40 protein-coding genes and 1 pseudogene (1 of these 41 running past the window's edge) are annotated in these 44,341 nt (G+C 72.0%); 18 read left to right on the top strand and 23 right to left on the bottom strand.

Annotated elements, in window-relative coordinates; genetic code table 11:
- Positions 1 to 454 precede the first annotated feature (454 nt).
- Positions 455 to 655, bottom strand: a complete 201-nt coding sequence (locus ABZ937_RS10440) for a hypothetical protein (protein WP_361688570.1) — start codon at positions 653 to 655, stop codon at positions 455 to 457.
- A gap of 242 nt (positions 656 to 897) precedes the next feature.
- Here ABZ937_RS10440 and ABZ937_RS10435 point away from each other — a divergent pair, with 242 nt between their 5' ends.
- From ABZ937_RS10435 to rbsD, 5 genes are all read left to right on the top strand, one after another.
- On the top strand, positions 898 to 1,938 hold the full coding sequence (locus ABZ937_RS10435) for a LacI family DNA-binding transcriptional regulator (protein WP_361688567.1): 1,041 nt from the start codon (positions 898 to 900) through the stop codon (positions 1,936 to 1,938).
- A complete protein-coding gene (locus tag ABZ937_RS10430; protein WP_361688564.1) occupies positions 1,935 to 3,455 on the top strand; it encodes a sugar ABC transporter ATP-binding protein in 1,521 nt (506 codons plus the stop codon). The genes ABZ937_RS10435 and ABZ937_RS10430 overlap by 4 nt, the downstream gene beginning before the upstream one ends.
- A complete protein-coding gene (locus ABZ937_RS10425) occupies positions 3,445 to 5,394 on the top strand; it encodes a substrate-binding domain-containing protein (protein ID WP_361688562.1) in 1,950 nt (649 codons plus the stop codon). Before ABZ937_RS10430 ends, ABZ937_RS10425 begins: the two co-directional genes overlap by 11 nt.
- A 79-nt stretch (positions 5,395 to 5,473) precedes the next feature.
- Entirely contained in the window at positions 5,474 to 6,376 is a 903-nt protein-coding gene (locus ABZ937_RS10420; protein ID WP_361688559.1) for a ribokinase, read from the top strand.
- Positions 6,373 to 6,762 carry a D-ribose pyranase gene (gene rbsD, locus ABZ937_RS10415; protein WP_361688556.1) on the top strand — a complete coding sequence of 130 codons (390 nt, stop codon included), beginning with the start codon at positions 6,373 to 6,375 and terminating at the stop codon, positions 6,760 to 6,762. Before ABZ937_RS10420 ends, rbsD begins: the two co-directional genes overlap by 4 nt.
- A gap of 97 nt (positions 6,763 to 6,859) precedes the next feature.
- On the opposite strand, the gene ABZ937_RS10410 is transcribed toward rbsD, so the two are convergent.
- Genes ABZ937_RS10410 through ABZ937_RS10400 form a run of 3 tightly spaced genes read right to left on the bottom strand, consistent with a single transcriptional unit; the run spans position 6,860 to position 9,989 of the window.
- Positions 6,860 to 7,693: a sugar phosphate isomerase/epimerase family protein gene (locus ABZ937_RS10410; protein WP_361688552.1), complete on the bottom strand. Its 834-nt coding sequence runs from the start codon at positions 7,691 to 7,693 to the stop codon at positions 6,860 to 6,862.
- A complete protein-coding gene (locus tag ABZ937_RS10405) occupies positions 7,690 to 8,841 on the bottom strand; it encodes a dihydrodipicolinate synthase family protein (protein ID WP_361688549.1) in 1,152 nt (383 codons plus the stop codon). The genes ABZ937_RS10410 and ABZ937_RS10405 overlap by 4 nt, the downstream gene beginning before the upstream one ends.
- Positions 8,838 to 9,989: a Gfo/Idh/MocA family oxidoreductase gene (locus ABZ937_RS10400; RefSeq protein WP_361688546.1), complete on the bottom strand. Its 1,152-nt coding sequence runs from the start codon at positions 9,987 to 9,989 to the stop codon at positions 8,838 to 8,840. The genes ABZ937_RS10405 and ABZ937_RS10400 overlap by 4 nt, the downstream gene beginning before the upstream one ends.
- Before the next feature lie 223 nt (positions 9,990 to 10,212).
- On the opposite strand from ABZ937_RS10400, the gene ABZ937_RS10395 reads away from it, so the two are divergent.
- The 6 genes and pseudogenes from ABZ937_RS10395 to ABZ937_RS10370 all read left to right on the top strand — a co-directional run bounded on the left by ABZ937_RS10395 (position 10,213) and on the right by ABZ937_RS10370 (position 15,807).
- Positions 10,213 to 11,259 carry a LacI family DNA-binding transcriptional regulator gene (locus tag ABZ937_RS10395; RefSeq protein WP_361688543.1) on the top strand — a complete coding sequence of 349 codons (1,047 nt, stop codon included), beginning with the start codon at positions 10,213 to 10,215 and terminating at the stop codon, positions 11,257 to 11,259.
- A gap of 173 nt (positions 11,260 to 11,432) precedes the next feature.
- Positions 11,433 to 12,029, top strand: a complete 597-nt coding sequence (locus ABZ937_RS10390; RefSeq protein WP_361688540.1) for a dihydrofolate reductase family protein — start codon at positions 11,433 to 11,435, stop codon at positions 12,027 to 12,029.
- A gap of 75 nt (positions 12,030 to 12,104) precedes the next feature.
- Positions 12,105 to 12,859, top strand: a pseudogene (locus ABZ937_RS10385) (bifunctional helix-turn-helix transcriptional regulator/GNAT family N-acetyltransferase); the annotation flags it as partial.
- A gap of 25 nt (positions 12,860 to 12,884) precedes the next feature.
- A complete protein-coding gene (locus ABZ937_RS10380; protein WP_361688537.1) occupies positions 12,885 to 13,685 on the top strand; it encodes a sugar phosphate isomerase/epimerase family protein in 801 nt (266 codons plus the stop codon).
- A gap of 98 nt (positions 13,686 to 13,783) precedes the next feature.
- Positions 13,784 to 15,031 (top strand): MFS transporter, encoded by a 1,248-nt coding sequence (locus ABZ937_RS10375; protein WP_361688534.1) that lies wholly within the window; start codon positions 13,784 to 13,786, stop codon positions 15,029 to 15,031.
- A 143-nt stretch (positions 15,032 to 15,174) separates the two neighbouring features.
- Positions 15,175 to 15,807, top strand: coding sequence for a chaplin (locus ABZ937_RS10370; RefSeq protein ID WP_361688531.1), 633 nt, complete (start codon positions 15,175 to 15,177; stop codon positions 15,805 to 15,807).
- 195 nt (positions 15,808 to 16,002) lie between these two features.
- Here the strand turns inward: ABZ937_RS10370 and ABZ937_RS10365 are convergent, their stop codons facing one another.
- Positions 16,003 to 16,278, bottom strand: a complete 276-nt coding sequence (locus tag ABZ937_RS10365) for a hypothetical protein (RefSeq protein WP_361688528.1) — start codon at positions 16,276 to 16,278, stop codon at positions 16,003 to 16,005.
- A 75-nt stretch (positions 16,279 to 16,353) separates the two neighbouring features.
- On the bottom strand, positions 16,354 to 16,980 hold the full coding sequence (locus tag ABZ937_RS10360) for a hypothetical protein (protein WP_361688526.1): 627 nt from the start codon (positions 16,978 to 16,980) through the stop codon (positions 16,354 to 16,356).
- Positions 16,981 to 17,448: 468 nt separating this feature from the next.
- On the opposite strand from ABZ937_RS10360, the gene ABZ937_RS10355 reads away from it, so the two are divergent.
- The 3 genes from ABZ937_RS10355 to ABZ937_RS10345 all read left to right on the top strand — a co-directional run bounded on the left by ABZ937_RS10355 (position 17,449) and on the right by ABZ937_RS10345 (position 18,929).
- A complete protein-coding gene (locus ABZ937_RS10355; RefSeq protein ID WP_361688524.1) occupies positions 17,449 to 17,922 on the top strand; it encodes a hypothetical protein in 474 nt (157 codons plus the stop codon).
- 202 nt (positions 17,923 to 18,124) lie between these two features.
- Positions 18,125 to 18,403 carry a hypothetical protein gene (locus ABZ937_RS10350; RefSeq protein ID WP_361688521.1) on the top strand — a complete coding sequence of 93 codons (279 nt, stop codon included), beginning with the start codon at positions 18,125 to 18,127 and terminating at the stop codon, positions 18,401 to 18,403.
- Between the two features lie 241 nt (positions 18,404 to 18,644).
- Positions 18,645 to 18,929, top strand: a complete 285-nt coding sequence (locus ABZ937_RS10345) for a hypothetical protein (RefSeq protein ID WP_361688519.1) — start codon at positions 18,645 to 18,647, stop codon at positions 18,927 to 18,929.
- A gap of 67 nt (positions 18,930 to 18,996) precedes the next feature.
- Here the strand turns inward: ABZ937_RS10345 and ABZ937_RS10340 are convergent, their stop codons facing one another.
- From ABZ937_RS10340 to aroA, 7 genes are all read right to left on the bottom strand, one after another.
- A complete protein-coding gene (locus ABZ937_RS10340) occupies positions 18,997 to 19,341 on the bottom strand; it encodes a hypothetical protein (RefSeq protein WP_361688516.1) in 345 nt (114 codons plus the stop codon).
- Positions 19,342 to 19,583: 242 nt separating this feature from the next.
- Positions 19,584 to 19,847 (bottom strand): hypothetical protein, encoded by a 264-nt coding sequence (locus ABZ937_RS10335; protein ID WP_361688513.1) that lies wholly within the window; start codon positions 19,845 to 19,847, stop codon positions 19,584 to 19,586.
- Between the two features lie 163 nt (positions 19,848 to 20,010).
- The gene (locus tag ABZ937_RS10330; protein WP_361688510.1) at positions 20,011 to 20,385 is read right to left on the bottom strand and encodes a hypothetical protein; all 375 of its coding nucleotides are present in this window, start codon (positions 20,383 to 20,385) and stop codon (positions 20,011 to 20,013) included.
- A 126-nt stretch (positions 20,386 to 20,511) separates the two neighbouring features.
- Positions 20,512 to 20,754 carry a hypothetical protein gene (locus ABZ937_RS10325; protein ID WP_361688507.1) on the bottom strand — a complete coding sequence of 81 codons (243 nt, stop codon included), beginning with the start codon at positions 20,752 to 20,754 and terminating at the stop codon, positions 20,512 to 20,514.
- 213 nt (positions 20,755 to 20,967) lie between these two features.
- On the bottom strand, positions 20,968 to 22,380 hold the full coding sequence (locus tag ABZ937_RS10320; RefSeq protein ID WP_361688504.1) for a condensation domain-containing protein: 1,413 nt from the start codon (positions 22,378 to 22,380) through the stop codon (positions 20,968 to 20,970).
- A gap of 106 nt (positions 22,381 to 22,486) precedes the next feature.
- The gene (locus ABZ937_RS10315; protein ID WP_361688501.1) at positions 22,487 to 23,110 is read right to left on the bottom strand and encodes an alpha/beta hydrolase; all 624 of its coding nucleotides are present in this window, start codon (positions 23,108 to 23,110) and stop codon (positions 22,487 to 22,489) included.
- Positions 23,111 to 23,155: 45 nt separating this feature from the next.
- Positions 23,156 to 24,388, bottom strand: coding sequence for a 3-phosphoshikimate 1-carboxyvinyltransferase (aroA, locus tag ABZ937_RS10310; RefSeq protein WP_361688498.1), 1,233 nt, complete (start codon positions 24,386 to 24,388; stop codon positions 23,156 to 23,158).
- Positions 24,389 to 24,574: 186 nt separating this feature from the next.
- Here aroA and ABZ937_RS10305 point away from each other — a divergent pair, with 186 nt between their 5' ends.
- Positions 24,575 to 26,443: a glycoside hydrolase family 3 protein gene (locus tag ABZ937_RS10305; protein ID WP_361688495.1), complete on the top strand. Its 1,869-nt coding sequence runs from the start codon at positions 24,575 to 24,577 to the stop codon at positions 26,441 to 26,443.
- A gap of 64 nt (positions 26,444 to 26,507) precedes the next feature.
- Here ABZ937_RS10305 and ABZ937_RS10300 read toward each other — a convergent pair whose 3' ends face one another.
- The 8 genes from ABZ937_RS10300 to ABZ937_RS10265 all read right to left on the bottom strand — a co-directional run bounded on the left by ABZ937_RS10300 (position 26,508) and on the right by ABZ937_RS10265 (position 39,580).
- Entirely contained in the window at positions 26,508 to 27,923 is a 1,416-nt protein-coding gene (locus tag ABZ937_RS10300) for a S28 family serine protease (RefSeq protein ID WP_361688492.1), read from the bottom strand.
- A gap of 87 nt (positions 27,924 to 28,010) precedes the next feature.
- Positions 28,011 to 28,403 carry a hypothetical protein gene (locus tag ABZ937_RS10295; RefSeq protein ID WP_361688489.1) on the bottom strand — a complete coding sequence of 131 codons (393 nt, stop codon included), beginning with the start codon at positions 28,401 to 28,403 and terminating at the stop codon, positions 28,011 to 28,013.
- 134 nt (positions 28,404 to 28,537) lie between these two features.
- A complete protein-coding gene (locus ABZ937_RS10290; RefSeq protein WP_361688486.1) occupies positions 28,538 to 32,266 on the bottom strand; it encodes an ABC transporter ATP-binding protein in 3,729 nt (1,242 codons plus the stop codon).
- A gap of 231 nt (positions 32,267 to 32,497) precedes the next feature.
- Entirely contained in the window at positions 32,498 to 33,421 is a 924-nt protein-coding gene (locus ABZ937_RS10285; RefSeq protein WP_361688483.1) for a serine hydrolase, read from the bottom strand.
- 366 nt (positions 33,422 to 33,787) lie between these two features.
- Positions 33,788 to 35,119: a VanZ family protein gene (locus tag ABZ937_RS10280; protein WP_361688480.1), complete on the bottom strand. Its 1,332-nt coding sequence runs from the start codon at positions 35,117 to 35,119 to the stop codon at positions 33,788 to 33,790.
- Between the two features lie 287 nt (positions 35,120 to 35,406).
- Positions 35,407 to 37,092 carry a thiamine pyrophosphate-binding protein gene (locus ABZ937_RS10275; RefSeq protein WP_361688477.1) on the bottom strand — a complete coding sequence of 562 codons (1,686 nt, stop codon included), beginning with the start codon at positions 37,090 to 37,092 and terminating at the stop codon, positions 35,407 to 35,409.
- Positions 37,089 to 38,069 (bottom strand): agmatinase, encoded by a 981-nt coding sequence (gene speB / locus ABZ937_RS10270; RefSeq protein WP_361688474.1) that lies wholly within the window; start codon positions 38,067 to 38,069, stop codon positions 37,089 to 37,091. The genes ABZ937_RS10275 and speB overlap by 4 nt, the downstream gene beginning before the upstream one ends.
- 56 nt (positions 38,070 to 38,125) lie before the next feature.
- On the bottom strand, positions 38,126 to 39,580 hold the full coding sequence (locus ABZ937_RS10265) for a sodium:solute symporter (protein ID WP_361688471.1): 1,455 nt from the start codon (positions 39,578 to 39,580) through the stop codon (positions 38,126 to 38,128).
- A gap of 191 nt (positions 39,581 to 39,771) precedes the next feature.
- Between ABZ937_RS10265 and ABZ937_RS10260 the strand changes: the two genes are divergently transcribed.
- The 3 genes from ABZ937_RS10260 to ABZ937_RS10250 all read left to right on the top strand — a co-directional run bounded on the left by ABZ937_RS10260 (position 39,772) and on the right by ABZ937_RS10250 (position 42,846).
- Positions 39,772 to 41,388 carry a helix-turn-helix domain-containing protein gene (locus ABZ937_RS10260; protein ID WP_361688468.1) on the top strand — a complete coding sequence of 539 codons (1,617 nt, stop codon included), beginning with the start codon at positions 39,772 to 39,774 and terminating at the stop codon, positions 41,386 to 41,388.
- A 191-nt stretch (positions 41,389 to 41,579) separates the two neighbouring features.
- Positions 41,580 to 42,368, top strand: coding sequence for a phosphatase (locus tag ABZ937_RS10255; RefSeq protein WP_361688465.1), 789 nt, complete (start codon positions 41,580 to 41,582; stop codon positions 42,366 to 42,368).
- Positions 42,369 to 42,462: 94 nt separating this feature from the next.
- Positions 42,463 to 42,846, top strand: coding sequence for a hypothetical protein (locus ABZ937_RS10250; RefSeq protein WP_361688462.1), 384 nt, complete (start codon positions 42,463 to 42,465; stop codon positions 42,844 to 42,846).
- A 309-nt stretch (positions 42,847 to 43,155) separates the two neighbouring features.
- Here the strand turns inward: ABZ937_RS10250 and ABZ937_RS10245 are convergent, their stop codons facing one another.
- Positions 43,156 to 44,037: an acyl-CoA thioesterase II gene (locus ABZ937_RS10245; protein WP_361688459.1), complete on the bottom strand. Its 882-nt coding sequence runs from the start codon at positions 44,035 to 44,037 to the stop codon at positions 43,156 to 43,158.
- Positions 44,038 to 44,072: 35 nt separating this feature from the next.
- Positions 44,073 to 44,341, bottom strand: the 3' portion of a protein-coding gene (locus ABZ937_RS10240; RefSeq protein ID WP_361688457.1) for an acyl-CoA dehydrogenase family protein. 889 nt of this gene lie beyond the right edge of the window; only the last 269 of its 1,158 coding nucleotides appear in the window; the start codon falls outside the window, past its right edge; the stop codon is at positions 44,073 to 44,075.

Genomic DNA, 44,341 nt, shown 5'->3' with positions numbered 1-44,341 from the left:
GATGGCCCTGCGGGCCACCCTTGACCCGGCCCGCTCCAGCACGGGCAAGAAGCGAGCGAGCGGCCCGCAAGAGCAGTGGCCCAGCCCGGCACCGGACCCCTGGGTGGGCTGAGTGCGGGGTGTCGGCTGAGGGGGGCGCGGTCGCGCCTCGCCTGCACGCCGGGCGGCCTGGCGGCTCGCCGGCCGGTGGACGGTGCGCCCTCGCGCCTCGCCCGCACGCCGGGTGAGCTCGGCGGCTCGCCGGCCGGTGGGCGGTGCGCCCTCGCGCCTCGCCCGCACGCCGGGTGAGCTCGGCGGCTCGCCGGCCGGTGGGTGGGCGGGTGAGGTGCGGCGGGGGTGGTGATTGGCGGGAATGGGCCGCGGGGCTGGGGGGTGGGGTGGTTGGGGTGGCTCGTTGCGTGGCCCAGATTCGCCAATGCTTGCCGTCGGGTGGGTGTGGGGGTGGTGGGGGAGGTCAGGCGGGCTGTAGGACGCAGGTGCCGGCCACGTCGCCCGTGACGCCGTTCTTCGTGATCTTGACCCAGCGCGTGCTGGTGATGCCGCACGCGGTGTAGGGGCCGCCGTAGAACACCTGGCAGGGCGAGGACGCGGTCTGGTCCTTGTTGAGCTGGGCCAGGGCCGTGCCGCTGGTGCTCGGGCGGTCGCGGATGATCACGGTCTCCAGGGCCTTGGCCGTGCAGCTCGACGCCGTCGATGAGCGTCGTGCCGACCAGGGCGGCGGCCGCCATGGACGCCCCGCCTGCGGTGCCGGCCCAGAGCCGGTCCGCGACGGTCACGATCCGGTTTCGGGATGCGGGGAGGGGCTTGCTGAAACTCGTGTAATCGATTCCAATCCTCCCTACGGCATGGATGTAATCGATTCCATTCCATGAGGTCCACGAGGAGGTGGGGCCGGAGATGGCCAGCATCAAGGACGTTGCCGCCGCGGCGGGGGTGTCCGTGGCCACCGTGTCGCGGGCGCTGAACGGGCATTCGTCCGTCAGCGCCGACGCGCGTGCGCGGGTGATGGGCGCCGTGGAGGCCCTGGGGTACCGGCCCAACGCCGTCGCCCGGTCTCTGCGGACCGATCAGACCCACACCCTCGGGCTCGTGATCAGCGACGTACTCAATCCGTACTTCACCGAGCTGGCCCGGTCCGTGGAGGAGGAGGCACGGGCGCTCGGCTACAGCGTGATCATCGGCAACGCCGACGAGCGGCCCGAGCTGCAGGACCACCATGTGCGGAATCTGCTCGACCGGCGGATCGACGGGCTGCTCGTGTCGCCGACGGACGGTGGCTCACCCCTCATGCTCGATGCCGCTCGGGGCGGGACGCCCATGGTGTTCGTCGACCGGTGGATCCCGGGTGTCGACGTGCCGGTGGTGCGGGCCGACGGGCGGGCCGCCGTACGGGATCTCGTCGCGCATCTGTACGGGCTCGGGCACCGGCGGCTCGCGATCATCGCGGGCCCGGCGGCGACCACCACCGGCAGCGAGCGTGTCGAGGCCTTCCGGGCCGCCCTGGGCGAGTACGGGCTTCCGCTGCCGGATGTCTACATCGGCCAGGGCGACTTCCAGGCCGAGAGCGGGCGGCGGGTCACCGAGGGGTTCCTGGATCTGCCGGAGCCGCCCGAGGTCGTCTTCGCGGCCGACAACCTGATGGCGCTCGGCGCGCTGGACGCCGTACGCGCGCGTGGGCTGCGGGTGCCCGACGACCTCGCGCTCGCCGCGTTCGACGACATCCGCTGGTTCGTGCACACCGATCCGCCGATCACCGCCATCGCCCAGCCGACCGGTGAGCTGGGGCGAGCCGCCGTGCGGGCCCTGGTCGACCGGATCGAGGGGCGGGCCGGTGAGTCCGTCACCCTCCCCGCCCAGCTCGTCGTGCGCCGCTCGTGCGGTGAGCCGGCCACCCCCACACCTCCGTCCCCCTCCCCAGTGCAAAGGAGCACGTCGTGAGCAACCCGCACGAGTTGCTGCGCATCGAGGGCATACGCAAGACCTTCCCCGGCGTGGTCGCGCTCGACGGCGTCGACTTCGATCTGCGCCGGGGCGAGGTCCATGTGCTGCTCGGTGAGAACGGCGCCGGCAAGAGCACGCTCATCAAGATGCTCTCCGGCGCCTACACCCCCGACGCCGGCCGGATTCTCGTAGCCGGTGAGGAGGTGCGCATCCATGGGGCGCAGGACTCCGAGCGCCTCGGGATCGCCACCATCTACCAAGAGTTCAATCTGGTGCCCGATCTGACCGTCGCCGAGAACATCTTCCTGGGGCGGCAGCCGCGCCGGTTCGGGATGATCGACCGGAAGCGGATGGAGGCCGAGGCCGAGACCCTGCTGAAGCGCGTGGGTGTCGACGTCTCGCCACGCGCGCGCGTGCGGGAACTCGGCATCGCGCGGCTCCAGATGGTCGAGATCGCCAAGGCGCTCAGCCTGGACGCGCGCGTGCTCATCATGGACGAGCCGACCGCCGTGCTCACCTCGGAGGAGGTGGAGAAGCTCTTCGGCATCGTGCGGTCGCTGCGCGCGGACGGTGTGGGGATCGTCTTTATCACCCATCATCTGGAGGAGATCGCCGCCCTGGGGGACCGGGTCACCGTCATCCGGGACGGGCGGAGTGTGGGGCAGGTGCCTGCCTCCACCGATGAGGACGAACTCGTCCGGCTGATGGTGGGGCGGTCCATCGAGCAGCAGTATCCGCGGGAGCGGCCCGAGACCGGCGCCGCGTTGCTGTCCGTCGAGGGGCTGACGCGTGACGGGGTCTTCCACGACGTGAGCTTCGACGTGCACGCCGGTGAGGTCGTCGGCATCGCGGGCCTCGTGGGGGCCGGGCGGACCGAGGTCGTGCGGGCCGTGTTCGGCGCGGATCCCTACGACGACGGGGTCGTGAGGGTCTCCGGTGACCGGCTCAGGCGGCATGACGTGAACGCGGCCATGGCGGCCGGGATCGGGCTCGTACCCGAGGACCGCAAGGGCCAGGGGCTGGTGCTCGACGCGTCGGTCGGGGAGAACCTCGGCCTGGTGACCCTGCGGAAGGCGACCCGGGCCGGGCTGGTCGATCTCAAGGGGCAGCACGCGGCGGCGGAGCGGATGGCCGGGCAGCTGGGGGTGCGGATGGCGGGCCTCCGGCAGCACGTGCGGACCCTGTCCGGCGGCAACCAGCAGAAAGTCGTCATCGGCAAGTGGCTGCTGGCCGAGACCAAGGTGCTGATCCTGGACGAGCCGACGCGCGGGATCGACGTCGGCGCCAAGGTCGAGATCTATCAGTTGATCAACGAGCTGACGGCCGCGGGAGCCGCCGTACTGATGATCTCCAGCGATCTCCCGGAGGTGCTCGGCATGAGCGACCGGGTGCTGGTCATGGCCCAGGGCCGGATCGCCGGTGAACTCACGGCCGACGAGGCCACCCAGGACGCCGTCATGGCGCTCGCCGTCTCCACCCCGACCACCGAGAAGGAGGCCACCCGTGGCCACTGACACGCTCAAGAGAACGACGGGCGCGAGTGGCGCCCCGGGCGGCCTGCGCCGGCTGCTCCTCGACAACGGCGCGCTCACCGCGCTGATCGTCCTCGTCATCGCCCTGTCGGCGCTGTCCGGCGACTTCCTGACGACCGACAATCTGCTCAACATCGGTGTGCAGGCCGCCGTCACGGCCATCCTCGCCTTCGGTGTGACCTTCGTGATCGTCTCCGCGGGCATCGATCTGTCGGTCGGTTCCGTGGCCGCGCTGTCGGCGACCGTGCTGGCGTGGAGTGCCACGCAGCACGGCGTACCGGTCGCGCTGGCGGTCGTGCTCGCCGTGGCAACGGGCGTCGTCGCCGGCCTGGTGAACGGTTTCCTCATCGCCTACGGCAAGCTGCCGCCGTTCATCGCGACGCTGGCCCTGCTGTCGGTGGGCCGCGGTCTCGCCCTGGTGATCTCGCAGGGCTCCCCCATCGCCTTCCCCGACTCGGTCTCGCACCTCGGGGACACCCTCGGCGGCTGGCTGCCGGTGCCGGTGCTGGTCATGGTGGTGATGGGACTGATCGCCGCGTTCGTGCTCGGGCGGACGTACATCGGCCGGTCCATGTACGCGATCGGCGGCAACGAGGAAGCTGCCCGGCTGTCGGGCCTGCGCGTGCACAGGCAGAAGCTCGCCATCTACGCGCTGTCCGGCGTGTTCGCCGCCGTGGCCGGCATCGTGCTGGCCGCCCGGCTGTCCTCGGCGCAGCCGCAGGCCGCCGACGGCTACGAGCTGGACGCGATCGCCGCGGTCGTCATCGGCGGCGCCTCGCTGGCGGGCGGCACCGGCAAGGCGTCCGGCACGCTGATCGGCGCGCTGATCCTGGCGGTGCTGCGCAACGGCCTCAACCTGCTGAACGTCTCCGCCTTCTGGCAGCAGGTCGTGATCGGTGTCGTGATCGCGCTGGCGGTGCTGCTGGACACCGTGCGGCGCAAGGCCGGGGCGACCCCGGTGGCCGCCGGTACGGACGGGCCGAAGGGCAAGCAGGCGGTGACGTACGCGCTCGCGGCCGTGGTCACCGTGGCGGTAGTCGGCGCCACCTCCTTCCTGCACGGCGGCTCCTCGTCGTCGGCGAACCCGAGGATGGGGCTGTCCCTGTCCACGCTCAACAACCCCTTCTTCGTGCAGATCCGGGCGGGTGCCCAGGCCGAGGCGAAGAAGCTGGGCGTGGACCTGACGGTCACCGACGCCCAGAACGACGCCTCCCAGCAGGCCAACCAGCTGCAGAACTTCACCAGTTCGGGGCTGGGGGCGATCATCGTCAACCCGGTGGACTCGGACGCGGCGGGCAACTCGGTGAAGGCCGCCGACAAGGCGCGGATCCCGGTCGTCGCCGTCGACCGGGGCGTGAACAAGGCGTCCGTGGAGGCCCTGGTGGCCTCGGACAACGTCGCCGGCGGTGAGCTGGCCGCGAAGACCGTCGCCGAGAAGCTCGGCGGCAAGGGCAAGATCGTCATCCTGCAGGGGCAGGCGGGCACGTCGGCGGCCCGGGAGCGCGCGCAGGGCTTCGCCAACGGGCTCAGGGCCTACCCGGGCATCCAGGTGCTGGCCCAGCAGCCCGCCGACTTCGACCGCACCAAGGGCCTCGACGTGATGTCGAACCTGCTCCAGGCCCACCCCGACGTGCAGGGCGTCATCGCCGCCAACGACGAGATGGCCCTCGGCGCGATCAAGGCGCTCGGCTCCAAGGCCGGAAAGTCGGTGCAGGTCGTCGGCTTCGACGGCACCCCGGACGGCCTGACGGCGGTCAAGGACGGCACGCTGTACGCGTCGGTCGCCCAGCAGCCCACGCAGTTGGGGAGGATCGCCGTGGACAACGCCCTGAAGGCGGTCAGGGGCGAGAAGCTGGAGCCGACGGTGAAGGTGCCGGTAAAGGTGGTCACGAAGGACAACGTGGCCGGCTTCAGCGGCTGACAACGGGCGGTTCGGCGGGCGGTCCCGGAGTGCTTCCGGGGCCGGCCCGCCTGACGTCATCTCTCAGGGGAGTCAACTGATGTACGACTACGACCTCCTGGTCGTGGGATCGGCCAACGCCGACCTGGTGATAGGGGTCGAGCGGCGGCCGGCCGCCGGCGAGACGGTGCTCGGCGGCGACCTGGCCGTGCACCCGGGCGGCAAGGGCGCCAACCAGGCGGTCGCCGCGGCCCGGCTCGGTGCCGGTACGGCCCTGCTGGCGCGGGTCGGCGACGACGGCCACGGCCGGCTGCTGCTCGACTCCCTGCGCGCGGCCGGGGTCGACACGGTGGGCGTGCTGGTGGGCGGCGCCCCGACGGGCGTCGCGCTGATCACGGTCGACCCTTCCGGCGACAACAGCATCGTGGTGTCGCCGGGCGCCAACTCCCGTCTGCTGCCCGCGGACATCCGGGCGGCCACCAGCCTCTTCCACGCCTCCCGGGTGGTGTCGGCGCAGCTGGAGATCCCGCTGGAGACGGTCGTGGAGGTGGTCCGGAACCTGGCGCCGGGCAGCCGCTTCGTGCTGAACCCGTCTCCGCCGCGGGCGGTGCCCGCCCAGGTGCTGGCGGCCTGCGATCCGCTGATCGTGAACGAGCACGAGGCACGGGTCATCCTCGGCGACGCCTGGGTGAGCGAGGAGCCCGCGGACTGGGCCCGGCTGCTGCTGGCCAAGGGTCCGCGGTCGGTGGTGGTGACGCTGGGCGCGGAGGGGGCGCTGGTGTGCGAGGGCACCGAGGTGACCCGGGTGCCGTCGGTGAAGGTGGACGCGGTGGACACGACCGGTGCGGGTGACGCGTTCACCGCCGCGCTGGCCTGGCGGCTGGGCTCCGGTGCCGGCCTGGCCGAGGCGGCGGCCTACGCGGCCCGGGTCGGTGCGGCGGCCGTCACGAAGCGGGGCGCGCAGGAGTCGTACCCGACGGCCGGGGAGGTCGAGGCGCTGTGAAGAAGGCGGGCATCCTCAACCGTCATCTGGCCGGCGCGCTCGCCGAGTTGGGGCACGGCGACGGGGTGCTGGTCTGCGACGCGGGCATGCCGGTCCCGGCCGGGCCGCGCCTGGTGGATCTCGCCTTCCGGGCCGGTGTCCCGTCGTTCGCCGAGGTGCTGGACGGCCTGCTGGCCGAGCTGGTGGTGGAGGGCGCCACGGCGGCGGAGGAGATACGCGCGGCCAACCCGGCGGCCACGGCGCTGCTGGAGGGCCGCTTCCCCGGGCTGGCCCTGGTCCCGCACGAGCGGCTGAAGGACCTGTCGGCGGGCGCCCGGCTGATCGTCCGCACCGGCGAGGCCCGCCCGTACGCGAACGTGCTGCTGCGCTGCGGGGTGTTCTTCTAGGCGCGTCGGCGTCCGAGACGTCGTGAGGGGGCGTACCCGGCCGGTCGGCCCGGCCGCCCCCTCCGCTTTTCTCCGCGGGTGCCCGGCCCGCGGACCGCTAGCGGATCACGTGCTCCACGAACCGCTCCGCCGTCTCCACCAGCACCTCCCGGCCGTCCCGGGCCCACAGGCGCTCGTTGAAGAGTTCGACCTCGATGGGACCGGTGTAGCCGGCCGTCTCCACGTGGGCCTTCCACGCGCGCATGTCGATCGCGCCGTCGCCGAGCTGGCCGCGGCCGTTGAGGACACCCTCGGGGAGGGGGGTGGTCCAGTCGGCGAGCTGGAAGCTGTGGATGCGGCCCGCCGCTCCCGCGCGGGCGATCTGGGCGGGGGCCTGGTCGTCCCACCAGATGTGGTACGTGTCGACGGTCACCCCGACCTGGTGCGCGGGGAAGCGTTCGGCCAGGTCCAGGGCCTGGGCGAGGGTGGAGACCACGCAGCGGTCGGCGGCGTACATGGGGTGCAGGGGCTCGATGGCGAGGCGTACGCCGTGGGATTCGGCGTACGGGGCGAGGACGGCGAGGGCGTCCGCGATGCGCTCGCGGGCACCGTGCAGGTCCTTGCTGCCGTACGGGAGTCCGCCGGAGACCAGGACCAGGGTGTCCGTGCCGAGCGTCGCCGCCTCCTCGATGGCCGCGTGGTTGTCGCCGAGCGCCTCGACCCGTTCGACGGGGTCGGTCGCCGTGAGGAAGCCGCCCCGGCAGAGCGTGGTGACGGTGAGGCCCGCGTCGCGGACCAGTTTCGCCGTCGCCTCCAGGCCGTACGCCTGGACGGGCTCCCGCCACAGGCCGACGTGGGTGATGCCCGACTGCCCGCAGGCGTCGGCCAGTTCGGGCAGCGACAGCTGCTTGACCGTCATCTGGTTGATGGAGAAGCGAGCGAGGTCGGTCACTGGTTCACCCCGTACAGGGACAGCAGGGTCTTCATGCGTTCCTCCGCGAGCTTCGGGTCCGGGAACAGGCCGAGGGCGTCGGCGAGTTCGTAGGCGCGGGCGAAGTGCGGGAGGGAGCGGGCCGACTGGAGGCCGCCGACCATGGTGAAGTGCGCCTGGTGGCCCGCGAGCCAGGCGAGGAACACCACCCCTGTCTTGTAGAAGCGGGTGGGGGGCTGGAAGAGGTGCCGGGACAGCTCCACGGTCGGGTCGAGGAGTTCCCGGAAGCCCTCGGTGTTCCCCGTGTCCAGGACCCGTACGGCCTGCGCCGCGAGCGGACCCAGCGGGTCGAAGATGCCGAGCAGGGCGTGGCTGAAGCCCTGCTCGTCGCCCGCGATCAGCTCGGGGTAGTGGAAGTCGTCGCCGGTGTAGCAGCGCACGCCCTGCGGGAGCCGGCGCCGCAGCTCGATCTCGCGGCGCGCGTCCAGCAGGGAGATCTTGACGCCGTCGACCTTGTCGGGGTGCGCGGCGATGACCTCCAGGAAGGTGTCGGTGGCGGCGTCCAGGTCGGCCGAGCCCCAGTAGCCCGCGAGGGCCGGGTCGAACATCGGGCCCAGCCAGTGCAGGATCACCGGCTCGGCGGCCTGGCGCAGCAGATGGCCGTAGGTCTCCAGGTAGTCCTCGGGGCTCTTCGCCTCTGCGGCCAGGGCCCGGGAGGCCATGAGGACGGCCTGGGCGCCGGCCTCCTCGACCACGGCGAGCTGCTCCTCGTAGGCCGCGCGGATGGCGGCGAGCGTGCCGCCGGTGAGCTGGTCGGTGCCGACTCCGCAGGCGATCCGGCCGCCCGTGCCGCGCGCCTCGGCCGCGCTGCGCCGGATCAGCTCGGCGGCGCCCGCCCAGTCCAGGCCCATGCCCCGCTGGGCGGTGTCCATCGCCTCGGCCACGCCCAGGCCGTGGGACCACAGGTGGCGGCGGAAGGCGAGGGTGGCGTCCCAGTCGACGGCGGCGGGAGAGTCGGGCGAGACGTCGGCGTACGGGTCTGCCACGACGTGCGCCGCCGAGAAGACCGTACGGGAGGTGAAGGGGGTCCCCGGCGGGAGTGCCAACGGCTCGGTGCGGGGCTCGTACGTCCGCAGGGAGCCGTCCGCGGAAGGGAGGCGGATGGTCACAGGGAGATCTCCGGTACGTCGATGCGGCGGCCCTCGGCGGAGGACCTCAGGCCCAGTTCGGCGAGTTGCACGCCGCGGGCGCCGGCCAACAGGTCCCAGTGGTAGGGGGCGTCGGCGTAGACATGCTTGAGGAACAGTTCCCACTGGGCCTTGAAGCCGTTGTCGAACTCGGCGTTGTCGGGCACCTCCTGCCACTGGTCGCGGAAGACCTCGGTGGCGGGGATGTCGGGGTTCCAGACCGGCTTGGGGGTCGCGCTCCTGTGCTGCGCCCGGCACTTGCGCAGGCCCGCGACCGCGGAGCCCTCCGTGCCGTCGACCTGGAACTCGACCAGCTCGTCGCGGTTCACGCGCACCGCCCAGGAGGAGTTGATCTGGGCGATGGTGCCGCCTTCGAGTTCGAAGATGCCGTACGCCGCGTCGTCCGCCGTCGCGTCGTAGGGCTTGCCGCTCTCGTCCCAGCGCTGCGGGATGTGGGTGGCGGCGAGGGCCTGGACGGACTTCACGCGGCCGAACAGTTCGTGGAGGACGTACTCCCAGTGCGGGAACATGTCGACGACGATGCCGCCGCCGTCCTCGGCGCGGTAGTTCCAGGAGGGGCGCTGGGCGGGCTGCCAGTCGCCCTCGAAGACCCAGTAGCCGAACTCGCCGCGCACGGAGAGGATGCGGCCGAAGAAGCCGCCGTCGATGAGCCGCTTCAGCTTCAGCAGGCCCGGCAGGAAGATCTTGTCCTGGACGACGCCGTGCTTGACGCCCTTGTCGTGGGCGAGGCGGGCGAGGGCGAGGGCGCCGTCGAGGCCGGTGGCGGTGGGCTTCTCGGTGTAGATGTGCTTGCCGGCCGCGATCGCCTTCCTGACGGCCTCCTCGCGGGCGGAGGTGACCTGGGAGTCGAAGTAGATGTCGACGGAAGGGTCGGCGAGGACGGCGTCCACGTCGGTGGAGACCTGGTCGAGGCCGTGCCGCTCGGCGATCTCCCGCAGGGCGTGCTCGCGGCGGCCGAGCAGGATCGGTTCGGGCCAGAGCACGGTGCCGTCGCCGAGGCCGAGGCCGCCCTGCTCGCGCAGGGCCAGGATCGACCGGACGAGGTGCTGGCGGTAGCCCATGCGCCCGGTCACGCCGTTCATGGCGATACGCACCGTCTTGCGTGTCACGTGAGTCCCCTTCGCGGGCCGGTGTAGCAAGCGCTTTCTATGCAAGAGAAGCTAGCCTCTGGACGTGGTCTGTACAAGACCGTGTCCGGTTCGAGTTGTTCGAGGGGGCGAACAACGAGGGTCCATGGCCTTAAGGTCTGCTCGAAGGTCCGCTCGGAACCACGAGCGTGACCTGGCTGTCTACGAGGGCGTACGACGAGATGCGCGACCGGAGGACGACGAGATGACGGTGACCCTGGCGGACGTGGCGGCCCGCGCCCAGGTCTCCCCCGCGACGGTGTCGCGCGTGCTGAACGGCAACTACCCGGTCGCCGCGTCCACGCGCGAGCGGGTGCTGCGGGCCGTGGACGAGCTGGACTACGTCCTCAACGGCCCCGCCAGCGCGCTCGCCGCGGCCACCTCCGACCTGGTCGGCATCCTCGTCAACGACATCGCCGACCCGTTCTTCGGCATCATGGCGAGCGCGATCCAGGCCGAGATCGGGGGGCCGGGCGGCCGGGCGGGCGGCGAGCGCCTCGCGGTCGTCTGCAACACGGGGGGCTCGCCGGAGCGCGAGCTGACGTACCTCACCCTGCTCCAGCGGCAGCGGGCGGCGGCCGTGGTGCTGACCGGCGGGGCCGTGGAGGACGCGCCGCACGCGGCGGCGGTCGCGGCGAAGCTGCGGAAGCTGGCGGAGGCCGGGACCCGGGTGGTGCTGTGCGGGCGCCCGCCGGCGCCGGACACCCGGGCGATCGCGCTGACCTTCGACAACCGGGGCGGCGCCCGCGCGTTGACGGACCACCTGATCGGCCTCGGCCACCGCCGCCTCGGCTACATCGCCGGCCCCGAGGAACGTACGACCACCCGTCACCGCCTGGAGGGCCACCGCGCCGCGCTGGCGGCGGCGGGCATCGAGGAGCGGCCCGGCTGGACCGTGCACGGGCGCTACGACCGCCGGTCCGGGTACGAGGCCACGCTGGAGCTGCTGCGCCGCGATCCCTCCCTGACGGCGGTCGTGGCCGCGAACGACTCCGTCGCGCTGGGCGCGTGCGCGGCGCTGCGGGAGTCCGGCCTGCGCATCCCGGAGGACGTCTCGGTGGCCGGGTTCGACGACCTCCCGTTCAGCATCGACGCGGTGCCGTCCCTGACGACGGTCCGCCTGCCCCTGTCCGAGGCCGGAGCCCGCGCGGGCCGCATCGCGATGGGCCGCGAGGAGCCCCCGCCCGGGGGGATCGCCTCGGTCCGGGGCGAGTTGATGGTCCGCGGGTCCTCCGGGGTGCCGCGCGGCTGAGCCCGGAGGCGGGTGCGGTCGTGCGCCGGGTGCCGGTGCGTCGCGGCCGGTCGCGCCCGCGCGGCGGAGCACGGTGACAGTCGTGAGAAAACGTTCCGCCGGTCGCGATGAGTTCTCGCGCCGGCGGCGGTCTTCCCCTGCGTAGGCAACAGCAAGGCATCGAGGAGCAACCCATGCGTGTCGTCGTCACCGAGTTCATCAGTCTCGACGGAGTCGTGCAGGCCCCGGGCGGGCCCGAGGAGGACACCGACGGGGGGTTCGCGCACGGCGGGTGGTCGCATCCGTTCTTCGATCCGGAGGTGATCGGCGGGGCCTTCGCGGAGGGGCTGGAGAAGGCGGAGGCACTGCTGTACGGGCGGCGGACGTACCAGACGATGGCCGCCGCCTGGCCCGAGCGGGCGGGGGACCCCTTCGCCGACCGGCTCAACTCGATGCGCAAGTACGTCGTGTCCGACACCCTGGGCGACGAGCAGCTGACCTGGGAGAACAGCGTGCGGATCCCCGGGGACCGGGCGCTGGACAAGGTGCGGGAGCTGCGGGAGGCCGAGGGCGGGGACCTGGCGATGATGGGCAGCCCGACCCTGGTGCGGGCCCTGATCGAGGCGGGTCTGGTGGACGAGCTGCGGCTCGTGGTCATGCCCGTGCTGCTCGGCGGCGGCAAGTCGATCTTCCCGGCGGACGGCGGCCTGCGCAGCTGGGAGCTGGTGTCGTCGGTCACCGCGAAGACCGGCGCGCAGGTGAACGTGCTCCGGCCCGCCGGACGGTCGTAGGCGGGGGCGCGGGCGGCCTGGGTGTGCTGTCCCGGGACGTTGGTGACACGCGTGCTGGGTGCTTGAACAGGTGGCCTCGACGCCGGGTACCTGAGCCGGATCCTGAACAGGTTCGAGGAGGCCGGGCTGATCGGGCGCGGACCGTCCCGGAACGATCGGCGGCGGCGTCGTATCACCCTCACCGCCCAGGGGCGGGAGACCGCCGCGCTGCTGGACGAGCGGGCCCGGGACACGGTCGCGGCGCTCCTCGAAGGCGTCGCTCCGCACGACCGGTCCCGGTGGGCGAGGCCATGCGGACCATCCAGGGCATCCTCGGGGGCGAGGAGAAGGCCCCGGTCGCCTCGCTGCGGGAACCCCGGGCCGGCGAGCTGGGCTGGATCGTGCAGCGCAACGGGGCGCTGTACGCGGCCGAGTACGGGTGGAACGCCGAGTACGAGGGGCTCGTCGCCCGGATCGTCGCCGACTTCGCCGAGGACCACGACCCGCATCTGGAGCGGGTGTGGATCGCCGAGCCGGCGGGGCGGCCGGTGGGGTGCGTGATGTGCGTACGGGACGACGCGCCCGGCACCGCGCGGCTGCGGCTGCTGCTCGTCGAGCCCGAGGCGCGCGGGCACGGCGTCGGCGACCGGCTGGTGCGGGCGGTGATCGACTTCGCCCGCGGGGCCGGCTACCGCGACCTGGTGCTGTGGACCAACGACGTCCTCGGCAGCGCCCGCCGCCTCTACCGGCGGCACGGCTTCGTGCTCACCGCCGAGCAGCCCCATCGCTCCTTCGGCCGGGATCTGGTCGGCCAGGACTGGCGGCTCGCGTTGCGCGGACCGGCCGAGTGACGAGCCGGGGGTAGGGTCCGTGCCCATGAAGCTGGCGTTCTCCACTCTCGGTGTCCCCGGCCTGCCCGTCCCGGACGTCCTGGCCCTCGCCACCGCGCACGGCTACCACGGCGTCGAACTGCGCGCCCACCCCGAGGAGCCGGTGCACCCGGGCCTGACCCCCGCCGAACGCGCCGAGACCGCGGCCCTGTTCCGGGGCGCCGGGATCGAGGTGCTGGGCGTCGCCGGGTACGCGCGCGTCGCCGCCCCCGGCGAGGACGCGCCCGTACTGGCGGAGATCCGGGAACTCCTCCGGCTCGCCCACGACCTGGGCGCCCCCTTCGTCCGGGTCTTCCCCGGCGCCGACCCGGACCGGCCCCGCGAGGAGTCGGACGCGGTCGCCGCCCGGCGGCTCGGCGCCGCCGCCGAGGACGCCTCCGCGCTCGGTGTCCGGATCCTGCTGGAGACCCATGACTCGCACCGCACCGGCGCCGACGCGATCCGGGTCCTCGGCCCGGTCGGGCACCGGCAGGTGGGCGCGCTGTGGGACGTGATGCACACCTGGCTGGGCGGTGAGCAGCCGTCGGACAGCTACGCGGCCCTCGCCCCGCACCTGGGCTACGTCCAGGTCAAGGACATCGCCTCCGCCGAGGACACCACCCCGCTGCCGCTCGGCGCCGGGGTGCTCCCGCTCACCGAGTGCGTGGACGTCCTGTGCCGCAACAGCTGGGACGGCTGGCTGTGCTGGGAGTACGAGAAGCGCTGGTACGAGAAGGCGGCCCCGCTGCCCGGACTGCTGGGCGCGGGCCGCGCGCACCTGGTGCGGCTGCTGGGGGAAGCGGCGTAGCCGGGCCGGGGGCGGGGAAATTCGCTGGCGGGTGACCGGAACCGCGGTTAGCCTCCCCCGGTGATCCAGCAGCCCGGGCCGTGCGCCCGCTTCCCCTCATGAGCCTCGCCCGCTCCCTCATCGACATACGACCGCTGCGCACCTCGCCCGCCTTCCGGCGGCTGCTGATCGGGCGGACCGTGTCCGTGCTCGGCGGGTTCATGACCATGGTGACGGTCATGTACCAGGTCTGGGACATGACCCACAGCACCGCCTGGACCGGCGCGGTCGGGCTCGCGCAGGCGCTGCCGCTGGTGGTGTTCGGGCTGTTCGCCGGGGCGTGGGCGGACCGGGCCGACCGGCGGCGGGTCTTCCTGGTGGCCACCGTCGGCCAGGCGGCCTGCTCCCTGCTGCTCGCGGTGCAGGGCTTCACCGGGCATGTGCCGGCGGCCGTGGTGCTGCTGCTCGTCGCCGTGCAGTCGGCCTTCGGCGCGCTCGGTGCCCCGGCCGCCGGGGTGTTCCTGCCGCGTCTGCTGCCCAAGGAGCAGGTGGCCGCCGGGCTGGCGCTGCAGCAGGTCACCGGCCAGTCGATGATGCTGCTCGGCCCCGCGCTGGCCGGTGTGCTGCTGGGCTGGTTCGGCATCGGCGTCTGCTATCTGCTGGACGCCCTCAGCTTCGGTTTCGCCTTCTACGGCGCCTTCGGGCTGCCCGCGCTGCCGCCGGAGGGCGAGCCGTCGCGGTCCGGGCTGCACGGGGTGCTGGACGGACTGCGGTTCCTGGCCGGGCACCGGGTGGTGCGGGGTGCGCTGATCACCGACCTCGCCGCCACCGTGCTGTCGTTCCCGGCGAGCCTGTTCCCGCTGGTCAACACCGAGCGGTTCGGCGGCGACCCGGGCACCCTCGGGCTGTTCCTGTCGGCGCTGGCGGTGGGCGGTGTCGCGGCCACCGGGCTGTCCGGCTCGCTGACCCGGCTCGCCCGGCCGGGCCCGGTGATGCTGTGCGCGTCCGCGACCTGGGGCGCGGCCCTGCTCCTGTTCGGCCTCTCCACCAGTGCCTGGGCCGGTCTCGCCCTGCTGGTGGTCGCGGGGGCGGCGGACGCCACGGCGGTGGTGTCCCGCTCCACGATCGTGCAGATGCGCACCCCGGACGCGCTGCTCGGGCGGGTCACCGCGGCCGAGCAGATCGTCGGCCAGGCGGGCCCGAGCCTCGGCAACGTACGCGGCGGTCTGGTCGCCGGCTGGACGTCCGGCGCGACCGCCCTGGTCTCCGGCGGAGTGCTGTGCGTGCTGGCGGTGGTGGGGGTGGCCACGACGACACCTGAGCTGCGCGAGGGCGGTGCCGCCGCCCCGGAGCCGGCCGGACCGTGAGCGGTGCACAGGGGGCATCTGGCGCACTGGGGGACGGAACGCCATAACTCTGACGGGTCGCCTGCGTTTTATGGGGTGCGGGTGAGTGCCCGCGACGATGTCAGGAAGGCAGGGAACCTATGAGACGGGCTACCCGAAACCGTGTGATCGCCGTCACCGCCGCGTCCGGCGCGATGGCCGTGGCACTGCCGGTGTCCGCCGCCTTCGCGGCCGACGGGGCAGGCGCCCACGGCACGACGGCCGGCTCGCCCGGGCTGGTCTCCGGCAACAGCGTCCAGGTCCCGGTGCACGCGCCGGTGAACATCTGCGGCAACACGGCGAACGTCGTGGGGCTGCTCAACCCGGCCCACGGCAACACCTGCGCGAACTTGGGCACGTCGAAGGCGGGCGGCTCGGGGAAGAGCGGATCGGCCACGTCCGGTGACGCGTCCGCGCACGGCGGTACGGCGGACTCGTCCGGAGTGCTGTCGGGCAACGACGTCCGGCTTCCGGTCGACCTCCCCCTGAACGTCACCGGGAACAGCGCCAACGGCGTCGGCATCGGCAACGCGGTCCACGGCAACAAGTCGGTCAACGGCTCCGACGACCAGACCCGCCGCTCCCCGCGCGCCCCGCAGCACCGGGCCCCGAAGCCCCGGTCCCACCCGCGTCCGGCCGGGACCGAGCTGGCCAGCACCGGAACGGACCTCACGACCCCCGCCGTCGCCGGGGGCACCGCGCTCGTCATCATGGGCGCGGTCCTGTACCGCCGCTGCCGCCCGGGCCGCACCCGCTGACCCGACCTCCGCGGCCTCACCGGGAGCACCCCGGTGGGGCCGCACAGACATGCCGGCACCGGGGACCGACGGATCCGCATGACGGCGTTCTGATGATCCGTCAGTCATGGGCTCGGTGTCGTGGAACGACCGCCGCCCTCGCCCCTCCGGAAGGAGAGGGCGAGGGCGGTGCGGAGCGTGTGACGGGGAGGCCGGTCAGAGCGCCTGGTTGTTGCAGCCCATGTCCGAACCGAGGTGGCTCTGCTGCGCACCCGGGTTGCCCTCGCCGTTCAGAATGTTGCCCGCCAGGCCAGTGAGGACGCCGACACTGCCGAGCACCTCGATGTTCATGTCGTGCGAACGACACTCGATGCCCTGCGTGATGTCGAGGTCGCGGCCCGGCTCATCGTGGGCGAAGGCGGGGTTGGCGCCGAGGGTGCCGACACTGCCGAGCATGGCGCCCACGAGGACTGCCTTCTGGAACTTGCGCATGGGTACTCCGTTGGTCGAGCGGATGGGGATCTGCGACAGATCGAGTGGGGATCACGGACGACGGCGGGGAGGCCGTCAGCCGAGTCGGGGAAGCCCCAGCTGGCCGAGGGGGGGTGCGGCGACCTGCCCGAGGCCGACCGGAGACAGCGTCGGTACGCCTGGCGACCCGAGCATCGGGTTGACGAGCGGGTTCACCTGGGGGTTCACCTGCGGGTTCACCTGCGGGGCGACATGCATCGGGGGTTCCGGGCCGAAGGCCTGGGGGACGGCCACCTGCGGGGCGACCTGGGGCATGACCTGCGGCATGACCTGCGGGACGACCTGCGGCTGCTGCGGCGGTGCGGCCTGCGCGTACGGCTGCGGAGGAGCGGCCTGCATCGGCTGGGCGTAGACCGGCTGCTGCGGGTAAGCGGCCTGCGGCTGCTGCTGCGGGTAGGCGGACGCCTGTGCCGTCCCCTGCGACGAGGCCACGGCGGAGGCGTAACCGGACTGCTGCGGCGGGGCGGCCTGCGCGTACGGCTGCGGAGCGGGCGCCGGGGCCATCGGCTGGGCGACCGGTTGATCGGGGGCCGACGCCGGAGGGCCGTACCCATAGCCGTACCCGTATCCGGGGGGAGTGTCGGCATGGCTGGCGCCGGCGCTGATGGCGGTCAGACCACTGGCCGCCGCTACGACGAGCGCGGCCTTTTGAAGCTTACGCATGAAACCCTTCGGCCCTTCGATACCTGAGAATGGAGATCCACTGCATTCAGTGCGGTCGCGTGCAGTCGGTGTGATATTCGCACCGCACCGTCAGCAGCGGTCATCTTGAGTAGCACGCGGACTTCGCATCGAAGCCGGCAGCGAATTCCCTCACCCCTCTTCAGGCACACGGTCGCTGCCCTCTCCCCGTGGAACGAGGATTCCTGGCCGCGGTCACGGCGGCCAAAGTTTCGTCACCCATTTGCCGCTGACGGGAACGGAGTTGCGGCCGATTCCCCGCGCCCTTGCGTCAAATGGGTGACCAAAGTCCGGCGACCGTATCCGAGTCCGCGCCCACTTCGTTCCCCACGGGGCAAGAACGATGGTCAGCGCAGCCGCACGAGGCAGCGAGAGAACAGCGGCAACTGCGCTGTCACATCGGCATTTCACCAGGTTCCGTGCACAGGTCAATGAAGGGCCGAGGATTCCATGCGCAAGCTTCAAAAGGTCGCGCTCGTCGTCGCAGCAGCCGGCGGGCTGTCCGCTGCCGGTGCCGGCCCAAGCTCCGCGATGCCCGCCGGCTACGGGTCCGCGCCGCCTCCCGTTTCGCAGCCGGACAGCCAGGCCGCCTCGGCCGCCAACGCCCGGGCGAGCGCGCAGAGCTACGGCTCACCGGCCCCGCAGGCGGCCCCGTCCCGGGGCACCGAGGTCGCCCCGCAGGTCAACCCCCAGCTGAACCCGCAGATCAGCCCCCAGATCTCCCCGCAGACCCCGCAACCGGCACAGGGCGGCGCCCCGGTGGACCAGGCCAACCTGTTCCGCCCGGCCCAGGAGTGCAGCCCGCAGAACCTGCTCTCCGCGAACGTCCCGGTCGCCCTGCTCGCCGCGTCCCAGACCCGGGGCGTCGACTGCACCCAGGCCAACAGCCAGGCGAACTCCCTGGCCAGCGCGCAGGCGCACTGACAACAGCCGAACACCCCAGCCGACACGGGCCCTTGGCGCATCGCGCCGATGGGCCCGTTCGTCTGCGCCTTTCGGGTGCTTCTGTCACGTGATCGCGAAACCGGCGTGCCTATGTCCGTTTTGGGATACTTCGTATTAGCCTCCGGTAACTGTAAAAAGTCGATCTGCCACAGATCGCACCCATCCACTCCACGGAGATGACATGCGCAAGCTTCGCAACGTTGCCGTCCTGGTGGCCGCAATCGGCTCCATCGGACTCGTCGGCGGCACGGCCCACGCGGACGGCGGCAAGGGCGGCGGCGACAAGTTCGGGATCTCGCAGAGCTCCCACTGCAAGTCGCACGACCTGAACGTCGACGTCCTCGGCGAGGTCGGCATCCTCAACGGCCTGCTGGGCAACGCCCTCAACGGCGAGGGCAACCCGGGCGCCCAGGCCACCGACATCGGCTCCACCATGGGCTGCAACAACAGCGCCCTCTAAGGCCCTGGCGGGCGCGAGAGCGCCGGCCGCCCCCATGGTCCCGGCACCGAGTCTCAAGCAGGTGCCGGGACCATTTGCATGCAACGGACCCATTGCATGCGCGAGCAGACTCCAAAGCGGCGAGAATTCCCTGAATTCGGCGCGTCGCTGACACTTTCGGACAATTTCGTATCAGTCTTGATGACTGTACGAATGTCGATCTCCCGCAGGTCGCATCCACCCTCACTCCACCGGAGATGAAATGCACAAGCTTCGCACCGCTGCCGTCCTGGTCGCCGCACTCGGGAGTGTCGGACTCCTGGGCGCCGGCAATGCCTACGCCGACCACGGCGGAGGCAAGCGCGGCGACGAGTTCAACGTCAAGCAGAGCGCCACCTGCAGGTCGCACGACCTGAACGTGGACGTCCTCGGCGAGGTCGGCATCGCCAACGGCCTGGGCGGCAACCTGCTGAACGGCGAGGGCAACCCGGGTGCGCAGGCCACCGACATGGGCTCCACGATGGGCTGCAACAGCAAGGTCGGTTGATCGAAACAGAATTCCGGTGCCCCGGCAGTCGGCCGGGGCACCGGTTTTTTGTTTTCTCCGACAACCCTCAGAACTCGATGTGCGGCTTCTTGAAGCCCTTGGGCAGTCGCGCCGTGTTGGAGCAGTCCACGACCGGTCCGAGGCGGGCGGTCCCGCCGTCCGTCAGCCGGTCGTCCGAGAACACCACGCGCGGCCGGTCGACCGTCGAGCAGTTCTGCTCCTGCTTGAGGATGTGCGTGCCGTCCTTGTCGACGTGCGTCTCGCTCTTGCGGACGCAGACGGTGTCGCCCTGCAGCGTGCTCTTGCAGTCGGCCGCCCTGCCCTCCGCGTACGCGTGTCCGGCGCCGAGGCAGATCGCGGCGAGACTCCCGACGAGCCCCGAGAGGGCGGCGATTCTCTGTGGAGTGGTCATGTACTGCGTTCCTTTACAACGGAGGCCCGGGTGCGCGCCGTTGACCGGCGTGCGCCCGGGCCCGGGAGGGGGTGGGAACAGAACATCCCGCCCTTGACGCGCTGTCAGGCGCGCGCGAGGGCGGGATGGTCGCAGCCCGGACGCGCTCCCTGATGGACCGCGCGTCCGGGCTGCCTCCGCCACGGGTGTCACAGAGGGACGGGCCCGTGGTGGCACCGAGAGGATGGTCCCTCGGTAGGTCTTTACTCGCCTTCACCCTGGTGCTCGCCGTAGCCCTGCTCGGGCTCGTAGTTCCTCTGCTCCTCCGGCTGCCCGGTCGGCTGACCCTCCTGCTTCTCCTCCGGCGGAGCGTAGTAACCGCCGCCGACGGCAACGGCGTTGGCGTTGGCCGTGGCCGTGACCGGCGGAGCACCCTCGTAACCGTCGGCGAAGCCGACACCGGCACCGAAGGCGGACAGACCGGCAACCGCGGCCGCTACGACCACAGCACGCTGGAACTTACGCATGGTTGACCCTTTCGTATCCGGGCATGACGCCCGGCTCGACTACTCAACGTGAGCATATACATACGTTTCGTAGCGATACAGGATCTACACCCCATATGTCGCGTCAGCCCCTCTTATGCCGTAGCAGCAGGAGGCGCCAGCCGAGAGGTTCCATTCGGGGGGCTCAGTGGTCGGCATCCGCCTCCACGGGCACTCCCTGGGTCATGTTCTCCACGGGCACACCCTGGGTCACAACGTCCGCGGGCACCCCCTGTGTCGAGGGGTTGCAGGTCACCTCGGGCCCCATCCGGACCCGCCCGTTGCCCAGGGCGGCGGGCAACGTCGCGGGCTCCACCGGCATGCAGGTCTCCTGGTGGGGGACGGCACCGTCCTCGGGGATCCGCCCCTTGAAGTGCTGGGTGCAGGTGATGCTGCCCAGGAGGTCGCGAGTGCAGGTTCCCGGAGCCCGTCCGACCTGCGCCTGGGCGATGCCGGCACCGGTCACGACCAGGCCGCCGACGAGCCCCGAAACAGCCGCGATCTTCTTCATGTTGAACATGTGACGCGCTTTTCCTTTGTACGGGTGGCTTCGGCGCTCGGGCGACCGGCCCGGGGGAACGGGACCCTTCAGGGCTGACCCCGCAGGGTCCCGCGCCAGGCGTCGCGCACGGTGGCGCCGCCGGACTCAGACAGTGAAAGCGTTGTTGAACTGGCCGCAGGCGGTGTCGCTGGTGCCGGCCAGGCCGAGCACACCGATCGGGACGTCGTTCTCCGCCACCGTCTGCGGGCTGCACTCCTGGTAGGGGCGGAAGAGATCGGTCACCGACACCGGACCCTCGGCGGTGTCGGCGGTAGCGGTGCCGGCGCCGATGGCCGACAGGCCGCCAGCCGCCACCGCCGCGATCACGACCTGCTGAAGCTTGCGCATGAACCCTCGGTCCTTTGCTTGTTCATCGAGAATGATTGCCTAGCGTGACGGAACAGACACTAGCAGTAGCGAGAGTGGGCGTTCCACACCGGACATCCGTGTCCCGAGGGGGATGTGGGATCACCGGGACACCAGTCGGCCGCCAACTCACCGCACGGGGCGGACGAGTTGCCGGCACCGGCGCCAACACGGGCGAACCTGAGGAAAGTTGCGTCAGGAGAACGCCAGCTCCGCGACCCGGAGGCGGTCGCGTGCCGACACGGAGGCGATCCGGTCCCGCAGCCCCTCGACGTACCGCCGCACGTTCTTGTAGGCGACGTCGGTGTCCGGGTAGCGGCAGGCCAACCACAGCCCGTCGTGCAGCCGGTTGACCCAGATGCACACCTGGTCGCCGTACGACACCCGGATCAGCCCGTACGCCTTCTGCTCGGTCCAGCGGTCCGAGCCGGGCGTGAGGCGTGCATCAACATACGAGACGATCGAGTACATGTCGGGTGAGGTCGGGCGGAAGTCCGCGCCGAGCAACCGCAGTACGCGGGCCAGGGGAATGCGCGCCAGCGACCGGTTGGCCCGCAGTTCGGCGCGGACGGTGGTGAGCGCGTCCTCGAAGGTGCGTGCCGCGGGCACCTCGATCGGTGCGCCGCCGACGTACCAGCCCACGGAGTCCGACCAGGCGGACTTCAGCCGGGTGTGGAACGGCACGACCGTGCGGTAGCACGGCTGCCCGCCGATCTCGTGGACGATCAGACTGGTCGCGGCCAGGACACCCACCAGGCTGCCGCCGTAGGGCCGGCAGTACGCCTCGAACGCGGCGGCCGCGTCCGCGCCGAGGAGCGGTTCGCACATCAGCTTCTGGGCGGGCAGCGGGCCACCGGGTTGCAGACCGAGGTCGACCGGGAACCCCGGAAGCCTCCCGTCGCACCGGCCGATGAACTCCCGCCAGCGGGCGACGATCGCGTGGGTGTCGTCGATCCCGTCCGCGTTCGCCCGCTCCTGCTCGCAGAAGTCGACGTAGCTTCCCACGGACGTGTCGACGGCGGGCCGTCCCGTGACGCCCGCCAGGTACAGCTCGTGGATCTCGTGCGGGATGCGGTGGACCGAGTAGGCGTCGACATTGGTGTGGTCGAAGGCCATGTACACGCTGGTGGAGTCGTCGCGGACGACCGCCGCGAAGATGAGGTTCGGCCAGCCGAGCGCGTCCGCCGCGACGTCGAATCGGTCCTGCAGATACCGGACCAGACCCTCCGCGTCGGTGAAGTCGCCGATCACCTCGCGGTGCAGGGACACGTCGTCGTCCTCGAGCGTGAAGCGGTGCATGTCGTCGCCGGCCCACCTGAAGCCGCTGCGCAGCGTCTCGTGACGCAGCGTCCAGCCGCGCAACGCCTGTTCCAGCGCGTCGAGGTCGGCCCGGCCCGGCAGGTCGAACGCCGCGCCGAGCCAGGTCGGTACGAACAGTCCGCCTTCGCGCACCGACCGCGCCGTTCGGATGTGCGACTCTTGGATGTACGCCGGCGGCCTCGGATCCGGCGGCAGCGCTGCCGCGGTCGCGATCGTCGCCGGGCTGAACGTCCACTCGACGAGCCGTCCGGGCCGGACCTCGCAGCGCTGAATGTCAGAAATTCGCACGGTGGCGTCTCCTTCGCAGAAGACACCAGCTTGAACAAGGGTGAGCCGTGCGCGAGCGGTGATCGCTGTGTCGCCGGCTTTTCAGCGGGACGTGTGACGCCTCGAACTACGAAGCGATCCTTCGATGGTGGCCGCCCTGGGGAGCCGGGCGGGCCGTGAGCGGCACGGAGTCCGCGAGGCACCAGTCGAGGACGGCGGGCCAGGGTCCGTAGCCGGCGTCCAGGTCGAGATGGGCGGCGCCCGGCAGGATGTCGGCGGGGATGCCGAGCGGTTCGGCGAAGACCGTGCCCGCGCCCTCGGGGCAGTACGGATCGTCGTCGCCGGCGACCAGGCGCGTCGGTCCGGGCAGGGCGAAGTCCGGGGCGGGCGGGGCGAAGGCGGCCACCTCCGGGTACCGGGCGAGGACGGATCCGGACGGCGGGGAGACGAGCAGCACCCGGTCGGCGTGCCGCAGTTGCTCCATGCCCCGGGCGGCGGCGTGCAGCCACAGCACGGCGGACAGGCTGTGGGCCACCACCACCCGCTCCCCCGGACCGTGCAACTCCTCCAGGCAGCGGGCGAGTTCGGCGAGCCAGACCTCCAGGTCGGGGTCGTCCGCGTCGGGCAGCTGCGGATAGAGGACCCGGTGACCGAGGGCGGTGAGGCGGTCGGCGAGCCAGTGCTGCCAGTGCGCCTCGGGACGGTGGTTCTGCCAGCCGTGCAGCACGAGATACGAACGTGTGGTGGTCATACGGGGATCCTGTCCGGCCCGTCCCCCTCCGGTCCAGCGCGTGTCTCAGCCGGTGGGCAGCGCCGCGAACGCCTCGTGGAAACCGGGGAACGTCTTGCGTACACAGCCGGGGTCGTCGTACGTCAGGCCGGGCGTGCGCAGTCCGGTCACGGCGAAGGACATCACGATGCGGTGGTCGCCGAAGGACTTGATCTCGACTCCGGGGGCGGGTGTGCCGGGCCGGATCTCGATCCAGTCGGGGCCGGTGGCGACGTCCACGCCGAGCCGCCTGAGGTTGTCCGCGCAGGCCTCCAGGCGGTCGCACTCCTTCACCCGGGTGTTGCCGACGTCCTCGATGCGGACCGGTCCCGAGGCGAACGGCGCGATCGCGGCCAGCGTCGGCATGGTGTCCGAGATGTCCCGCATGTTCATGGTGAGGCCGCGCAGTTCGCCCGTGCCGCGTACGGTCGTGCGGTCCTCGCCGACCGTCACCCGCGCACCCATCCGCCGCAGCACGTCCACGAAGCGCAGGTCGCCCTGGAGCGCGCCCGCGCCGAGGCCGGGCACGGTGATCTCGCGGCCCGGGGTGACGGCCGCCGCGGCGAAGAAGTAGCTCGCGGTGGAGGCGTCCGGCTCGATGGCGTAGGTGGTGGCCCGGTAGCCGCCCGGCGGGACGTCGTACACCGCGCCGTCGCGGACCACCTCGACGCCGAACGCCCGCATCATCGCGAGGGTGATCTCCACGTACGGCGCCGACACCAGGTCGGTCACCCGGATCCGCAGGCCGGTGCGGGTGAGCGGACCGAGCAGCAGCAGCGCGGTCAGGTACTGGGAGGACTCGCCCGCGTCCAGCACGACCTCGCCGCCCTCGACGCCGGACGCGTGGACGGTGAGCGGATGGTGCCCCTCGGCCTCCTCGTGCCGCAGGTCGACGCCGAGGTCGCGCAGGGCGCGGGTGAGCGGGCCGAGGGGGCGGCGGCGCATCTGCGGGGAGGCGTCGAAGCGGTAGGTGCCGTGGCCGGCGGCGGCCAGGGTGGGCAGGAAGCGGGCGGTGGTGGCGCCGTCGCGGCAGTAGACGTCGGCCTCCGGGACCGCGGGGCCCTGCGGGCGGCCGTCGATCTGCCAGGCGTCCGGGGTGCGGCCGACCCGGTGGCCGAGCCGGGCCAGGCCCTCGGCGAAGCCCTCGGTGTCGTCGGAGTGCAGGGGCCGTACGAGGGTGCTGACCCCGTCGGCCGCGGCGGCGAGGAAGAGCGCGCGGGCGGTGATGGACTTGGAACCGGGGATGTCGACTGCGGGCATGACCGCATGATGGCGGTTCCTCCGCGGTGCGGGCCGGTACGTCCGGAGGCTGGACGCGCCCCCGGGAATGCGCGGTCGGCGGCCCCTTCCTCGTTACTGTGCATTCCCTTGACGGAAAGAAACTTCCCGGATATTGGTGACTCCTCGGAAGTTTCCTTCAGCGGTTCTCCTCTGGAAGGAGCGCACGTGCACCACACCAGCACGGGAAGCGACACCGGCCCGGGAAGCGACGCGAGCACGGGAAGCACGGGGCACACCGCACGGCCGTCCAGACGCGCCGTCCTCGCCGCGACCGCGGGCCTCACCGCCGGACTGACCGTACCGGCGACCGCCCACGCCGCCGCCCACGACGAACACCGGCTGCGTGCCCTCGTCTCCCGCATGACCCTGGAGGAGAAGGTCGGCCAGCTCTTCGTGATGCGGGTCTACGGCCACTCCGCCACCGCCCCCGACCAGGCGGACATCGACGCCAACCTGAAGGAGATCGGCGTCCGCACCGCCGCCGAGCTGATCGCGAAGTACCGGGTCGGCGGCATCATCTACTTCGCCTGGGCGCACAACACCCGCGACCCGCACCAGATCGCCGACCTGTCCAACGGCATCCAGCGGGCCTCGCTGGACCAGCCGCGCGGCCTGCCGATGCTCATCGCCACCGACCAGGAGCACGGCGCGGTGTGCCGGGTCGGCAAGCCGGCCACCCTCTTCCCCGGCGCGATGGCGCTCGGCGCGGGCGGCTCCCGCTCGGACGCCCGCGCCCTCGGCCGGATCTCCGGCGCCGAGCTGCGCGCGATGGGCATCAACCAGGACTACTCCCCCGACGCCGACGTGAACGTCAACCCGGCCAACCCGGTCATCGGGGTCCGCTCCTTCGGCGCCGACCCGGACGCCGTCGCCGCTCTGGTGGCCGCCGAGGTGAGGGGCTGTCAGGCGGCCGGCGTGGCGGCGACCGCCAAGCACTTCCCGGGCCACGGGGACACCGCCGTCGACAGCCACTACGGCTTCCCGGTCATCACCCACAGCCGGGACCTGTGGGAGCGGCTGGACGCCGCCCCCTTCCGGGCCGCGATCGAGGCCGGGATCGACTCGATCATGACCGCGCACATCCAGTTCCCGGCCCTGGACGGCTCCGGCGACCCGGCGACCCTCTCCCGCCCGATCCTCACCGGCATCCTGCGCGACGAACTCGGCTACGACGGTGTCGTGATCACCGACTCCCTCGGCATGCAGGGCGTGCGCACCAAGTACGGCGACGACCGGGTGCCGGTGCTCGCGCTCAAGGCCGGCGTGGACCAGCTGCTCAACCCGCCCTCGCTCGACGTGGCCTGGAACGCGGTGCTGAAGGCGGTACAGAGCGGCGAACTGACCGAGGCCCGCCTGGACGAATCGATCCTTCGCATCCTGCGCCTGAAGGCCCGGCGCGGCCTCTTCGACCACCCCTGGGCCAGCCGGGCGGGCGTCGACCGCACGGTGGGCACGGAGTCCCACCTGGCCGCCGCCGACCGCATCGCCGAACGCACCACCACCCTGCTGGTCAACGAGGACGGCATCCTGCCCCTCGACCGCTACAGCGACCGCAGGATCCTCGTCGTCGGCGCCGATCCGGCCTCCCCGTCCGGCACCACAGGACCGCCCACCGGCGTGCTGGCCGCCGCCCTCACCGAACTGGGCTTCACCGCCACGGCCCTGTCCACCGGCACCGCGCCCTCCGCCGCGACCATCGACAAGGCGGTCGCGGCCGCGCGGGACGCGGACGCGGTGGTCGTGGGCACCTACAACGTGACGGCGTCCAGCACCCAGCGGACCCTGGTGGACCGCCTGCTGGCGACGGGCAAACCACTGGTCGCGGTGGCCGTCCGCAACCCGTACGACGTCGCGCAGCTCCCCGCCGTCAAGGCCGTCGTGGCCACGTACTGCTGGACGGACACCGAACTGCGCGCCGCCGCACGGGTGATCGCCGGCCGGGTGTCACCGCGCGGCAAGCTGCCGGTACCGGTCCAGCGGGCGGACGATCCGACGCAGGTGCTGTACCCGATCGGGCACGGCCTGACGTACTAGCCGCCGACGGTCCTGGCCCGCGACGGCGGAGCAGGGCTCCGCCGTCGCGGCTGTCAGAGCGGTGTCACGGGCGCAGCGTCGGCTCCCTCTCCACGTCCCGTGCGTCCAGCTTCGCGTCGTACTTGGCCAGCGGACTGGCCTGGGCCACCGTGGCCGGGGGGAGGCCCGCCCACTTCAGGATGCGGGCCGTTGCCAGGGACTTCTCGTTCGGGACCAGGCCCGCCACGTTCGCCCCGTGGTTCAGCCCCGGTGCCGTGAAGACGTACGCGTCGCGGGCGCCCTTGCCGGGGCGGAAGCGTTCCGAGCCCCAGGGGTCGTTCTGGCCGTACACGAAGAGCATGTGCGTGGCGTGGTGGCGGACCCAGGTGTCCACGTCCCGCATCGCCCGCGGCTGGAAGCGCATCGGGATGGAGCGGGGGACGAAGTTGCGCGGGGGCTGGTAGCCGTACCGGATCAGGCTCTTCTCGATGTGCGGGAAGTGGATGGTCGGCGCGCCCAGCTGGGTGCCGGCCTGGTAGTAGTACGGCGTGTACGGGGTCAGGCCCTGGTCGGTGTAGGCGGAGAAGCCGGAGATGGTGTCGACCGAGTTCCAGATCTCGTCGTCCGTCGCGGTCGTCGCGTTCGCCGGGATCGTGCCGCAGTCCTTCAGCAGGCTGTACTGCCAGAAGCCCCAGACGTAGTCCAGGACGACCGCCTCGTAGGCCTTGTCGAGGCTGCCGATGGTGGTGAAGGTGTAGCCGTTGTCGGCCGCGTACTGGGCGTACCTCTTCTCCAGCGGCTCGCGGCGGACCAGCGCTTCCCGCTGGACCGCGTTCAGACGGTCCCGGCACTCCTTGGTGCCGACGGTCGCGAAGAAGCGGTCGTACGCCGAGTCCTCGTTGTTCACCACGTCGTTGGGGGCCACGTAGGCGACCACGCCGTCCATGTCACGCGGGTAGAAGCGCTCGTAGTACGTGGCCGTCATGCCGCCCTTGGAGCCGCCGGTGGCCAGCCAGTTGGCGGAGTAGAGCGGCTTCAGGGCCTCGTACACGCGGTGCTGGTCGCTGGCCGCCTGCCAGATGTCGAGCTTGGACCAGTCGGCCGGGTCGGGGCGGGACGGGGTGAAGAAGCGGTACTCCAGGGAGACCTGGTTGCCGTCCACGATCTGGGTGGGCTCGCGGCGCGAGGGGGTCGTGGAGACGTTGTAGCCGCTGGTGTAGAAGACCGTGGGGCGGGTCACGTCCTTGTGCAGCACGGTGATGCGCTGCTGGAAGGTGCCCCGGTCCGGGTGGCGGTGGTCGATCGGCTGGGCGTAGTTCAGGACGAAGTAGCGGTAGCCGGGGTACGGCTTCTCCTCGATGAGGCTCATGCCGGGTATCGACAGGAGCCGGTCCTTGATGTCGGTGGGCTCGGAACCGGCGGCGGTGGCCGCCCCGGCCGCCGTGCTCAGGGTGCCTATGAACACCGTGAGCGCGAGCAGCCATCTGAGCGCCTTGCGCATGCGCACTCTCCCCTGTGAGACAGATGTCCGCCGGAAGCTAGCGGAGCAACTGTCTTCACACCAGGGGGTATTGGCCGGTTTCCGCGATCAGCACAGGATCCAGCCGGAGCTGACCGAATACCGGCCCACCGCGCCCTTGATCCAGACGCAGCGGTGGCCGGCGTGCACGATCACCGGGCCGGCGTGGTGCTTGTAGCGGCCCTTGTCGATGGCCGGCCGGCTGCCGCGGGCCTGCACGCTGACCGACATGGTCTGGGCGGAGCCGGGGTGCTTGGCGACGGTGACGGCGCAGATGTACTCGTTGTTCCGGTAGACATGGGTGACGCCGGTTCTGAACGGCAGGGTCCGCACCTCGCGCCCGGCGCAGCCGCCGGCCGACGCCGCCTGCGCGGTACCCGTCGCCGTGAGCGCGAGCGCGCCGGACGCGGCCAGCACAGCCGCACCGAGCGCCAGTCGCCGGCGTATCGCACCACTGTCCACTGTCGTCCTCCCCGTCACCCGGTCACACTTCCACATGCCGTACTGATGTACGGACGCACGGATGTGTCGGATGGTTGCACGACCGTCAGCGGGACGAGTCGGCCGGGGTCCCGGCGCGGGCCCGGCCGGGCGTCTCAGCGGGACGCGCCGACCGGCTCCTCCGGCTCGGCCTGGCCGACGAAGGTCCGCCACAGCTCGGCGTACCGGCCGCCGCGGGCCAGCAGCTCCTCGTGGGTGCCGTCCTCGGCGACCCGGCCGTGGTCCATGACGACCACCCGGTCCGCGCGGGCCGCGGTGGTGAGCCGGTGCGCGACCACCAGCGTGGTACGGCGGCCCGCCAGGCGGTCGGTCGCCTGGTTGACCTGCGCCTCGGTGGCCAGGTCCAGAGCGGCCGTGGCCTCGTCCAGGAGCAGGATGTCCGGGTCGACCAGCTCGGCGCGGGCGAGCGCGATCAGCTGGCGCTGACCCGCCGAGAGGTTACGGCCGCGCTCGGCGACCTCGTGCAGATAGCCGCCCTCCAGGGTGGCGATCATCTCGTGCGCGCCGACCGCGCGGGCCGCCGCCTCCACCTCGGCGTCGCCGGCGTCGGGGCGGCCGTAGGCGATGGCGTCGCGGACGGTGCCCGGGAAGAGGTACGCCTCCTGCGGGACGACGCCGAGCCGGTGCCGGTAGGAGGTCAGGTCCAGGCTGCGCAGATCCGTGCCGTCGACCGTGACCCGCCCGGCGGTGGGGTCGTAGAAGCGGGCGACCAGCTTCACCAGGGTCGACTTGCCGGCGCCCGTCTCCCCGACGAAGGCGACCGTCTGCCCGGCCGGGATCCGCAGGTCGATGCCGGACAGCGCCGCCTCGGGCTCGTCTGCGGCACCGTATGCGAAACACACGTCCTCGAAGGCGATGTCGCCGCGCAGGGACAGCACCTCCAGCGGCTCGTCCGCCGACTCGGTGGACGCCGGCTCGCGCAGCAGCTCCTGGATGCGGCCCAGCGAGACCGTGGCCTGCTGGTAGCCGTCGAAGACCTGGGAGAGCTGCTGGACGGGCGCGAAGAACAGGTCGATGTAGAGCAGGTAGGCCACCAGCGCGCCGGTGGTGAGGGTGGCCGCCTCCACCCGGCCCGCGCCGGTCATCAGCACGGCCGCCGCGGCGATGGAGGACAGCAGCTGCACGAACGGGAAGTAGATCGATATCAGCCACTGGCCGTGGATGCGGGCGCTCCGGTAGCCGTCGCTGCGCTCGGCGAACCGCCGCCCGCCGTCCCCCTCCCGCCGGAAGGCCTGCACGATCCGCAGCCCGGCCACGGTCTCCTGGAGGTCGGCGTTCACCGTGGAGACGCGCTCGCGGGCGAGTTCGTACGCCTTCACGCTCGCCCGGCGGAAGAAGAAGGTGGCCACGGCCAGCGGGGGCAGGGTGGCGAAGACGACCAGGGCGAGCTGTACGTCGAGCACCAGCAGGGCGACCATGATCCCGAAGAAGGTGACGACCGAGACGAACGCCGTGACCAGGCCGGTCTGCAGGAAGGTGGACAGGGCGTCGACGTCCGTGGTCATCCGGGTCATGATCCGGCCGGTCAGCTCGCGCTCGTAGTAGTCCAGGCCGAGCCGCTGGAGCTGGGTGAAGATCTTCAGCCGCAGCGCGTACAGCACGCGTTCGCCGGTACGGCCGGTCAGCCGGGTCTCGCCGATCTGCGCGGACCACTGGACGAGGACGGTCAGCAGGGCGAGCAGGGAGGCCGCCCACACCGCGCCGATCGCCGTCTTGGTCACCCCGGAGTCGATGCCGTGCCGGATCAGCACCGGCAGCAGCAGGCCGGTGCCCGCGTCCACGGCGACCAGCAGCAGGCTGGCCAGGAGGGGCGGGCCGAAGCCGCGCAGCAGCCTGCGCAGGCCGTAGGAGTCCTCCGGCGCGACCGCGCGGCTCTCGTCGATGTCCGGGGTGTCGGTGGCCGGGGGCAGCGCGTCCACCTGGGCGAGGAGTTCGGGGGTGGCCGGGGTGCCGGAGAGCGCCAGGTCCTTGGGCTCCCGGTCGCCGGTCCACAGCCGGGGGGTCACGCCCCGCTCGGCGTCGAACTCGGCGTCCAGCTCGTCGCGGACGGAGGTGTCCTCCCGCGGTACGGCGGGCTCGACGTGGCCCGGGGAGGTGGCGCCCAGCTCGTCCGGGTCGGTGAGCAGCCGGCGGTAGAGGGCGGAGCGCTCCTGGAGCTCCTCGTGGGTGCCGACGTCGGCGAGCCGGCCGCCGTCCAGGACGGCGATGCGGTCGGCGAGGTTCAGGGTGGAGCGGCGGTGCGCGATGAGCAGGGTCGTACGGCCCTCCATCACCTGCTTCAGCGCCTCGTGGATCTCGTGCTCCACGCGGGCGTCCACGGCCGAGGTCGCGTCGTCCAGGACCAGCAGTCGCGGGTCGGTGAGCAGGGCGCGGGCGAGGGCGATGCGCTGGCGCTGGCCGCCGGAGAGGGTGAGGCCGTGCTCGCCGACCTTGGTGTCGTAGCCGTCGGGCAGCTCGGTGATGAATCGATCCGCCTGGGCGGCGCGGGCGGCGGCCTCGATCTCCTCCCGGGTGGCGTCCGGGCGGCCGTAGGCGATGTTGTTGCGGACGGTGTCGGAGAAGAGGAACGAATCTTCGGGCACCAGTCCGATCGCCGCCCTGAGCGAGTCCAGGGTCAGTTCGCGCACGTCGTGGCCGCCGATCAGGACGGCGCCGTGGGAGACGTCGTAGAAGCGCGGCAGCAGCAGGGAGAGGGTGGACTTGCCCGAGCCGGACGAGCCGACGACGGCGAGGGTCTCACCGGACCGGATCTCGAAGCTGAGCCCTTCGAGGACCGGGCGCTGGTCGTCGTACCCGAAGGACACGTCGTCGAACTCGACGGTCGCGGGCGCGTCGGCGGGCAGGGTCCTGGTGCCGTCCTTCAGGGTCGGCTCGGTGTCGATCAGCTCCAGGACGCGCTCGGTGCCGGCGCGGGCCTGCTGGCCGACCGTGAGGACCATCGCGAGCATGCGGACCGGGCCGACCAGCTGGGCGAGGTAGGTGGAGAAGGCCACGAAGGTGCCGAGCGTGATGTGGCCGCGGACGGCGAGCCAGCCGCCGAGGGCCAGCATGGCGACCTGGCCGAGCGCCGGGACGGCCTGCAGGGCCGGGGTGTACCTGCTGTTCAGGCGGATCGTGCGCAGGCGTCCGGCGAAGAGCTTCCGGCCCACCTCCCGGAGCTTTCCGGTCTCCTGGTCCTCCTGCCCGAAGCCCTTCACCACGCGTACGCCGCTCACCGCGCCGTCGACCACGCCGGCCACGGCGGCGGCCTGGGCCTGGGCGTACCAGGTGGCGGGGTGCAGCTTGCTGCGGCTGCGCCGGGCGATCCAGCCGAGGGCGGGCGCGACGGCCAGGGCGACCAGGGTCAGCGGCAGCGACAGCCACGCCATGATCGCCAGGGAGATCAGGAAGAGCAGGACGTTCCCGAGGGTCATCGGGAGCATGAAGAGCAGACCCTGGATCAGCTGGAGGTCGCTGGTGGCCCGGCCGACGACCTGCCCGGTGGACAGCTCGTCCTGACGGCGGCCGTCCAGCCGGGTGATCGTGCCGTACATCTCGGTCCGCAGGTCGTGCTGGACGTCCAGGGCGAGCCGGCCGCCGTAGTAGCGGCGGATGTAGGTGAGGGCGTAGACGAGGACGGCCGCGCCGACGAGGGCGCCGGCCCAGGGACCCATGGCCCGGCTGTGGTCGCCGATCACGTCGTCGATGATCACCTTGGTGATCAGCGGGACGACGGCCATGACCGCCATCCCGGCCAGGGAGGAGCCGAGGGCGAGGATCACGTCCTTGGGGTAGCGCCAGGCGTAGCTCGCCAGTCGTCCTGCCCATCCCCGTTGCGCTGCCACGCCGGTGCCTTCCTGTCGCCCTGCTCGTCCGCAAGACACCAACGCATTCGGGGGCTGATTTCATCCCCCTGCAACAAAACGGAGGCGGTACTCAGCCGCGGGCCCGGCGGCGGCCAGCGAGGTGGCCGCCGCCGGGCCGGCGGCGAGAGCGGCGAGTACGGGTCCCCGGCGCAGGGCCGTCACCGTGGAACCGGTCGGTGACGGACGTACGGGAGGCCGTCCCGCGAAGCGTCAGCCCTGCGGCGGCGCCGCGACGAACGCCTCGCGCGGCTGGCTGGTCGGCGTGTAGCGGGTGACGCCGGAGGTGGTCGGCACCAGGTCCTTGTGGATGGCCTTGGCGACGTTCTGGATGGTGGTCACGCCGTAGCTCATGGTGCTGTTGTCCTGCGTCAGCACGGTGATCATGTAATCGTGCCCGGCGCCGTTGAAGGTGCCCAGGCTGTGCACCCGCCAGCCGTGCGTGGAGCGCTGCAGCCAGCCGTTCTTGACGTGCACCGAGACGGAGGAGGGCGCTCCGGCGGGCGTGCCCCAGCGCTGGTCGGAGACGACCTGGCCCATCAGCTGGAGGATGTAGGCGCGGGCGTTGTCGCTGAGCACGCTGTTCTTGGCGGTGACGAGCTTGAGGAGCTTCTGCTCGTCGGTGACGTTCTCCTGGGTGAGGCCCCAGTAGCCGTCCGCGCCCGGAACGGTCTTGGTCATGCCGGCGGCGGACAGGAAGCCCTTGATCTTCGTCATGCCCAGCTGCTTCCACAGCTTGCTGGTCGCGTCGTTGTCGGACCGGGTGATCATGGCCTTGGCGAGCGACTGCTCGGTGCTCGTCAGATACCGGTTGTGCTTCTTCGCGTCCCACAGCAGCGTGGCGAGCACGGTGACCTTGACGGTGCTGGCCGAGTCGTAGGCGCTGGTGGCCCGCAGGGTGCAGGTCGTCTTGGTGCTGCGGTCGTACAGGCCGATCGCGACGGTGCCCTTGCGGTTGGTGAGCGCCGCCGTGATGTCCTTCTTCAGCTTGTCGGCCAGGCCGGCCTTGGCGGACGTACAGGTCACGGCGGGCGTCGTCGCGGCCGCCGGGGTGGCGGCGGTGACGGCCGGTATGAGCAGCGCGGCACTGACGGCAGCCGCGAGCACACCGGCCCGGCCGGGTGTCCGGAAAGTCATGAAAAGTTCCCCTTGAACGTCGTACGGGCGTCCCCCTGAACGCCGTTGAGCGCACCCGTGCGCTGTCTGAGTGGACTCGCCAGGGCGGTCGAAAGTTGTACGCACGTTCGCTGAACCGGAGTTCCTTACCTGACTCTCACCGACCCACAGGGTCCGCCCAGGCGGGCCCCAGCGCGCGGCGCTGCTCGGCGCGAGCACCGAATTGATCGCGTACCTGAAGAAGCACCAGGACGGCGCCAAGTGGCTGCTTGCCGTGTCGAGTTCGCAGAGCGCGACCCGGCGGCAACAGTGCCGGTTCCGAGGTCACGGCGTGGGTGCGGAAGCACGGGACGGCGGTGATCGGACGTGGACTGACACCGGGCTGCGTCACTCGACGAACTGACGGGTCGCGGCGTCCACGACCGAGACCCCTGGATCGCAGCCGTCCCCGTCCTGGTCGGGCTCACACCCGGGGTCGATGACCTCGACGGACCACACCGCGCGCCAAGGGCCCCGATTGCCCTTGGCGCGCACGGTCGTCAGCTCGCGGGCGTGGTACCGCAGGCTCCCGACGGCGCCCCCGCTCTTCCGGTCTCGCTCGCGGACCGTCTTCTCCGCCTGCCGTGCCGTCATCAGCTCGGCCGGAACGTGCACGTGCGTGGGCCCGAGGTCGACCGTCAGCCCGTGCACCTGCCCGGCCCGGTCGATCCGTACGTCGAGGCTGCGGGGCATGTCCACCCCACGCTCCCGGAACCGCCAGGAGGTGATCCACCCGTCCCCGCCCTGGTCTTTGCCGGCCGGCCGCGTCGCGTGCCAGGAGGCCGACTCGGCCCACCGGTAGTGGGCACGCATGTAGGTGCGGGCGATGCGGTACGCGTCCCGGGCGTCGCGCGGCCGGGTGGCGCCGGGGACGGGGAAGCCGGCGTTGTCGAGGTCGACCGTGAGCCGGCGCCCGCCGGGCCACATCAGCTCCGCGGGGAATTCCCCGGCCAGCTGGATGGACATCCACCCGTTGTAGCCGTCGAGACCGGGGCTGACGGTGACCTTTCCGACCCGGTACCGGTCGCCGAAGGCCTGCCGTACGGCCCGTTCGGCGGCCTCCCTCTCCTCGCCGTCCGCGTCGCGCATGCTGGAGCCGTCGACATGGTTGAGGGTGACCGCGGCGTGCACCACGGCGCCCCCGAGCAGCCCGAGCGCCCCGAGGAGAACCACGGCGGACCTGGCCCAGGCCCGCCAGGCGACCCGCCCGCGCACCGCCAGGAGTCCCGCGGCCAGGCCCACCAGTCCCCCGCCCACGTTCATCTCGACGTCGGAGCTGTCGCAGATCCCGCCGGCGAACGGGGCGAGGGCCTGGGTGAGTTCGATGAGGCAGGGCAGCGCGAGCACACCGGCCAGCACCGGTACCGGCCGCCGCAGCGCGAGCACCCCGAACAGCCCGACCGGCACGAACATGGCCAGGTTCCACTGCCCCTGGGTGGTGTGGAGCGGCTCGGTGAGCTGATGGTCGACCACACACTCGGCGACGCCGTGCTCACCGGTCCGCAGGGCGAGGGTCACCCCGAGGACCCCGGTGAGGCAGAAGGCCAGCGGCAACCACCAGAAGGCGTGGGCTGCCCCGCGCCACCGGGCGACGCCCCACGCCCCACCGCCGATCACGAACGCGACGACGGTGAGCCCGGCCAGGAACCCGTAGTCGTCGCGGAACACAGCCTCGAACACGAGACGCTCTCCCCCGTCGGTGGCGGCCTGGTCAGGGCCGCGCTTCCATGATCACCTCAGGGGACGACCGCGAGGGGCCGGGCAGTTCCGGGCCGCCGCCGCTAGGCCCTCTCGTTTGGATCATCCCGGCGTCGCGGGGTCTGGCACGCACATCTGCGGCGTTGTCGTCGGTTGCCAACGCTCCGCGTTGGCGCCCTCCTCCGCCTTGCAGCTGCACGCACCAGACCCCGCTCGGGTCGGCCAGGAGGCGCCGCACCTCACGGCCGGCCTGATCCAAACGACAGGACCTAGCCGAGATGCGTCGGCGCGAACATCCGCAGTACCGCCGGGAGTACGACCACCGACGGGCCCGGTGTGGCCAGGGCCTTCGCCAAGTCCTCCTCCAGCGTCTCCGCAGTCGTACGGACACCCGGCACGCCGAAGGACTCCGCCAGGGCCACATAGTCCGGGCGGGTCAGTTCCGTTGCCGTCGCCTGGCCGAAGGCGTCCGTCATGTACTCGCGGAGGATGCCGTAGCCGCCGTCGTCGACGATCAGCCAGGTGACCGGGAGGTCGTACTGGCGAGCCGTGGCCAGTTCGGCGATGGAGTACAGGGCTCCGCCGTCGCCCGACACCGCCAGGACCGGCCGCGTCGGGTCCGCCGCCGCCGCGCCCAGGGCCGCCGGGAAGCCGTAGCCGAGGCCGCCCGCGCCCTGGGCCGAGTGCATGGTGTTGGTGCCCCGGGGGTCGAATGCCGACCAGGCCCAGTACGCCAGGATCGTCATGTCCCAGAAGGACGGGGAGTCGGCGGGCAGCGCGCGGCGTACGGCGCCCAACACCTCCTGCTCCAGGGTGAGGTCCTGGGCGGCGATGCGCTCGCCGACGCGGGACAGCAGCTCGCGCACCCGCTCCGGCGCCGACTCGTCCGTGCGCTCCTCCACCGTCTCCAGCAGCGCCTGCAGCGCCGGTCGGGCGTCCGCGTGGATGCCGATCGCCGGGTGGTTGGACTCCAGCTTGCCGAGGTCCGCCTCGATCTGGATCACACGGCCCCGGGGCTTGAACGTGTGGTAGTTGGAGGAGAGTTCACCCAGGCCCGAGCCGACCACCAGGAGGACGTCCGCGTCCTCAAGGAAGTCCGTGGTGTGCCGGTCCTCCAGCCAGGACTGCAACGACAACAGGTGCTCCCAGGGGAAGGCGCCCTTGCCGCCGAAGGTCGTGACCACGGGCGCCTGGAGCTTCTCGGCCAGTGCCCTCAGCTTTCCCGAGGCGTCGGAGCGTACGACGCCGCCGCCCGCGATGATCGCCGGGCGGGCCGCGCGCGACAGCAGGTCGGCCGCCAGCGCGGTCAGTTCGGGGCGCGGGACCAGGTCGTCCGGGGTCGCGTCCATCGCCGTCACCACGGGCAGCGTCGCCTCGGCGAGGAGGACGTCCTGCGGGATCTCCACCCACACCGGGCCGTGCGGGGCGGTCAGGGCCGACCGCCAGGCCGCCGCGATGGCGGACGGGATCTGGGACTGGGTGCGGACCGAGTGCACCGACTTCACCACGCCCCGGAACGAGGCCGCCTGGTCCGGGAGTTCGTGGAGGTAGCCGTGCCGGCCGCCGCCCAGGCCGGCCGTCGGGATCTGGCTGCTGATCGCCAGGACGGGCGCGGAGGCCGCCGCCGCCTCCTGGAGTGCCGCCAGCGACGTCAGCGCGCCCGGGCCCGTCGAGAGGAGCAGCGGGGCCGCCTCTCCGGTGATCCTGCCGTACGCGTCCGCCGCGAAGCCCGCGTTGTTCTCCACCCGCAGGCCGATGTAGCGGAGGGAGGAGCGGCGCAGGGCGTCGAACATGCCGAGCGCGTGCTGGCCGGGCAGGCCGAAGACGGTGGTGGCGCCGAGCCCGGCCAGCGTCTCCACGACCAGGTCTCCGCCGTTGCGCCCCGGGGGAGGGTTCAGGGCCGCGGTGATCTGCGCCGGCGTCGGGCGGAGTACCAGGTCGTGGTCGTGGGTCACTTCGCTTCCGCGTCCTTCCGGGCCGCCGCGATCTGGCGGCTCATGATGGTGGTCAGTTCGTAGGCCGTGTGGGAGGCGGCCACCGAGGTGATCTCGGCGTGGTCGTACGCCGGGGCGACCTCGACGACGTCCGCCGACACCAGGTTGCAGGAGGCCAGGCCGCGCAGGATCTCCAGGAGCTCGCGGGAGGTCATGCCGCCCGCCTCCGGGGTGCCGGTGCCGGGCGCGTGGGCCGGGTCGAGGCAGTCGATGTCGATGGAGATGTACAGCGGGCGGTCGCCGATGCGCTGGCGCAGCTGGTCGGCGACCTCGTCGGCGCCGCGGCGGTAGATGTCCGCCGAGGTGACGATGCCGAAGCCCATCTTCTCGTCGTCGGTGAGGTCCTGCTTGCCGTACAGCGGGCCGCGGGTGCCGACGTGGGAGAGGGCGGAGGTGTCGAGGATGCCCTCCTCGACCGCGCGGCGGAACGGGGTGCCGTGCGTGTACTCGGCGCCGAAGTAGGTGTCCCAGGTGTCCAGGTGGGCGTCGAAGTGGAGCAGGGCGACCGGGCCGTGCTTCTTCGCGACCGAGCGGAGCAGCGGGAGGGCGATGGTGTGGTCGCCGCCCAGGGTCATCAGGCGGGCGCCCGTGCCGAGCAGCTCGTCGGCCGCCGCCTCGACGGTCTCCACGGCCTCGTTGATGTTGAACGGGTTCACGGCGATGTCACCGCCGTCGGCCACCTGCGCCAGCGCGAACGGCGACGCGTCCTGCGCGGGGTTGTACGGGCGCAGCAGCCGGGACGCCTCGCGGATGGCGTTGCCGCCGAAGCGGGCGCCCGGCCGGTACGAGACGCCGGAGTCGAACGGCACGCCGACCACGGCGACGTCGGCGCGGCCGACCTCGTCGAGGCGGGGCAGCCGGGCGAAGGTCGCGGGACCCGCGTACCGCGGGATACGGGAGGAGTCGACGGGGCCGCGGGGCGTCTCGTTGCTGCTCATGATGAATTGCCTTCTTTCCTGCGCTTCGTCGCGCATGTACTGCTATCCATACGACTCTACTGGTGAGCCGGGACCGGTTCGGACGCGAGTTCGGGGGAGCGGCCGGCGAGGCGCTCGCGCCAGGTGGCGAGGACCGCCTCGTCGGTGGGCCTGGTCGCCAGGGAGACGGCGACGTAGGCGGCGAGGGAGGCCAGCAGGCCGTAGTAGACGGGCTCGTTGGCGAGGATGCCGTAGCCGGCCATCAGGCCGATGACGGCCAGGCCGCCGACGGCGACGGAGGCCAGCGCGCCCTGGACGGTGCCGCGCTTCCACAGCAGGCCGCCGAGGATGGGCACGAGCAGGCCGCCGACGAGGAGGTTGTAGGCCACGGTGAGCGCCTCGACCACGTTGTTCAGCGCGATCGCCGTGCCGATCACCGCGAGGCCCATGACCAGGATGAATACGCGGTTGCCCTGCACTTCGTCGCGTTCACCGGAAGTGGCCCTCCCCCGCAGCCGCGACCAGATGTCGTTGTTGGCGACGGTGGCGCAGGCGATCAGGGCGCCGGAGGACGTCGACATCACGGCGGCCAGGGCGGCGGCCAGGACCAGGCCGCGCACGCCCATGGGAAGTTCGTCCTTGACGATGGTGGCGAAGGCGTCGTCGGGGCTGCCGAGCTTGGGGTAGAGCACCTTGGCGGCCGTGCCGATCACCGCGCCGGCGAGGGCGTAGGCCAGACAGTAGGTGCCGGCGACCGTGCCGCCCCACTTGGCGGTCCGGTCGCTGCGGGCGGTGAACACGCGCTGCCAGATGTCCTGGCCGATCAGCATGCCGAACGTGTAGATCAGCACGTAGGTGAAGATCGTCTCGCCGCCGATGCCCAGCGGGTCGAAGTACTCGGTCGGCAGCTTGGCCTTCATCTCGGCGAAGCCGCCCGCCTTGACGACGGCGATCGGCAGGAGCAGGAGCAGCACGCCGATAGTCTTCACAACGAACTGGACCATGTCCGTCAGCGTGATCGACCACATGCCGCCGAGCGTCGAGTACGCGACGACGATCGAGCCGCCGAGGATGATCGCGGCGGTCCGGTTCATGTCGAAGAGGACGTCGAAGATCGTGGCGTAGGCGATGGTGGAGGTCACCGCGAGCATGAGGGTGTACGCCCACATGACCACGCCGGAGATGACGCCCGCGCGGCCGCCGTATCTGAGGTCCAGCATCTCGGAGACGGTGTAGACCTTCAGGCGGGCGATGCGCGCGGAGAAGAAGACGGAGAGGGCGAGCAGTCCGAGGCCGATGGTGAAGACCATCCAGGCGCCGGAGAGGCCGTACTGGTAGCCGAGGCCCACACCGCCGATGGTGGACGCGCCGCCGAGGACGATCGCCGCCATGGTGCCGGAGTACATGGCGGGCCCGAGGCGGCGGCCGGCCACCAGGAACTCGCTCTTGGACTTGGCGCGGCGCATGCCCCACCAGCCCATCGCCAGCATTCCGGCCAGATAGAGGACGATCACTGTGTAGTCGACGGCCATGGGGCCCTCCTTCGCGCGCTGTCCGGTGGCGTGTCGTGCAGGTACTTCGGGGGACGTGTCGGCAGCGGCTCGCGGGGACATCCGCCCGTACCCGCGGCTGCCGTGCTCCATCGACAGTAGGTGGCCGGAAAGCGACTGCGAAGTGTACGTTTCATCCATATGAACGGGGCGGGATGGAGGGAACGCACACCATGCCGGAGACGACCGCCCCAGCGGTCCCACCGACCCCACCGGTAACGCTCCAGGCGCTGCTGTCCCGGGAGGATCTCGCCCTGCGGCAGATCGCCGGGCCGACGGATCCGGGCATCGTGATCCACTGGGCGCACACCTCGGAGATGGCCGACCCCTACCCGTACCTGCTGGGCGGCGAGCTGCTGCTCACGGCCGGCGTGCACGTCCCGGAGGCAGCCGGCTCGGATGGGGGTCCCCCCGGTCGAGCGAATTCGAGACTGGGGGACTACTTCGACGACTACGTCTCCCGGATCGTGGCGGCGGGCGGCGCGGCCCTCGGTTTCGGGCTGGCCCCGGTGCACGACACGGTCCCGCGCGCCCTGGTCGCCGCCTGCGACCACCACGGGCTGCCGCTGCTGGAGGTCCCGCCGCAGACCACGTTCTCCGGCGTGGCCCGCGCGGTCTGGCAGCTGATGGCGCAGGCCCGGATGGCCGAGCTGCGGCGGGTCACGGAGGCCCAGCAGAGCCTCGCGGCAGCCGCCTCCCGGCCGGATCCGGTCCCCTCGGTCCTGCGCCAGCTGGCCCAGCGCCTGGGCGGCCGTGCGGTGCTGTACGGGCCCGACGGCACGGAGGTCGCGGGGGCGGGCCGGGAGACACCGGAGGGCGTCCGCTCGGCACTGGCGGAGCTGTCCGGGGTGGTCGGACCGACCGCCAGAACGACAGCACCACCGGACCACCCGCCGACAACCCCACCGGGCACGCCCACCGCCGGCCCCGCCGCCGGGGACTCCCCCTCGGCGCCCGCCGCTCCCCCCACCCGCCCCCAGCCCACCTCGGCCACCGACACCTTCGGGGCCACCCATCTCGCTGTGTACGCCCTCGGTGCGGGTGAGGGGTTCGTGCTCGGTGTGGCCGCGCCCCGGCGGGAGCCCGGCGATCACACCATCGCCTCCGTCGCCGCCGTACTGCTGTCCCTGCTCACCGGTGAGCACCAGAGCGGGGCCGGGGCGGCCCGGTCCTCCGCGCTCGTACGGCTGCTGCTGGGCGCCCCGCCCGAGGAGGTGGCCCCCCTGCTCGGCACCGGGCGGTGGCTCGTCGTGCACGCGCGGCCGGAGGCCCAGGCCCCGGACACGGTCGCCGCCTCCGCGCTCGGCGCCGCCCTCGGTTCCCCGCTGGTCGACCTCGCCCGTGATGTCGTACGGGTGCTGGTCCCGGCCGACCGGGAGCCGGAGCCGCAGCCCGGCTGGACGCTCGGGGTGAGCGCCGCGGCCGGGCCGCGGGAGTGGCCGGCCGCCGACACCCAGGCCTCCCGTGCCCTCGCCCGGGCCCGCGCCACCCGCACCGCGCTGGTCCGGCACGGCGCCGCGCGCCCCGGCCTGGGCGACCTGGTGTCCCGCGCCGAGGCCGAGGCGCACGCCCGCGCGCTGCTCGCCCCGCTGGGCGGTCAGCGCGCGCTCGTCGACACCCTGCGCACCTGGCTGTCCCTGCACGGGAGTTGGGACCGTACGGCCGTGGCGCTGGACGTGCACCGCAACACGGTCCGGCAACGCGTCGCCCGCTGCGCGGCCCTGCTGGACGCGGACCTGGACGACCCGGACGTCCGCATGGAGTTGTGGTTCGCGCTGCGGCAGAGCTGAGGGGCCCGACCCGGGCGGTCAGCCCACGTCGGCGCAGATGGCGTGGACGGAGATACCGACGGTGGCGCCGGTGGCCGACCGGCCCACGCCGACCCACCCGGTGTTGTCCAGGGCCGTTCGGCCGAGTGAGCCGCGTCCCAGCGGGCGATATGGCGAAGATTCCGGCAGCGCGCTGCCCCACAATGGAAGGCATGCCGATATCCGGGACACCCAGCCGCGCCCAGCTCGTCGACCACCTGGTGAGGACCCGTATCGCGGGGGACGTCGCCACGCCCCGCGAGAACAACCTCTCCCACTACCGCAAGCTGGCCAACGGCGACCGCCACTACTGGTTCGGGCTGGAGCTGGGCGACCGCTGGGCGGACGAGCAGGACGTGCTCGCGGTCATGGCCGAGCGGGTGGGTGTCAACGACGATCCCGAGTACCGGTACGGGCAGGACACCATCGACCCCGAACTGACCGTGGACGCGCTGGACCGGATGGCGGCGCGGCTGCGCAAGGCGGCCGAGGACCGCCAGCGGGTGCTGTTCGCGACCGGGCACCCGGGCGGCCTGCTGGACGTGCACCGGGCCACGGCCGCCGCCCTGCGCGCCGCGGGCTGTGAGATCGTCGTCATCCCGGACGGGCTGCAGACGGAAGAGGGGTACGTCATGCAGTTCGCGGACGTGTCCGTGCTGGAGCACGGGGCGACGCTGTGGCACACCCACTCCGGGGAGCCGATGCGCGCCATTCTGACCGGACTTGAGCGCGAGGGGCGACCGCTGCCGGACCTGGTGGTCGCCGACCACGGCTGGGCCGGGTACGCCGGACAGCACGGCGTCGACTCCGTGGGGTACGCCGACTGCAACGACCCGGCGCTGTTCCTCGCCGAGGCCGAGGGCACCGTGCAGGTGGTCGTGCCGCTCGACGACCACGTGGTCAGCCCGCGCTACTACGACCCGATGACGGCGTATCTGCTCGCCGCCGCCGACCTGGCCTGACGCCTGGTCCGACACCTGGTCTGACGCGACGACAGGAGTGATGTGCGGCCCCGCTGTCGGGGCCGCACATCGTGTTCAGTTCGAGCTCGGGTCAGTGGCCGCCACCGCCGCCACCACCGTGGCCACCGCCACCGCCGCCGTGGCCACCGCCACCGCCGCCGTGGTCGCCGCCGCCGCCGTGGTCGCCACCACCGCCGTGGTCGCCGCCACCATGGTCGCCGCCGTAGCCGCCGTGGTCGCCACCGTAGTCGTCGTCGTGGTCGCCACCGTAGCCGCCGTGGTCGCCGTAGTCGTCGTCATCGTCGTCCGACCAGCCGTGGTCGCCGTGGTCGCCGTGGTCGCCACCGTAGTCCCTGCTGTAGGAACTGTGGTCGCTGTGGTCCGAGGCAGAGGCGGTGCCGGCCGTGCCGAGCGCGGCTCCGCCGGCCAGCAGCAGGCCAGAGGCGGAAATCGCGACGAGGCGCCTCGTGCGCTGTGATCGCATGGGAATACCTTCCATCTCCATCGTCTCTCACGGCTCCCGGGGGAAGGCGCGAGGTGGATGGCCGCCGCCGCTGCAAGAAAGGGGAAGTCGCGGCGCGGTCTTCAGGTGTCACCGCAGCCAGTTGACGGAACGGCGGAGGTCGCCGGCGCCCGCATCCCACCCGTACGTGGTCGCGCCATCGGGTGCTGCGACAGAATCCCGAGATTCCGGAACTCCGTGTGGCCGTGCGTGCCGTTCGCTGCGGCTTTCACTCCAAGAGCCTAGTCCCGCTTGCGTCACACGTCATCTCGAACGGCACCCCCGTCACGGCTGTCTCGGGACGCGGACCACACCCTCCTGGATGACCGAGATGGCGAGCTGCCCGTCCTGGGTGTAGATGCGGGCCTGGCCGAGGCCGCGGCCACCGTGCGCGGACGGCGACTCCTGGTCGTAGAGCAGCCACTCGTCGGCGCGGAAGGGCCGGTGGAACCACATCGCGTGGTCCAGGGACGCCCCGACGACATCGCCGACGGCCCAGCCGCCGCGGCCGTGCGCGAGCAGCACGGAGTCGAGCAGGGTCATGTCGGAGACGTAGGTGGCGAGGACGACGTGCAGCAGGGGGTCGTCAGAAGCGCTGTCCAGCTTGCCGTTGGTGCGGAACCACACCTGGGAGTGCGGCTCGCGCGGCTCGCCGTACTGCCCGTACGGCGGCTCGTCCACGTACCTGAGGTCGATCGCCTCGCGGGCCTCCAGGAACCGCTCGACCACCTCGGGGGCCAGGTGGCCGTAGCCGCGCAGCCGCTCCTGGGAGGTGGGCAGGGTCGCCGGGTCCGGCGAGACGGGCATGGGCGCCTGGTGCTCCAGCCCCTCCTCGTACGTCTGGAAGGACGCCGAGAGATGGAAGATCGGCTTGCCGTGCTGGACGGCGACCACCCGGCGGGTGGTGAAGGACCGGCCGTCGCGGATGCGGTCCACGGTGTACACGATCGGCGCGCCCGGGTCGCCGGGGCGCAGGAAGTACGCGTGCAGGGAGTGGGCGGGCCGGTCCGCGGGGACCGTCCGCCCGGCGGCGACCAGCGCCTGCGCCGCGACCTGCCCGCCGAAGACCCGGGGTACGACGGCGGAGCGGGACCGGCCGCGGAAGATGTTCTCCTCGATCTGCTCCAGGTCGAGGAGATCGAGGAGATCCTGGAGTGCCTGGCTCATGGCGTCAGTTGTACCGGCCAGTGATTGCGGGGACCTTACAGACCCATGTCCTTGGCGATGATCGACTTCATGATCTCGCTGGTGCCGCCGTAGATGCGGTTGACGCGGTTGTCCGCGTACAGGCGGGCGATCGGGTACTCGTTCATGTAGCCGTAGCCGCCGTGCAGCTGGAGGCAGCGGTCGATGACGCGGTGCGCGACCTCGGTGCAGAAGAGCTTCGCGGAGGCGGCCTCGGCGGGGGTCAGCTCACCGGCGTCCAGGGCCTCCGTGGCGCGGTCGGCGACCGCCTCCGCGGCGTCCACCT

Origin of the sequence: Streptomyces sp. NPDC046727, assembly GCF_040645635.1 — a bacterium.
Lineage (GTDB): Bacteria > Actinomycetota > Actinomycetes > Streptomycetales > Streptomycetaceae > Streptomyces.
The sequence above is the reverse complement of the archived record's forward strand: the minus strand, read 5'-3'. Positions and strand labels throughout refer to the sequence as shown.

What these genes read in the sequence shown, in the direction of transcription:
- ABZ937_RS10435 (WP_361688567.1), top strand. Translation starts at nt 898, where the DNA reads ATGGCCAGCATCAAGGACGTTGCCGCCGCGGCGGGGGTGTCCGTGGCC.
- ABZ937_RS10420 (WP_361688559.1), top strand. Translation starts at nt 5,474, where the DNA reads ATGTACGACTACGACCTCCTGGTCGTGGGATCGGCCAACGCCGACCTG.
- ABZ937_RS10395 (WP_361688543.1), top strand. Translation starts at nt 10,213, where the DNA reads ATGACGGTGACCCTGGCGGACGTGGCGGCCCGCGCCCAGGTCTCCCCC.
- ABZ937_RS10390 (WP_361688540.1), top strand. Translation starts at nt 11,433, where the DNA reads ATGCGTGTCGTCGTCACCGAGTTCATCAGTCTCGACGGAGTCGTGCAG.
- ABZ937_RS10380 (WP_361688537.1), top strand. Translation starts at nt 12,885, where the DNA reads ATGAAGCTGGCGTTCTCCACTCTCGGTGTCCCCGGCCTGCCCGTCCCG.
- ABZ937_RS10375 (WP_361688534.1), top strand. Translation starts at nt 13,784, where the DNA reads ATGAGCCTCGCCCGCTCCCTCATCGACATACGACCGCTGCGCACCTCG.
- ABZ937_RS10365 (WP_361688528.1), bottom strand. Translation starts at nt 16,278, where the DNA reads ATGCGCAAGTTCCAGAAGGCAGTCCTCGTGGGCGCCATGCTCGGCAGT.
- ABZ937_RS10360 (WP_361688526.1), bottom strand. Translation starts at nt 16,980, where the DNA reads ATGCGTAAGCTTCAAAAGGCCGCGCTCGTCGTAGCGGCGGCCAGTGGT.
- ABZ937_RS10355 (WP_361688524.1), top strand. Translation starts at nt 17,449, where the DNA reads ATGCGCAAGCTTCAAAAGGTCGCGCTCGTCGTCGCAGCAGCCGGCGGG.
- ABZ937_RS10350 (WP_361688521.1), top strand. Translation starts at nt 18,125, where the DNA reads ATGCGCAAGCTTCGCAACGTTGCCGTCCTGGTGGCCGCAATCGGCTCC.
- ABZ937_RS10345 (WP_361688519.1), top strand. Translation starts at nt 18,645, where the DNA reads ATGCACAAGCTTCGCACCGCTGCCGTCCTGGTCGCCGCACTCGGGAGT.
- ABZ937_RS10340 (WP_361688516.1), bottom strand. Translation starts at nt 19,341, where the DNA reads ATGACCACTCCACAGAGAATCGCCGCCCTCTCGGGGCTCGTCGGGAGT.
- ABZ937_RS10335 (WP_361688513.1), bottom strand. Translation starts at nt 19,847, where the DNA reads ATGCGTAAGTTCCAGCGTGCTGTGGTCGTAGCGGCCGCGGTTGCCGGT.
- ABZ937_RS10330 (WP_361688510.1), bottom strand. Translation starts at nt 20,385, where the DNA reads ATGTTCAACATGAAGAAGATCGCGGCTGTTTCGGGGCTCGTCGGCGGC.
- ABZ937_RS10325 (WP_361688507.1), bottom strand. Translation starts at nt 20,754, where the DNA reads ATGCGCAAGCTTCAGCAGGTCGTGATCGCGGCGGTGGCGGCTGGCGGC.
- ABZ937_RS10315 (WP_361688501.1), bottom strand. Translation starts at nt 23,110, where the DNA reads ATGACCACCACACGTTCGTATCTCGTGCTGCACGGCTGGCAGAACCAC.
- aroA (WP_361688498.1), bottom strand. Translation starts at nt 24,388, where the DNA reads ATGCCCGCAGTCGACATCCCCGGTTCCAAGTCCATCACCGCCCGCGCG.
- ABZ937_RS10300 (WP_361688492.1), bottom strand. Translation starts at nt 27,923, where the DNA reads ATGCGCAAGGCGCTCAGATGGCTGCTCGCGCTCACGGTGTTCATAGGC.
- ABZ937_RS10285 (WP_361688483.1), bottom strand. Translation starts at nt 33,421, where the DNA reads ATGACTTTCCGGACACCCGGCCGGGCCGGTGTGCTCGCGGCTGCCGTC.
- speB (WP_361688474.1), bottom strand. Translation starts at nt 38,069, where the DNA reads ATGAGCAGCAACGAGACGCCCCGCGGCCCCGTCGACTCCTCCCGTATC.
- ABZ937_RS10265 (WP_361688471.1), bottom strand. Translation starts at nt 39,580, where the DNA reads ATGGCCGTCGACTACACAGTGATCGTCCTCTATCTGGCCGGAATGCTG.
- ABZ937_RS10260 (WP_361688468.1), top strand. Translation starts at nt 39,772, where the DNA reads ATGCCGGAGACGACCGCCCCAGCGGTCCCACCGACCCCACCGGTAACG.
- ABZ937_RS10255 (WP_361688465.1), top strand. Translation starts at nt 41,580, where the DNA reads ATGCCGATATCCGGGACACCCAGCCGCGCCCAGCTCGTCGACCACCTG.
- ABZ937_RS10245 (WP_361688459.1), bottom strand. Translation starts at nt 44,037, where the DNA reads ATGAGCCAGGCACTCCAGGATCTCCTCGATCTCCTCGACCTGGAGCAG.